Genomic DNA, 57,671 nt, shown 5'->3' with positions numbered 1-57,671 from the left:
TCGACGCCCCCGACCACGCCAAGGCCGCCAACCTCTGCGTCGATCTCGTGTCCGAGGGCCGGGTGGCGGCGCTGATGAAGGGGCACCTGCACACGGAGGTCCTGCTCAAGGCGGCGCTGCGAAAGGAAAACGGCCTGCGCGCCGGGCGCCGCTTTACCCATGTCTTCGTGATGGACGTGCCGGGCGTTCCGCACCCTCTGCTGGTCACCGACGCGGCAATCAACATCTCCCCAGACCTGCGCACCAAGATGGACATCGTGCAAAATGCCATCGACCTGGCCATTTCGCTCGGGATCGAAACGCCCAAGGTCGGCGTGCTGTCGGCGGTCGAGACGGTGAACCCCGACATTCCCAGTTCGCTCGATGCCGCGCTGCTGTCGAAGATGGCCGAGCGCGGGCAGATCACCGGCGGCATGGTGGATGGGCCGCTGGCGATGGACAACGCGGTGGACATCGCCGCGGCGCGTACCAAGGGCATCACCTCCGATGTGGCGGGGCGGGCCGAGGTGCTGGTGGTGCCGAACCTCGACTCGGGCAACATGCTGGCCAAGCAGCTGGCCTATATCTCTCACGCCGAGGGGGCGGGCGTGGTGATGGGGGCGACGGTCCCGATCATCCTCAATTCGCGTTCCGACGGCGACAAGGCGCGGCTTGCCTCCTGCGCGGTGGCAGCGCTGCACAATGCGCGGATCACAGGCCAGATGACGGTCAGCAAGGCGGCGGAGTAGCCCCCATGGCCCACGCGCTTACCCTCAATGCCGGATCGTCGTCTCTGAAATTCGGGTATTTCCACCTGGATACCGACGCGGGCGAGCCCGACGCGCGGATCGTCGGCCTGGTCGAGCGCATCGGCCAGGGTCAGCGCGCCCATATGCGCGCCAAGGGACCCGATGGCGCGGTCCTTATCGACAAGGAATTCGGGCGAAACCACGTATCCGATCACGGCACCGCGCTGGAACGCGTGGTCGCGTTTCTGCGCGACCGGCGCCCCGACGCCACGCTTTCGGCCGTCGGCCACCGTGTCGTCCATGGCGGCCCCGATTTCGACGCCCCGGTCGAGCTGACCGACAAGGTGATCAAGCGGCTGGCCGAGTTCGAACCGCTCGCGCCGCTGCATCAGCCGCACAACCTGTCGGGCGTGCGTGCCGCGCTGGAGCTGTTTCCCGACGCGGTGCAGGTGGCCTGTTTCGATACCGCCTTTCACCGCAATCACCCGTGGGTCAACGATACCTTCGCGATTCCGCGCCGGTTTTACGACGAGGGCGTGCGCCGCTACGGCTTTCACGGGCTGAGCTACGAGTACATCTCCAGCAAGCTGGCCGAGATTGCGCCGCATCTGCACATGGGCCGCACGATCGTCGCGCATCTGGGCAATGGCGCGTCGATGTGCGGGCTGATGGGCGGGCGCTCTGTCGCCTCGTCGATGGGGTTCACCGCGCTCGACGGGCTGCCGATGGGCACGCGCTGCGGCCAGCTCGACCCCGGCGTGCTGCTCTACATGCTCCAGACCGAGGGGATGGGGGCGGACGAGATTCAGAACGTTCTCTACAGGGAGTCGGGCCTTCTGGGCCTGTCCGAGCTGTCGAACGACATGCGCACGCTGGAAGCGGCGGCCAAGGAGAACGAGCGCGCGCGCGAGGCCATATCGTATTTCGTATTCCGCATCCGGCGCGAGCTGGGCGCGCTGGCCGCGGCGCTGGGCGGGGTCAGTACGCTGGTCTTCTGCGGCGGCATCGGCGAGAACTCGGTCCATATCCGCGAAAAGGTGTGCGAGGGGATGGGCTGGCTCGGCATGGAGATCGACGAAGGCCGCAACCTGCGCAGCGAGCAGATCATCTCGACCGATCTGAGCCGTGTGCGCGTCCTTGTCATTCCCACCAACGAAGAACTCGTGATCGCGCGGGCGGCCCGCGACATGCTGGCGCAAAAAGAGGAGACGGCGGCATGAAGCAGCGGGCCCTGAAACCCGAAGAGGCGGCCGAGCTGATCCCCGAGGGCGCCGTCCTGCTGATCGGCGGCTTCATGGGGGTTGGTTCGCCCCACCGGCTGATCGACGCCATCGCGGCGCGCGGGGTCGGGGGGCTGACCGTGGTCGCCAACGATACCTGCCGCCCGGGCCAGGGCATCGGCAAGCTGGTCGATGCCGGGCTGGTGGCCAAGGCCATCGTCAGCCATATCGGCCTGAACCCCGAGGCGCAGCGCCGGATGATCGCCGGCGAGATGGAGATCGAGCTGGTGCCCCAGGGCACCCTGGTCGAGCGCATCCGCGCCGGCGGTGTGGGCCTGGGCGGCGTGCTGACCCATACCGGCGTCGGCACGCTCGTCGCCGAGGGCAAGCAGATCATCGAGATCGACGGGCGGAAATACCTGCTGGAAAAGCCGATTCGGGGCGATTTCGCGCTGATCGACGCGCGGCAGGCCGACTACGTGGGCAATCTCGAATACACGCTCACCGCGCATAACTTCAATCCGATCATGGCGCTGGCGGCCGACACGGTGATCGCAGAGCCGCATCACATCATGCCGGTGGGCGTGATCTCGCCCGACGCGGTCAAGACGCCCGGCGTCCTGGTCGATTACCTGCTGGAGAGGGCTCAGTGATGGACGTCAAGGAAATCATCGCCCGCCGCGTGGCGCAGGAGGTGCGGGAGGGGATGCTGGTCAATCTCGGCATCGGCCTGCCCTCGATGGTGGCCAGTTTCGTACCCGACGACATGCACGTGTTCTTCCAGGCGGAAAACGGGGTGATCGGCCTCGGCTCCCGTCCGCCCGAGGGGATGGAGGACCGCGACCTCACCGATGCCGGGGGCGGTTTCGTCACCGCGGTGCCGGGCGCGGCCTCGATCGACAGCGCGATGAGCTTTGGGCTGATCCGCGGCGGGCATCTGGACATGACCGTGCTGGGCGGTCTTCAGGTCGATGAGAAAGGGTATCTGGCCAACTGGATGGTCCCTGGCAAGATGGTGCCCGGCATGGGCGGCGCGATGGATCTGGTCACCGGCGCCAAGCGCGTGATCGTGGCGATGGTCCACACCCAGAAGGGCAAATCCAAGATCGTTCCCGAATGCACCCTGCCGCTGACCGCCGACCGGCGCGTCAGCCTGATCGTCACCGAAATGGCGGTGATCGAGCCCACCGACGACGGGCTGGTGCTGCGCGAACGGGGCCCGGGTGTGTCGGTGGAGGACGTGCAGGGCGCCACCGAGGCGGCGCTGGTGGTGCACGGCGAGGTGCCCGAGATGGCGCTGGGCTGACATCCGACAGGGCGTTGCCGGGCCGCAACAAACCTGTTGCAGGCAGGCCCGCCGATCTCCTTGCCGATCTGCGCGCGGGCCAATCCATGACGCGCGTGTTTTCGACCGCGCCCGCCGAGACCTGCCTTGGGATGGGGCTTCCGATCGGCTCGGACGACAGCCTTCTCGCCTGAGCCGCGCAATCGGGCACCTCTGCTGAGGAAGTGACCGCCCAAGGGCGCCTCGGGCCCCGGCTGCGCACGTTCTGGTGTGTTGCAGTTGCAGCCGGGGCGGTTCTTGTGAATAAGGCTGCGGTGACTTCGATGACAGTCGGCCGGGTCGCCAACGCCCCGGTCGCTTCCGCCTTGGAGGGCGATCTCGTGACCTCAGCCGATCTGCGCGACAGCATCCTGCGCCACCTGACCTACGACCTGGGCAAAGAGCCGGAGATGGCCGAAATCCATGACTGGCGCATCGCGCTGTCGCTCGCCCTGCGCGAGCGGATCGTGGACCACTGGTTCGCCTCGATGCGAACGGCGCGCCATTCCGGGGCAAAGCGGGTCTACTACCTGTCGATGGAATTCCTGATCGGCCGGCTTCTGGAAGATTCGATGGTCAATCTCGGTCTGGAAGAGGCCGCCGACAGGGCGCTGACCGATCTGGGCCTGAACCTGCAGGACATCCTCGCCGACGAGCCCGACGCGGCGCTCGGCAATGGCGGCCTCGGCCGGCTTGCCGCCTGTTTCATGGAGTCGCTGGCCACCGTCGGCTGCCCGGCCTTCGGCTATGGCATCCGCTACGAGCACGGCCTTTTCAAGCAGCGCTTCGTGCAGGGCCGGCAGGTGGAAGAACCCGAGGACTGGCTGCAACAGCGCCCCGCCTGGGAGTTCGAGCGCAGCGACATCGCCTTCAAGCTGTGCTTTGGCGGCGAGGTGTCCGAGGATGGCGGCAAGGCCGTCTGGCACCCCGAAGAGGCGGTGGTGGCCAAGGCCTACGACACGCCGATCATCAGCTGGCAGGGCCGCTGGGCCAATACGCTGCGGCTGTGGAGCGCGCGGCCGCTGCACGGCTTCGACCTCGAGCGGTTCAACCGCGGCGAATTCGCCGCCGCTGCCGAGCCCGAGGCGCTGGCACGCACCATCAGCCGGGTGCTGTACCCCGACGACACCACGGAACAGGGCAAGGAGCTGCGGCTCAAGCAGGAATTCTTCTTCACCGCCGCGTCGCTGCGCGACATCCTGCGCCGGTTCGAGGCCGAACATGACAACCTGCGGCTGTTGCCGCAAAAGGCCGCTATCCAACTCAACGACACGCACCCGGCCATCGCCGGGCCCGAGATGGTGCGGCTGTTGCATGACGAGCGGGGGATGGAGCTGGACGAGGCCATCGTCACCGCGCGGGCGTGCCTGTCCTACACCAATCACACGCTGATGCCCGAGGCGCTGGAACGCTGGCCCGAGCACCTGATGCACCGCCTGCTGCCGCGCCACATGCAACTGATCGAGCGGATCGACGCGGCGCACGCGGTCAAGCAGCCCACGCGCCAGGTCAGCGCGCTGGAGCACGGCGAGGTCAAGATGGGCGAGCTGGCCTTCATGATGGCGCACAAGGTCAACGGCGTGTCGGCGCTGCATACCGAACTGATGAAAAGCACGGTCTTCGCCGAGCTGCACCGCCTGCACCCCGACCGCATCGTGAACCAGACCAACGGCGTGACCCCGCGCCGCTGGGTTCTGTCGGCCAACCGGCGGCTGTCGGCGCTGATCACCGACACGATCGGCGAGGGCTGGGTCGACGACCTGGAACAGCTGGAGCAGCTCGAGCCGTATTTCGGCGATGCGGGCTTTCTCGACCGCTACGCCGCGGCCAAGCGCGAGAACAAGGCCGATCTGTCCAACTGGCTGGCCACCGAGATGGACCTCAAGGTCGACCCCACGGCGCTGTTCGACGTGCAGATCAAGCGCATCCACGAATACAAGCGCCAGCACATGAACCTGCTGGAGACCATCGCGCTGTGGAAGGAAATCGCGGCCAATCCCGATGCGGGCTGGACGCCGCGGGTCAAGATCTTCGCAGGCAAGGCCGCACCGGGCTATGTCTTTGCCAAGGAAATCGTGCACCTGATCAACGAAGTGGCCGCCGTGATCAACGCCGATCCGGTGACCGCGCCCTATCTCAAGGTGGCTTTCCTGCCGAACTACAACGTGACGCTGGCCGAGCGGCTGATCCCGGCGGCCGATCTCAGCGAACAGATCTCGACCGCCGGCAAAGAGGCCTCTGGCACCGGCAACATGAAATTCGCGCTGAACGGCGCGCTGACCGTGGGCACGCTCGATGGCGCCAATGTCGAGATCCGCGAGCGGGTGGGCGAAGAGAACTTCTTCCTCTTCGGGATGACCGCCGACGAGGTGATTGCCCGGCGCGAGGTGCCGGGCCACGCCGCCCAGGCGATCGAGGCCGACGCACGGCTTGCCGGCGCGCTGGCCGACATCGGCGAGGGGCGGTTTTCGCCCGACGATCCCGGGCGCTACCACGGGGTGACGGGCAACCTCAGCCACCACGACTATTTCCTCGTCTGTTCGGATTTCACCGCCTATTGGGAGGCCCAGCGGCGCATCGACGCCGCCTTTGCCGACCAGAACGCCTGGATGCGCATGGCGGCGATCAATACCGCGCGGTCGGGCTGGTTTTCGTCCGACCGGGCGATCAGGGGCTACATGGCCGACATTTGGAACGCCGAGGCGCTTGAGGTACCCGGCCCCGGGGATGTGTTGCATTCGGGACGTCAGGCCCTAGGCTAGGGCGCATGTCACACCCTGCAAAGACGCCCGCCGCGCCCGACCCCGAGTTGCAGCGCCTGCTCGCCGCTGCCCATGACGACCCGTTTGCCTTGCTCGGTCCACATCGTCGGGGTGGGCAGACCGAGGTGACGGTCTGCCACCCGGGCGCCGCCGCGATGGCCGCGCTGGTGGGCGGCGAGGCGCATCCGCTGGCGCCTGTGCCGGGCCTGCCGGGGCTCTTCCGCGGCCCCGTTGCCGACACACGGGACTATCGCCTGCGCGGCGAGGCCGCCGACGGCACGACATGGCAGGCCGACGATGCCTACCGCTTCGGCCCGGTGATCGGCGAGATGGACGAATACCTCTTGGGCGAGGGCACGCATCAGCGGATCTGGCAGGTGCTGGGCGCCCATGTGCGCGGCCACGAGGGCGCGCGCGGCACCCATTTCGCCGTCTGGGCGCCGAATGCGGCCCGCGTGTCGGTCGTGGGCGATTTCAACCAGTGGGACGGGCGGCGCCACCCGATGCGCCGGCGCGGCGCGACCGGCGTTTGGGAGATCTTCATTCCCGACCTCGGCGAAGGTACCGTCTACAAGTACGAATTGCTGTCGGGCGACGGTACGGTGCTGCCGCTCAAGGCCGACCCGGTGGGCTTTGGCGCCCAGCACCCGCCGGAAAACGCCAGCGTGGTGCGCGATATCTCGGGCTACGGCTGGGATGACGGCCCCTGGATGGGCCACCGTGCGGGCAACAACGCGCGCACCGCGCCGATCTCGATCTACGAGGTGCATCTTGGCAGTTGGCGGCGCCGGCTCGACGAGGGTGGCCGCCCGCTGTCCTACAAGGAGGCGGCCGAGGAGCTGGTCGATTATGTCGCCGACATGGGATTTACCCATATCGAGTTCCTGCCGCTCACCGAGTTTCCCTTCGACGGCTCCTGGGGGTATCAGCCCATCGGGATGTTCGCCCCCACCATCCGCCACGGCCCCCCGCACGAGTTCCGCGACCTCATCGACGCCGCCCATGGCCGCGGCCTCGGCGTGGTCATGGACTGGGTGCCCGCCCATTTCCCGGCCGACAGCCACGGGCTGGCGCGCTTCGACGGCACCGCGCTTTACGAACATGCCGACCCGCGCGAGGGGTTTCACCGCGACTGGAACACGCTGATCTACAATTACGGCCGCACCGAGGTGGCCAATTTCCTGATCTCCAACGCGCTATACTGGCTGGAGGAATACCACGTCGACGGCCTGCGCGTGGATGCCGTCGCCTCGATGCTCTACCGCGATTATTCGCGGGACGAGGGCGAATGGGTGCCCAACATCCATGGCGGGCGCGAAAACCTAGAGGCGATCGCCATGCTGAGGCGGATGAACACCACCGTCTACGGCGAGGTGCCGGGGGTGCTGACGGCGGCCGAGGAAAGCACCAGCTTTCCCCAGGTTTCGCAGCCGGTCGACAGCGGCGGCCTGGGCTTTGGCTACAAGTGGAACATGGGCTGGATGAACGACACGCTCAATTACATCGAGCGCGCGCCGATCTATCGCAAGCACCACCATTCCCAGATGACCTTCGGGCTGGTCTACGCCTTTTCCGAGAATTTCATCCTGCCGATCAGCCATGACGAGGTGGTGCACGGCAAGGGCAGCATGCTGTCCAAGATGCCGGGGCCGGACTGGGAACAGTTCGCCAACCTGCGGGCCTATTACGGCTTCATGTGGGGGCATCCGGGCAAGAAGCTCTTGTTCATGGGCCAGGAGTTCGCGCAGCGGTCGGAGTGGAACCATGCCGCCCAACTCGAATGGGGGCTGCTGGAGGCGCCGGCGCACGCGGGCGTCCAGGCGCTTGTGCGCGATCTCAACCGGCTTTACCGCGACACGCCGGCGCTGCATGCCAAGGATTGCGAAGGCGACGGCTTCCGCTGGATCGAGGCCGACGCGTGGGAGGACTCGATCTTTGCATGGCTGCGCATCGGCAACCCGGACGACGAACCGGTGGCGGTGATCTGCAATTTCACCCCGGTCGAGCGTACCGGCTGGCGCTGCGGTCTGCCCGCCGCGGGGCGCTGGCGCGAGGTGCTGAACACCGATGCGGCGCTTTACGGCGGCGGCGACCGGGGCAATCTGGGTGGTGTGACGGCAACAGACACGCCCCATCACGGGCTGCCCGCGTCGGCCGAGGTAACTTTACCGCCGCTCTCGGTGCTATTCCTGAAGCAGCAGCGGACGTGAGGAAAGGAAACGGCACCGATGGAGATGCGCTATAGCAGGCTGTCGAGTCGCAGCATGGCCTTCGTTCTCGCCGGCGGCCGCGGCAGCCGACTGAAAGAGCTGACCGACAGCCGGGCGAAGCCGGCCGTCTATTTCGGCGGCAAGACGCGGATCGTCGATTTCGCGCTCTCCAACGCGCTGAATTCCGGCATCCGCAAGATGGCGGTGGCCACCCAGTACAAGGCGCACAGCCTGATCCGGCATTGCCAGCGCGGCTGGAATTTCTTCCGCGCCGAGCGCAACGAATATCTCGACATCCTGCCCGCCTCGCAGCGCGTGGCGGAAAACAAGTGGTATCTCGGTACCGCCGACGCGGTGACGCAGAATATCGATATCGTCGACAGCTATGGCGTCGATTACGTGCTGATCCTGGCCGGCGACCACATCTACAAGATGGATTACGAAATCATGCTGCGCGAGCATGTGCAAAGCGGGGCCGACGTCACCGTGGGCTGCCTGACCGTGCCGCGAGACGAGGCCAGCGCCTTCGGGGTGATGGCGGTGGACGGGACCGACCGCATCACCGATTTCATCGAGAAACCGGCCGATCCGCCGGCAATGCCCGGCGACCCGGACCACAGCCTCGCCTCGATGGGCATCTACGTCTTCAATTGGAAATTTCTGCGCGATCTGCTGATCCGCGATGCCGAAGACCCCAATTCGACCCACGATTTCGGCGGCGATCTGATCCCCGACATCGTGAAGAACGGCAAGGCGATGGCCCACCGCTTTACCGACTCCTGTGTCAAGGACCGGCCCGCCGCGCCGGCCTACTGGCGCGACGTGGGCACGGTCGACGCGTTCTGGAAGGCCAATATCGACCTGACCGATTTCACCCCCGATCTCAACCTCTGGGACCGCGACTGGCCGATCTGGACCTATTCCGAAAGCGTGCCGCCGGCGAAATTCATCCATGACGAGGAAGACCGGCGCGGCTCGGCGGTCTCGTCGATGGTCTCTGGCGGCTGCATCATCTCGGGGACGGAGGTTCGCAACTCGTTGCTCTTTACGATGGTGCACTCCAATTCCTTCTCGGTGCTCGATCACGCGGTGGTGCTGCCCTACGTGACGGTGGGCCGACATGCGCGGCTCAGCAATGTGGTCATCGACCGGGGCGTGGTGATCCCCCAGGGCCTGGTGGTTGGCGAAGACCCCGAGGAAGACGCCAAGTGGTTCCGCGTGACCGAGGGCGGCATCACGCTGATCACCCAGAACATGCTGGATCGGAGAGCGCAGGGATGACGCGCGTCCTGTCGGTCGCCTCGGAATGCGCGCCGCTGGTCAAGACAGGCGGGCTGGCCGATGTCGTGGGCGCGCTGCCCGGCGCGCTGGCCGCCGAGGGCTGCCAGATGCGCGTGCTGCTGCCCGGGTATCGGGCGGTGCTGGATAAGGCCGGCGATTTGCGCCCGGTCCACGATCTGCCCTACCTCTTCGGCGCCCAGGCGCGGGTGCTTGCGGGCCAGGCGGCCGGGCTGGAGCTCTACGTGATCGACGCGCCGCATCTCTATGACCGGCCCGGCGGGCCCTATATGGACGAGGCCGGCCGCGACTGGGACGACAACGATCTGCGCTTTGCCGCGCTCTCATTCGTCGCCGCCGTGATCGCCGACGAGGGCATCGACGGCTGGCGCCCCGAGGTGTTGCATTGCCACGACTGGCAGGCCGGGTTCGCCCCGGTCTACCTGCAGGTGCGCGGCGCGCAGGAACGTACCGGCACGGTGATGACGGTGCACAACATCGCCTTTCACGGCCTGACCGCCGCCGACCGGCTGGAGCCGCTGGGCTTGCCCGGCCGCAGCTTTAGCACCGACGGGTTCGAGTATTACGGTGATATCTCGGCGCTCAAGGCGGGGCTGGTGTTTTCCGACAGGCTGACCACGGTCAGCCCGACCTATGCGCGCGAATTGATGACGCCCGAGTTCGGCCACGGGCTGGACGGGGTGCTGCGCACCCGGCGCGCGGATCTGGCAGGGATCCTGAACGGCATCGACGACACCGTGTGGAACCCCGCCCAGGACCCCCACATCGCCCCCTACAAACAGCCCCGCGGCAAGGCGAAAAACCGCGCCGCGCTGATCGAGGAGATGGGCCTTTCCGACGGCGAGGGTCCGCTTTGCGTGGTCGTCTCACGGCTGTCCGAGCAAAAGGGGCTGGATTTGCTGCTCGAGGCGTTGCCGGCGCTTTTGGAACATGGCGGGCGGCTGGCGCTGCTCGGGTCCGGCGACCGGGCACTGGAAGAGGCGTGGCTGGCCGCGGCCGAAACGCAAGAGGGCGTGGCCGTGCGCATCGGCTATGACGAGGCGCTGTCGCACCGGATGTTCGCCGGCGGCGACGCCGTCCTGGTGCCCTCTCGGTTCGAGCCCTGCGGGCTGACCCAGCTTTACGGGCTGCGCTATGGCACCGTGCCCGTGGTGGCGCGCACCGGCGGGCTGGCCGATACGGTGATCGCGGCAAACGAGGCCGGCCTCAGGGCCGGCGTTGCCACCGGCGTGCTGTTCCGCCCCGATTCAGAGGACGCGCTGGAAGAGGCGCTGACCCGCACCTGCGCGCTTTACCGCGACGAGGCGACGTGGCGGCAGTTGCGCCGCAACGGGATGCGCCACCCGGTGGGCTGGGGCCCGGCCGCCGCCGAATACGCGGCCCTTTACCGGAGCGTCGCCCGCCCGTGACCGAGCTGCCCCTGACGATGACTGCCGGCCAGCCCGCCCCCTTGGGCGCCACCTTCGATGGCGAGGGCGTCAATTTCGCGGTCTTTTCCGAGCATGCCAGCCGGGTCACGCTGGCGCTGTTCTCCGAGGATGGCGCAAGGGAACTGGCCGATCTGGACCTGCCCGAGCGTACCGGCGCGATCTGGCACGGCTATGTCGCGGGGCTGCGCCCCGGCCAGCAATACGGGCTTAGGGTGCACGGCCTCTACCGGCCCGACATGGGGCACCGCTTCAACCCCCACAAGCTGCTCGTCGATCCCTATGCCAAGCGGCTGACCGGCCATCTGCGCTGGCACGATGCGCTGATGGGCTACGAGGTCGGCGCGAAAGCCGACGATCTGTCGATCGACACGCGCGACAGCGCGCCCTACATGCCGCGATCGGTGGTCGTGGACCCGGCCTTTTCCTGGGGCGACGACGCCGCCCCGCAGGTGCCGACGGATCAATCGGTGATCTACGAGGCCCATGTAAAGGGGCTGACCGCGCTGCACCCCCGCGTGACCAAGCCCGGCACCTTTCTCGGCCTCGCCGAGGAGCCGGTGATCGAGCATCTGCTGGACCTCGGGGTTACCGCGATCGAGCTTTTGCCGGTGCAGGCCTTTCTCAACGACCGCTTCCTGGTCGAGAAGGGGCTGACCAACTACTGGGGCTACCAGACGCTGGGCTTTTTCGCGCCAGAGCCGCGTTACATGGCCAATGGCGACATCGCCGAGTTCCAGCAGATGGTGGCCACGCTCCATACCGCGGGCATCGAGGTGATCCTCGACGTGGTCTATAACCACACTTGCGAAGGCAACGAGATGGGTCCGACCCTGGCCTTTCGGGGGATCGACAATGCCAGCTATTACCGCCTCGCGGACAACCCGCGCCACTATGTCAACGACACCGGCACCGGCAACACGCTGAACACCGGCCACCCGATGGTGATGCGCATGGTGCTGGACAGCCTGCGCTACTGGGTCGAGGTGATGCATGTCGACGGGTTCCGTTTCGACCTCGCCGCGACGCTGGGCCGGCGCCCGCACGGGTTCGACCGCGACGCCTCGCTCTTGCAGGCGATCCGGCAGGACCCGGTGCTGGCCAAGGTGAAACTGATCGCCGAACCCTGGGATATCGGCCCCGGCGGCTATCAGCTGGGCGCCTTCCCGCCACCCTTCATGGAGTGGAACGACAAGTTCCGCGACGGTGTGCGCCGTTTCTGGCGGGGCGATCCGGGGCGCGCGCCCGATCTGGCCGAACGCATCACCGGCTCGGCGCTGCAATTCGACCATTCGGGCCGGCCTGCCACGACATCGGTCAATTTCCTCACCGCCCATGACGGCTTTACCCTGACCGACGTGGTCTCTTACGTGGAAAAGCACAACGAGGCCAACGGCGAGGGCAACCGCGACGGCCATTCCGAGAATTTCTCGGACAATATGGGGGTGGAGGGGCCGACCGAGACCGCGTCGGTCAATACTGCCCGCGCGCGGCGGCGACGCAACATGATGGCCACCCTTTTGGTCAGCCAGGGCACGCCGATGATCCTGGCGGGCGACGAGATCGGCCACAGCCAGGGCGGCAACAACAACGCCTATTGCCAGGACAACCCCACCGCCTGGATCGACTGGGAGGCCGCCGACGACGCGTTTCTCGCCTTTACCCGGCGGGCCATCGCCTTTCGCAAGGCGCACCCGGTGCTGCGCCAGCGGATGTTTCTGCATTCGCGCGAGCGGGCCATCGACGGGCTGGAGGACATCTTCTGGCGCCGCGCCGACGGTGAGCCGATGAGCCAGCAAGACTGGGAAGACCCGGAATTGCGCCTCATTGCCGTCGAGATGCGCACCGCGTCCGGCACGCCGCCCTATGCCGCGCTGGAAACCGCCGTCTTCGCCGTGTTCAACGCCGGCGCGTCGGTTCGGGTGGTGGTGCCCGAGGCGCCCGAAGGCGAGGCGTGGAGCCTCCATCTCGACAGCTCGCGGCCGACGCTTGCACCGCGCAGCCTGCGCAGCGGTGCCTTTAAGGTGGCGGCGGATTCTGTCGCGGTTCTGGTGCTGGAGCCCACGGCATGAGCGACGAGGCGCTTTACGAGCTGGCCCGCGCCGTCGGGGTGTTCATCGACTATTCCGACCAGATGGGCGTGCACCGCGTGGCCCCGCCCGAGACGCTGCGTGCGGTGCTGGGCGCCATGGGGCTGGCCGCCGGCCACGAGGGCGAGGCGCGCGACACGCTGGACCGGCTGCGCGCCGCCGAGGCCGCGCGGCCCTTGCCCGACTGGGTGATCGGTGAGGCGGGCGAACCGGTCACGCTCCGCCCCGCGCGGGGCGGCCCCTGGGCGCTGCGCCTGGAGGACGGCCACGAATTGGAGGGGCAGGCCGAAGACGGAATGCTGCACCTGCCGCCCTTGCCGCTGGGCCGGCACCGGCTGACGCTGGGCGGACATGGCACCACGATCCTGTCGGCGCCTGCGCGCCTGCCGCTGCCGCCGCGCGGCTGGGGCGTGACCCTGCCGCTTTACGGGCTGGCCGAAGGGGCGGGGCTGGGCGATTACGCCGATCTGGCCGCGGTTGTGGCGGGGCTTGCCCGGATAGGCGCCGGGTTCGTGGGGCTCAACCCGATCCATGCGGGCTTTCCCACCGATGCGAACAATTTCAGCCCCTACGCCCCGTCCAGCCGGCGCCGCTTCAACATCGCCCATGTGCCCGTCGACATCCCGGGCCAGCCCGGCGCGATGATCGACTACGGCGCCGAGCTGCCCGCGCGTCTGGCCGCGCTGCGCGCCGAGTTTGCCGCGTCGAACCCCGATGCCCCCGACTTTGCCGCGTTCCGCCGCGCCAGCGGGGCGGGCCTTGCCCGCTTTGCCACGCACCAGGCGCTGTCCGACCGGCTGGGGCCCTACTGGTGCCACTGGCCCGACGCCTATCGCAGCCCCGACAGTGCCGTGGTGGCCGAGTTTGCCGCGGCGCATGCTGGCGAGGTGACGTTTCACGCCTGGGCGCAATGGCGCGCCGAGGCGCATCTGGCCGAGGTGCGGCGCGTCGCCGAGGCGGGGGGCATGGCCCAGGGGCTCTATCTCGATCTCGCGGTCGGGGTGAACCCCGCGGGGGCCGAGACCTGGGCCGCGCCCGACCAGTTTGCCCGCGGCGTATCGCTGGGGGCGCCGCCGGATGCCTTTGCCGCCGACGGGCAGACATGGGGCCTTGCCCCGTTCAACCCGCGCGCGCTGCTGGCCCAGGGCTTTGCGCCGCTGGCCGAGACGCTGGCCGCGCAGCTCCGCTTTGCCGGGATGCTGCGGATCGACCATATCCTGGGGTTCGAACGCGCCTTCTGGGTGCCCGAGGGCGGCCTGCCCGGCACCTATGTGGCCATGCCCCGCGACGCGCTGATGGCGGTTGCCCGCATCGAGGCCGCGCGGGTCGGTGCGGTGATCGTGGGCGAGGATCTGGGAAATATCCCCGAGGGCCTGCGCGCGGCGATGGATGCCTCGGGCCTTTTGGGCTGCCGCGTGGCGATGTTCGAGCGCGACTGGCACGGTGATGGCCACTTCCTGCCGCCAGAGGCCTATCCCGATACGGTGCTCGCCTCTTTTTCCACCCATGACCTGCCGACCTGGGCGGGCTGGTGCGCGGCGCGTGACATCGACTGGCACCAGCAACTGGGCCATATCGACGGCCATGCCGCCGAAGGGGCGCGGGCCGGGCGGGCCCACGAGGTGCAGCTCTTTCGCGATGCGCTGGGCGGGGGCGAGGCCGACGCGCTGCACGCCTTTCTCGGCCGCACGCCCGCGCGTCTGGTGGCGGTGCAGGCCGAGGACGTGCTAGGCCTCGACGAGCAGGCCAACCTGCCCGGCACCGTGCACGAGCACCCCAACTGGCGCCGCCGCCTGCCCGTGGGCGCGGCCGCGCTGGCGGCCGACCCGCGCATGCGGCGCACCGCCGAAATCCTTTCCAGCACAGCACGATAGGACGAGCCGATGCAAAAGATCACCGTTCAGAGCAAGCCGATCGCGGGGCAGAAACCCGGCACCTCGGGGCTGCGCAAGAAGACCCATGTCTTCATGGAAAGCCACTATCTGGAGAATTTCGTGCAGGCGATCTTTGCCGCCATCGGCGGGGTTGGGGGCAAGACCCTGGTGCTGGGTGGCGACGGGCGCTATTTCAACGACCGCGCCGCGCAGGTGATCCTGCGCATGGCCGCGGCGGGCGGCGCGGCCAAGGTGATCGTGGGGCAGGGGGCGCTGCTGTCGACGCCGGCGGCGTCGAACCTGATCCGCACCCGCAACACCGATGGCGGCATCATCCTGTCGGCCAGCCACAACCCCGGCGGCCCGCAAGAGGATTTCGGGGTCAAGTTCAACACTCCCAATGGCGGCCCGGCCCCCGAAGAGGTGACCAACCGCATCTACGAGGCGACCAAGGCGGTTACCTCCTACGACATCTACGAGACCCACGATGCCGACCTCTCGCAGGTGGCGATCACCACGATGGGCAACATGGAGATCGAGGTGGTCGACCCGGTGACCGATTACCGGGCGCTGATGGAGAAGCTGTTCGATTTCGACGCCATCGCGGCGCTGATCGCGGGCGGATTCACGCTGCGCTTCGACGCGATGCACGCGGTCACCGGCCCCTATGCCAAGGCCATTCTGGAGGGCGCGCTGGGCGCGCCCGAGGGCAGCGTGATCAACGCGGTGCCTTCGCCCGATTTCGGCGGCGGACACCCCGACCCCAACCCGATCTGGGCCAAGCCGCTGGTCGACCTGATGATGGGCGAGGACGCCCCCGATTTCGGCGCAGCCTCGGACGGCGACGGCGACCGCAACATGGTCCTCGGCCGCGGCGTCTATGTCACGCCGTCAGATAGCCTGGCCGTGCTGGCGGCCAACGCGCATATGACGCCGGGCTACAAGGGCGGGCTGAAGGGCGTCGCGCGCTCGATGCCGACCTCGCGCGCGCTCGACCGGGTGGCCGCCGCGCGCGGGCTGGACTGCTACGAGACCCCCACGGGCTGGAAGTTTTTCGGCAACCTTCTGGACGCGGGCCGCGCCACGCTCTGCGGCGAGGAAAGCGCCGGCACCGGATCGGACCACGTGCGCGAAAAAGACGGGCTTTGGGCCGTGCTGATGTGGCTGAACATCCTGGCCGAGACGAAGGTTTCCGTCGCGGCCATCATGGACCGGCACTGGCGTGAGTTCGGGCGCAACTATTACTCGCGCCACGATTACGAGGGGCTCGACAAAACCGCCGCCGAGGCGATGCTCGACGATCTGCGCGCGCGATTGCCCGACCTGCCGGGGCAGAGCTTTGCCGGGCTGACCGTCGCCAGCGCCGACGAGTTTGCCTATGACGACCCGGTGGACGGATCGCACAGCGCGGGCCAGGGTCTCCGCATCGGGCTTGCCGGGGGCGAACGCATCGTCTTTCGCCTGTCGGGCACGGGCACGGCGGGGGCCACGCTGCGCGTCTATCTCGAAGCGGTGGAGGAAGACCCGGCACGGCTCGACCGGCCCACGGACGAGGCGCTGGCCGATGTCATCGCCGCGGCCGACGCGATTGCCGGGATCGAGAAGAAAACCGGCCGCACCGAGCCCGACGTGCGCACCTGATCGGCCGAAAAGCGCCTTGCCGGTCGCGGGGATGATGAGCCGCGTCAGGGCCAGCAGCCCCGCTCAAGCACCGCCTCGCGCTTCGGCCGGGTGACGCTGCGCGCGACCGGCAGGTGCAAGCAGCCCGAATTGGCGCGCCCTACGCGGCGCGGGGTGTCCGTGCGGCGCGGCGCTGCTGTGCCGCCTTGACACGGATCAACGCCAGCGCCGCATGGCCTGTTACCCTCGGCGCCAAAACGGTCATCACATCGGGAGAAGCGGCCAATGGCGGAAAATGTGCTTTGGTTCGAGAATTTGCGCCGCGGCGACGTGGCCACGGTGGGGGGCAAGAACGCCTCGCTGGGCGAGATGGTGGCCGAGCTTTCGGAGCAGGGCATCAAGGTGCCCGGCGGCTTTGCCACCACCGCCGATGCGTTTCGCGCCTATCTCGACCATAACGAGTTGAATACCCGCATCGCCGAGACGCTGGCCGCGCTCGACGCGCACCGGATCGAGCTGGCCGAGGCGGGCGATCGCATCCGCCGCATGATCCGCGAGGGGCACTGGCCCGACGACATCCTGAACGACATCACCGCGGCCTACGAAGAGCTGTCGAACCGGGCCGGGGTGGCCGATGTCTCGGTCGCGGTCCGGTCTTCGGCCACCGCCGAGGATCTGCCCGACGCCAGCTTTGCCGGCCAGCAGGAGACCTATCTGAACGTGCACGGCGTGGCCGCGCTGCTGGCCGCCTGCCGGCGCTGCTATGCCTCGCTGTTTACCGACCGGGCGATCACCTATCGCCGGCTGAAAGGCTTCGACCACTCCAAGGTGGCGCTTTCGGTGGGTGTGCAGCGCATGGTGCGGGCCGATACCGGCGGCTCGGGCGTGATGTTCTCGATCGACACCGAGACGGGCTATCCCGACATGGTTCTGATCAACGCCGCCTGGGGGCTGGGCGAAAACGTGGTGCAGGGCGCGGTTAACCCCGACGAATACCAGGTCTACAAGCCGTTCCTCGACCGCGAGGGGATAGACCCGATCCTGGAAAAGGGCCTGGGCGCCAAGGAAAAGAAGATGATCTATTCCGCCCGCGCGGCCGGCACCACGCGCAACGTGCCCACCTCGAAGGCCGAGCGCGGGCGCTTCGTGCTGTCGAACCCCGAGATCGTGGAACTTGCCCGCATGGCGGCGACCATCGAGAAACACTACGGCTGCCCGATGGACATGGAATGGGCCCGCGACGGGGACACCGGCGAATTGTTCATCGTGCAGGCGCGGCCCGAAACCGTGCAATCCCGTGCCGACGCCGGTGCCTTCCGCAGCTACACGCTGGGCAAGACCGGCGAGAAGATCCTGACGGGGCTGTCCGTGGGCTCGGCGATTGCCACCGGCCATGTCTGCATCATCGAAAAGGCGCGGGATATCGACCGTTTCGTCGAGGGCTCGATCCTGGTGACCTCGACCACCGACCCTGACTGGGTGCCGATCATGAAACGCGCCGCGGCGATCGTCACCGACCATGGCGGCCGCACCAGCCACGCCGCCATCGTCAGCCGCGAACTGGGCCTGCCGGCCATCGTCGGCACCGGCGACGCCACCCATGTGCTGCATGACGAGCAGGAGGTGACGGTCTCTTGTGCCGAGGGCGACCACGGGTTCATCTACGAAGGCATCGCCGATTTCACGGTCGATGACATCTCGCTGACCGACATGCCCGAGACCAAGACGCGGGTGATGCTGAACATCGCCAACCCCGCCGCCGCCGCCCGCTGGTGGCGCCTGCCCACCGGGGGCGTCGGCCTTGCCCGAATGGAATTCGTCGTCAACAATGCGATCCAGGCGCACCCGCTGGCGCTGTTGAATTTCGACACGCTGGAGGACGAGGCCGCCAAGGCCGAGATCGCCGAGTTGACGGCGGGCTACGAGGACAAGGCAGAGTTCTTCGTGGACAAGCTGGCCATGGGGCTGGGGCGCATCGCGGCGCTTTGCTACCCCGAGCCGGTCATCGTTCGGATGAGCGACTTCAAGACCAACGAATATGCCGACCTGCTGGGCGGGCGCGCCTTCGAGCCCACGGAAGAAAACCCGATGATCGGGTTCCGCGGTGCCTCCCGCTATTATTCAGAGGCTTACAGGCCAGGCTTCGCGTTGGAATGCCAGGCGATGAAGCGCCTGCGCGAGGGGATGGGGTTTGACAACGTGGTGATGATGATCCCGTTCTGCCGAACGCCCGAAGAGGCCGACCGGGTGCTTGCGGTGATGGCCGAGAACGGGCTCAAGCGTGGCGAGAACGGGTTGCAGGTCTATGTCATGTGCGAGGTGCCCTCGAATGTGATCCTGACCGAGGAGTTCGCCAAGCGGTTCGACGGGTTCTCGATCGGGTCGAACGACCTGACGCAGCTCACGCTAGGGGTCGACCGCGATTCCGAGGCGCTGGCCGATATCTTCGATGAGCGTAACGCGGCGGTGCAATGGATGATAAAGTCGGTCATCGAGCGCGCGCACGAGGTTGGGTCCAAGGTCGGCTTTTGCGGGCAGGCGCCCTCGAACGATCCGGAATTCGCGCGGCTTCTGGTCGGCTACGGCATCGACACGATCTCGGTCACGCCCGACAGCTTTCTCGCGGTCAAGCGCAACGTGGCGGAGGCCGAATCCGGCGGATGACACGCCAAAGCCCCCGCGAACCGGACACCGGCGCGGGGGCGTCAGCCATGGGGAGGAGAGACATGGCGTTCGAGACGATCACAAAGGCGCCGTCGGTCCGCGCGCACGCCGCGCTGACCGACGAGATACGCGAAAACTTCACCTGGGAAGACGCGCGGGCGATGCTCGACGGGCTGCCCGGCGGCAAGCTGAACATTGCGCATGAGGCGCTGGACCGGCACCTGCCCGACCACGGCGGCCAGACCGCACTGATCTGGCTGGGCAAGGACGGCGCCCGGCGCGAATTCACCTATGCCGACCTCGTGGCCGAGACCGCGCGCTTTGCCAATGTGCTGCACGCCAACGGGCTGAACATGGGCAGCAGGGTCTACGGGTTGATGGGCCGCGAGCCGGAACTTTACATCGCCACGCTGGGCACGCTCAAGGCCGGCTGCGTGTTCTCGCCGCTGTTCTCGGCCTTCGGGCCCGAGCCCATCCGCACCCGGATGGAGATCGCCGACGCCAATGCGCTGGTCACCACCGCATCGCTTTACAAGCGCAAGGTCAAGGCGTGGGCAGACGAGTTGCCCTCGCTGAAACTCATCCTGATCGTGGGCGACGAGGCGCCCGAGGGCTGCGTTGCGCTGAGCCCCGCGATGGCCGAGGCCTCGCCCGAGTTCGACACCGTCCCGATGGACCCCGAGGATACATCGCTGATCCACTTCACCTCGGGCACCACCGGCAAGCCGAAGGGTGCGGTGCATGTGCACGCCGCGGTGGCCTACCACGCGATGACCGGGCGCTACGCGCTGGAGATGCGGCCCGAGACCGTTTTCTGGTGCACCGCCGACCCGGGCTGGGTGACCGGCACCTCCTACGGCATCATCGCGCCCCTGGTGAACCGCACCACGATGATCGTCGACGAGGCGGAGTTCGACCTCGACCGCTGGTACGGCATCCTGCAAGACGAGGCTGTCGCGGTCTGGTACACCGCGCCCACCGCCATCCGCATGCTGATGCGGTCAGGCAAGGACGCCGCACAACCCTATGATTTCTCGGCGCTTCGCTTCATGGCAAGTGTCGGCGAGCCGTTGAACCCCGAGGCCGTGGTCTGGGGCAACGAGGTGTTCGGCCAGCCCTTCCATGACAATTGGTGGCAGACCGAAACCGGCGGCATCGTCATTGCCAACACGCTGGCGATGGATGTCAAACCGGGCTCGATGGGCAAGCCCCTGCCGGGCCAGGTTGCGACCATCGTGGAACGTGACGACGGGAGCGTGCGCGAACTGGGCCCGGGCGAAATCGGCGAACTGGCCTTGAGGCCCGGCTGGCCCTCGATGATGCGCGCCTACCTGCACGAGGAGGCGCGCTATTACAAGGCGTTTGCCGGCGGCTGGTACCTGACGGGCGATCTGGCGATGCAAGACGGCGACGGGTATTTCTGGTTCGTCGGCCGGGCCGACGACCTGATCAAGACCTCGGGCCATCTGATCGGCCCCTTCGAGGTGGAAAGCGCATTAATCGAACATGAGGCGGTCGCCGAGGCCGGCGTGATCGGCCTGCCGGATGAGACGGCGGGCGAGGTGGTGCGCGCCTATGTTTGCCTCAACCCCGGCTTTGAACCTTCTGAAGACCTTGAGAAATCCATTCGAGGGCTCGCGCGCAAGAAACTCGGCCCCGCGGTGGCACCCCGCGAGGTGCTGTTCCGCGAGAGCTTGCCCAAAACCCGCTCTGGCAAAATCATGCGGCGCCTCTTGAAGGCGCGCGAGCTGGGCCTGCCCGAAGGCGATATTTCCACGCTGGAGACCGATGAAAAATGACCGGCGACAAACCCCACCTGACCCGCCAACACGTGCTCGACCTGCTGCGCGGCATGATCCGTATCCGCAAGTTCGAGGACCGCTGTGCCGAGGCGTATACGAAAGAGAAAATCCGCGGCTTCCTGCATCTCTACGATGGGGAAGAGGCCGTGGCGACCGGCGTGATCCCGGTGCTAGCCGAGGGCGACCGGATCGTCGCCACCTATCGCGAGCATGGCCACGCGCTGGCGCGCGGCGTGCCGATGGACGCGGTCATGGCCGAGATGTTCGGCAAGGCGACGGGCAGCTCGGGCGGGCGCGGCGGCTCGATGCACATCTTCGACGCCAGCCACAATTTCTACGGCGGCAACGCGATTGTCGGAGGGGGTCTGCCACTGGCGACCGGCTTGGCGCTGGCCGACCGGATGCGCGGTGCGCCGCACGTCACCGCCTGTTTCTTCGGCGAGGGGGCGGCGGCCGAGGGCGAGTTTCACGAGTCGATGAACCTTGCCCAGCTTTGGGGCTTGCCGGTGCTTTTCGTCTGCGAAAACAACGGCTACGCCATGGGCTCGGCGCTGGAGCGCACCGAGGCGCAGACCGATATCGGCAAGAAGGCCGAGGCCTACGGCATGCAGTCCGCCCATGTCGACGGGATGGATGTGGTCGCCGTCGAGGTGGCCGCGCGCCGCGCGCTGGCCTCCATCCGCGAGACCGGCCAGCCCTTCCTGCTCGAGGCGCGCACCTACCGCTTTCGCGCCCATTCGATGTTCGACGCCCAGCTTTACCGCGACAAGGCCGAGGTCGAGCAATGGCGCGAGCGCGGCCCGATCCTGCGATTCCAGGGCTGGGCGATGGAGGCGGGGCTGATCCACGCCGACGACGTGGCGGCCCTTGAGACCGAGATCGACACCGAGATCGAGGCCGCCCTGCGCTTTGCCGAGGACAGCGCCTTTGAGCCGGTCGAGACGCTGACCCGCCACGTCATGGCCGAAGACCGCCCGGCGCCGCCCCCGCCCGCCGCCCCCTCGGGCGAGAGGGTGAAGATGACCCATCGAGAGGCGGTCAAACAGGGCATCCGCGATGCGCTATCGCGCGACGACCGGGTGTTTTTGATGGGCGAGGACGTGGGCGCCTATGGCGGCTGCTACGCGGTGTCGAAGGGGCTGATGGAGGAATTCGGCGAGGATCGCATCCGCGACACGCCGCTTTCCGAGTCGGGCTTTACCGGGGCGGGCATCGGCGCGGCAGCGGCCGGGATGCGGCCCATCGTCGAGGTGATGACGGTGAATTTCTCGCTGCTCGCGCTCGATCAGATCATGAACACGGCGGCCACCATCCGGCACATGTCGGGCGGGCAGTTCGGCTGCCCCGTCGTCATCCGCATGGCCACCGGCGCGGGCAAGCAACTGGCCGCGCAGCATTCACATTCCCTGGAGGGGTGGTTCGCCCATATCCCCGGACTGCGCGTGCTGACGCCTGCCACGCTGGAAGACGCGCGCGGGATGCTCTGGACGGCGCTCGAAGACCCCGACCCGGTGCTGATCTTCGAAAACGTGATGCTTTATAACCGCGAGGACGAGATCGACACGGGCGCGGGCCCGGTGGAGATCGACGCCGCGGCGGTGCGGCGCGAAGGCACCGACGTGACGCTGATCACCTATGGCGGTTCGCTCTACAAGACGCTCGACGCCGCCGAGGCGCTGGCGGGCGAGGACATCTCGGCCGAGGTGATCGACCTGCGGTCCTTGCGTCCGCTGGACGAGGAAACCATCGCGGCCTCGGTCGGGCGCACCCGCCGGGCTGTTATCGTCGACGAGGGCTGGCGCTCGGGTTCGCTCTCGGCCGAGATCGTGGCGCGGATCAACGAGCGCTGCTTCTGGTCGCTCGACGCGCCCATCGGGCGGGTCTGTTCCGAAGAGGTGCCGATCCCCTATCCGCGCCACCTGGAAGAGGCGGCAATCCCGCAGGTACCCGCCATCGTGGCGGCGGCCAAGGCCGCGCTGGGGAGGGGCTGATGGGCACCTTCGCCATGCCCTCGCTGGGCGCCGACATGGAGGCGGGCACGCTCGTCGAATGGCTGGTGGCCCCGGGCGACACCGTGAAACGCGGCGATATCGTCGCCGTGGTCGAGACGCAGAAGGGCGCCATCGAGATCGAGTGTTTCGAGGAAGGCGTGGTCGAGCGGCTGGAAGCCGAGATCGGCGCCGAACTGCCCGTGGGTGCACCCCTGGCGGTGATCCGCGGGGCAGGGGAGGCGCCGGCGGCGGAACCGGCCCCCGCCGCGCCCGCTGCACCTGTGGCCGCGGCGCCGGCCGAACCCGCGACATCCGCGCCGGCCCCCGCGCCGGCGCCTGCCGCCGTGACGGGCCTTGCCGCTTCGCCCGCCGCGCGGGCGCGGGCGGCCGAGCTGGGGCTCGATCTGGCCACGGTGAAGGGCACCGGCCCAGGCGGCGCCATCGTGCTGGCCGATGTCGAGGGGCCAGCGCCGGCGAGACCTGCGACGAAGGCCGCGGCCAAACCTGCCGACCGCATGACCGAGATGCGCAAGGCCATTGCCGCGGCCATGGCCAAGTCGAAGCGCGAAATTCCGCATTACTACCTGTTTCACAAGATCGACCTGCAAGCCGCGACCGACTGGGTGGCCGAGACCAATGCCGGCCGCCCCCCAGAAAAGCGCCTGCTGATGGGCGCGCTTCTGGCCAAGGCGACGGCGCTGGCCGCCGCGTCGTCCAAGATGGTGAACGGCCACTACGGGTCCGAGGGGTTCGAGAAATCCGACGCCGTGCATCTCGGCATGGCCGTTTCGCTCCGCGGCGGCGGGCTGATCGCCCCCGCGATCCTCGATGCCGAAACCCTGAGCCTCGACGCGATGATGGACGCGATCCGCGACGTGGTGGCCCGCACCCGCGCCGGGCGGCTGCGGTCGTCGGAAATGACCATGGGAACGATCACGCTCTCCAGCCTCGGCGAGAAGGGGGTCGAGGCGATGGCGGGCATCATCTACCCGCCGCAGGTGGCGCTCGTCGGTTTCGGCACGCCCATGCCCCGGCCCGTGGCGCTGGGCACCGAGGTTGCCTTGCGCGAAACCGTCACCGTCTCGCTCGCCGCCGACCACCGCGCCAGCGACGGCAGGCTCGGCGCCCGTTTCCTGGTCGAGATCGACCGATTGCTGCAATCCCCGGAGGCCCTATGACCGAAGATGAGATCCGTACCGCCTATCTTGGCTGCCTCACCGACGTGGCGCCCGATATCGACGCCGCCGATGTGGGCGGCGACGATCATATCCAGGACGATCTGGAGCTCGATTCGATGGATGTACTCAACCTCGTCGCCGCGCTGCACAAGGCGCTGGGCGTCGACATCCCCGAGCCCGACTATCCGCAAATCGCGACCGTCAACCTGGCCGTGCCCTATCTCAAGGGGCGGCTGGGGGCCTGAGCGGGCTGGACGCGGCGCGCGCTTCTTGGGACATCTCGGGCCATGATCACGCAAATCGCCATCGGTGCCGTCCTGATCCTTGCCACCGTCGTCATCGCCGCGTTGGCCTTCTGGCTGTCGGAGACGTTGGTGACCTGGGCCAGCCCTTGGCTGATCCGCCGTCCGCACCCGCCCAAGCTGGTGCTGGTGCTGGTGGCGGCGGTGCTGATGGTGCTTGGGGTGCTGACGCTGTCGGTCTGGGTCTGGGCCTTCGCCTTCGTGGCTCTGGGCGTGTTCGACGCGCTGGAACCGGCCGCGTATTTCTCGATCGTCGCCTTCACGACGCTGGGCTTCGGCGATGTTCTGCTGCCGATGGAATGGCGCATCCTCGGCGGCCTGACCGCGGCCAACGGGCTGTTGAACATCGGGCTTTTCACCGCGCTGCTGGTCGAGGCGCTGCGCCGGGTGCGGTCGGAACAGGTGCGCGGCGTGGTCGACGAGCGGTAAGGGCGCGCGCGTGACGCGATCCCCGCGCGCCGCTTCTTCTTGGTCGAAATACCCGGATTCGGCCGTCGCCGGTCCCGCGCCGTCGCCGGGTCTCAGCCCAGTTCGATGACGCGCCCGCCGGCGGCTGCCGCGTCCTCGCGGTCGTGGGTGACCAGCAGCACCGGCAGGCCCCGCGCCGCCGCGCGCGCGAAGACCAGCCGCCGCATCTGGTCGCGCCGCCCCGCGTCCAGCCGGGAAAACGGCTCGTCCAGCAGCAGCGCGCGCGGCTCGGCCAGCAGCATGCGCATCAGCGCCACCCGCGCCTTTTGCCCGCCCGACAGCGTATCGGGGTCGCGCGGACCAAAGCCCGCAAGCCCGATCTCGTCGAGCGCGGCCTCGATCCGTGCCGCCCGCTCCGCGCGGCCCCGCACCGAGGGCGGCAGCCCGAAGCCGAGATTGCCGGCGACCGAGAGATGCGGGAACAGCAGCTCTTCCTGAAACAGGATGCCCACCCGCCGCGCCTCGGGCGGCAGCGCGCCGATCTCGCGCCCGTCCAGCCGGATGTGCCCCCGCACGCGAAACGCCGGCGCCAGCGTGCCGATGATCGCGGCCAGCAGCGTGGATTTGCCCGATCCCGAGGGGCCCATAACGCTCAGCACCTCGCCCGGCGCCACATGGGCGTCGAGCGCGACCAGGGGCGCGTCGCCGTGCCAGACTTCCAGCCTGTCCAGTGCCAACCCGTCTTCTTGCATCACGCCCCCCTCAAGGCCCGCCGGTTGCGCCAGACCAGCCTCGGCGCGGCCAGCGCCAGCGCAAAGCCCGCGGCGGCCAGCGCGGTCTGTGCCAGCGCCGTCACCCCGATGATCCGCCGGTCCCCGCCCGAGGCCAACGCCACCGCTTCGGTCGTCAGCGTCTGCACCCGGCCCGCCCCGATCAGGAGCGTGGGCAGGTATTGCCCCACCGAGACCGCACAGCCGACCGCCGCCGCTGTCAGCAGCGGCGCCAGCAGCATCGGCAGCCGCACCGTCCACAGCACGCGGGCCGGGCCCGCCCCCAGTGCCGCGGCCACCTGGGCGTGGCGCGCGTCCCAGGCCCGCCAGGGCGCCGCCAGCGACAGAAAGACATAGGGCAGCACGAAGACCAGGTGGCCCAAGATCACCGCGCCGCGCCCCATATCGGCGCCGGCGACCAGCGCAAAGGTCTGCAATCCCGGCAGGAACGCCACCTGTGGCACCAGCAGCGGCAGGTACAACAGCCACAGGCTGCGTGCGCCCGGGCTGAGGCCGAAGCGGTGCTCGGCCTCCAGGCAGGCGACGGTCAGCGCCAGCGCCATGCCCGTGGCCGCTGCCGCGATCACGATCGTCTCAACGGTTGGGCCGGCCAGCGCCGGGGCGTGGCGCAGCCAGCTTTTCGTGCTGAGGGCGTCGGGCAGGATGTCGGGAAAGCCCCAGAAACCGGCCACCGACCAGACCGCCAGCCCCAAAAGCCCGCCGATCACCGCCAGCGCCGACAGCGTTGCCAGGGCCAGCCCCGCGGCCTGCAACGCCCCCTCGCCGTGGCGCCGTCGCCCGGCCTCGGCCCAGCGCCGGCCGAGCGCGCCCAGGCCCAGCTCGCCCAGGCGCCAAAGGCCCAGTGCCGCGATCACCAGCGCCAGTTGCGCCGCCGCCCCCGCCGCCGCCAGAAAGCGCAGCGAAAGGTCGGGGTCGGCCATCCAGCGCACCACCTGCACCGCCAGCGGCGGCGGCGTGCCCGGCCCGAGGATGATCGCAACGTCGACCACCGTCATCGAATAGGCCAGCACGGCGTAGACCGGCAGGCGCACCTGTGCGTAGACCGCCGGAAAGACCGCCTTCAGCCAGCCGGTCACCCTGCCGTAGCCCAGCGCGCGCGCCAGGGTCAGCCGCTGCGCGGGCCGGGCCTGGGGCAGGGCGGCCAGGGTCATCAGGAACAGGAACGGCACCTCCTTGGCCACCAAGCCCATCACCATGGCCAGGCCCCAGGGATCCTGCACGATCAGAAGGTCCGGCGGGCGCATCCAGCCGGTGGCCCAGGGCGACAGCGCCCGCGCGATCCAGCCGGAGGGCGCGATCAGGAAGGCAAGGCCGAAAGCCGCCGCCGCATGGGGCACCGCCAGAAGCGGCGCAAGCGCGCGTTCCAGCGCGGCGAAGGCCCGGCCGCCCTGCCAGCCGGCGACGAAAAGCGTGACGATACCCAGCGACAGCGCCGTGGCCGCCAGCCCCGGCACCACCGACAGCCAGAGCGCCCCGGCCAGCCCCGGCCAGCCCGCCAGCGCCTTCAGCGGCCCCAGTCCGGGCGTGCTGCCGCCCAGCGCCGGCAACACCCCGATGGCCGGCAGCAGCGTGCCGACCAGCCCGGCCAGAACCGGCCCCAGCATCAGGGCGAGCGTCAGCGCCGGGGCCAGGCGCAAGGGGCGCATCGGCCTCAGTCGCCGGTGCCGTAGCGCGCGGTCCAGTCCGCGGCGATGCGGGTCGTCCACGAGGGGTGCGGCTCGGGCAGGGCCGGGCCCAGTTCCTCGGGCGCGAGCGTGGCGATGCCCAGCTCCAGCGCGTCGAACCGCGCACGGTCCTGCGGGCTCAGCCTGTCGAGATCCAGCACCGTGCCGTAGCCCAATACGGCCGGGTCCTGCGCGCGGGCCTGCGCCTCGGGCGACAGCAGGAAATTGGCCAGCACCATGGCACCGGCCTTGGCCGTCGCGTTGTAGGGGATCGCCACGAAGCTGGCGTTGCCGATCGTGCCGCCCTCCAGCACATAGGTGCGTACCGTGTCGGGCAATTGACCATTGGCAATGGCCGTCGAGGCCTCGCCGGGTGAAAACGAAATCGCGAGGTCGATCTCGCCATCGGCCATCAGCTGCAATTGTCGCGGGCCGGTCTGCGGATAGGCCCGCCCCTGTCGCCACAGATGCGGCGTGAGATCGTCGAGAAACGCCCAAAGCGGCGCGGTGACCGCGTCGTAATCGGCGCCCTCCGCCGGGCCTTGCAGGATCGCGGGGTCATCGGCCAGCCCGTAAAGTGCCTGTTTCAGAAAGGTGGTGCCCAGGAAATCGGGCGGCTGTGGGTAGGTGAAGCGCCCGGGGGTCGCCCGCGCCCATTCCAGCAACGCCGGCATCGTGCGGGGCGGCTCTGCCAGCCGGGCGGTGTCGTAATAGAACACCACCTGCGCCATCGCCCAGGGGCTTTCCAGCCCCTCGGTGGGCACTGTGAAATCCGAGACCACGGCGGGTTTGCCCGCGACATCGACATAGGCCCAGTTGGGCAACTCCTCGGCCCAGGGCCCGTAGAGCAGCCCGGCCTCCTTCATCGCGGCAAAATTGGCCCCGTTGATCCAGATCAGGTCAATCGCGCCGCCGGTATCCTTGCCGGCGCTCTTCTCGGCCAGAACCCGGCTGACCGCGTCGCCGGTGTCGGCCAGCTTCACATGCTCGACGGTGACGCCTAAGCGTTCATTCGCCTGCCGCCCGGCCCAGCGGATGAACTCGTTCGTGGCCGTCGCCCCGCCCCAGGCGTTCCAATAGACGGTCTGGCCGCGCGCTTCGTCGAGGACGGCGGGCCAGTCGGCCGGGTCGGGGTCGGCCCAGGCGGGCAGGGCGAGCGAGATGAGGGCGAAGAGTCGGGCGAATGCGCGCATCGGGCAGGTCTCCTTGCGAAACTCCTGCCGCGGTTATGCCCAATCTTCCGGCGGAAACGAAACCGTTGTGATGAAAAACAGCGTGACTGGCGCGTTATGGTGACGTGCGGCGGGTGGTAAGGGCGGATTTGGGTATTTCGGCCAAGAAGAAGCAGCGGGCGGACTTCGCCTATCCTCGCAGAGCGCTCATTTTCTTCTGGCTGCAAATATCCCCGCCGGAGGCGCGCGTCCGCCCAGCGGGCGCGCCGGGCCCAAGTCCGGCCAGGCGGGCAACACGCCCGCGCGGGCCGGGAGCGGGCGCGCCCGGCCTCAGGCGGCCAGGCGCGGGGCGGTCTTTCGTTCTTCCACCAGCACGCCGTGCAGCGCGCGGATCGCGTCATCCATGCGTTCGCGCGGGACGACGAATTGCGCGTCGACATCGCGGGTGGTCTGCTGCAGCGCGACCAGGTCGATATCCGCCGCCTCGAGCGCGGCAAGCCCGCGCGAGAGCACCTTGAGCCCCGACAGATCGCGCCCGATCGCGGCCACCACGGCGAGGTTGCGCGCGCTCAGGCTGGCGGTGGGGTAGAGCTCTTCGAGGTCGCGTTCGACCCTGCGCACCGATTTCAGCGGCGCATCGAGGTAGTGGGTGATCGTGTTGGCGTTCGAGGTCTTGGCCACGATCCGCACCTTGTGGCGCGTCAGCACGTTCAGGATCGCGGTGTCGTAGCCCTTTACGCCCACCATGTCCTGTTCGAAAAGCTCGAGCGCGTAGACGCCGAGCCCGGTGATCATCTCGACCCGGGGCGTCTCGGCCGCGGTCTCGTCGATCAGCGTGCCGGGGTCATGTGGCTCGAACGCGTTGGTGACGCGCAGCGGGATGCCCGCCTGGCGCAACATCTTGGCGGCCTTGGGGTGCACCGCCTCCATGCCCATGTTCGACAGTTGGTCGGCCACATCATAGTTGGTGTGCCCGAGCTTGACCACGTTCTCGGCGCCCACCGTCTTGGGGTCGGCCGAGGAGAGGTGGAACTCCTTGTGGATGATCGCCTCGCCGGCGCCGGTCAGTGCCGCGATCTTGGAAAACGTCACCTCGGAATAGCCGCGGTCGAACTCGTTCATCAGCCCTTCGGTGCACTGGGCATAGCCGGTCACGATCGGCATTTCGCGGGTCAGGTCAACGTCGCGCAGGCCGGCGACGATCCGGTCCTCGAGGCTGTATTCACCCTCGTCGCGCCAGCCCGAGAGGTCGACGAAGCGCGCGTCGACGCCGAACCGGCGCAACAGCGTGGCGGTGACGAAGGCCGAGTGGGCCTCGCCCAGCCCCGACAGCAACTCGCGGATGACCGCCATATGCTGCGAAAGGCGGAAATGCCCGTAGGAGCAGAGCCTTTGCAGGTCGATCAGGCAGGACCGCGCGCCCTCGATCCGCTCGCGCACGAAATCGTCGGCGGCGGCGACGTCGCCGGGGTGGTCCAGCACCTCTGCGTGCGCCTCGCGCATGGCCGCGGCCACGTCGTTGAGCTTGTCCGACCAGCCAAGCTCGTTATCGGCGTTGGAAAACAATGCATAGACGCCGGGCTCGCCCGACTTCTTGTGTTCAAGAAGCAGGTTGGTTACGCCGCTGAAGGCCGACACCACGAAGATGCGGCCGTAAAGGTCGTCGCCCTCTCGGTCGCCGATGAACAGCGTTTCAGAGAGCTCGTGCAGGCGGCTCATGGAGGTGCCGCCGATCTTCTCGACGGTGTGGAATTGCTTGGTCACTGTCATGTCGCCGCCCGGGTTGGCCCCGGGGGCGCCTCTTTGAGAGATTATTCCGCGGCGGTGTCGGCGGGGGCGTAGGAGCCGTCCTCGCGGTGCACCTCGGTGCCGGTCACCGGCGGATTGAAGCAGCAGGCCATCACGAGGTCTTCGTCGGCCCGCAGCGTGTGCTTGTCGTGCTGGTCGAGCGCATACATCACGCCGGGCTTGATCTCGAACGTCTCGCCCGAAGCGAGGTCGGTGATCGCGCCGCGGCCCGAGATGCAATAGACGCTCTCGAAATGGTGCTTGTAGTGAAAGGTATGCTCGGACCCGGCGTAAAGCGTGGTGATGTGGAAGGAAAAACCCATTCCGTCATCTGCGAGCAGCATCCTGACCGACGTCCATTGCGCGTCGGAAACCGCGCGGTTGGTGTCTTTCAGCTTGTTGAAGTCGCGTACGATCATTGGGTTACTCCGCAGCCATCATTGGTTGGGGGACCAGCGCCTCCACGGCGCGGTCGAGGATGTCGAGACCCTCTTTGAATTGCTCCATCGGCGTGGTGAGCGGTGCCAGCACCTTCACCACTTCGTCGTCGGCGCCCGACGTTTCGATGATCAGGCCCTTGTCGAAGCATTCGGCGCAGATCCGGCCGGCCAGCTCGCCCGAGCCCACGTCGACCCCGCGCATCATGCCGCGGCCCTTGATCCGGGCGCCACCAATGCGTTCGGCGATGATGTGAAGGCGTTCTTCCAGAACCTGGGATTTCAGGGCGATCTGGTTGCGCAGCCGGTCATCGGCCCAGAATTTCTCGAGCGCGACCTTGGCGGTCACGAAGGCATGGGTGTTGCCGCGGAAGGTGCCGTTGTGCTCGGCCGGCTTCCAGATGTCGTGCTCGGGGCGGATCAGCACGCAGGCAAAGGGCAGGCCGAAGCCCGAGAGCGATTTCGCCAGCGTCACCATGTCGGGCTCGACGCCCATGTGGTCGAAGCTGAAGAAGCTGCCGGTGCGGCCCATGCCCGCCTGGATGTCGTCGACGATCAGCAGCGCGCCGTGGTCCTTGGCGATCTGCGCCAGCCCCTGCACCCATTCGGCCGAGGCGGCGTTGAGCCCACCTTCGCCCTGCACCAGTTCCACCACGAAGGCCGCGGCGGGCTCGATGCCCGAGGAGGGGTTGTTCAGCATGGTCTCGATATAGGCCAGCGTGTCGACATCCTCGCCCAGCGCGCCCTCGTAGGGCATGCGGGTCACGTCGTTCAGCGAAACGCCGCCGGCGCCCGCGCGCTTGCCATGGTTGCCGGTCAGCGCCAGCGCGCCCAGCGTCATGCCATGAAATCCGTTGGTGAAAGAGATCACGTTCGTGCGGCCGGTTACCTTGCGGGCCAGCTTGATCGCCGCCTCCACCGCGTTGGTGCCGGTGGGGCCGGTCATCATGACGCGGTGTTCCATGCCGCGGGGGCGCAGCACGTGATGCTCGAAGCTTTCGAGGAAGGCGGCCTTGGCGTCGGTATGCATGTCCAGACCGTGCGCGATGCCGTCGCGCGAGATATGCTCGATCAGCGCGGCCTTCATGTCGGGGTCGTTATGACCGTAGTTCAGCGTCGAGCAGCCCGAGAGAAAGTCGATGTAATCGCGCCCCTCGGCATCGGTCAGCGTGCTGCCCTGAGCCTTGGTGAAGCTCACCGGAAAGCTGCGGCAATAGCTGCGCACCTCGGATTCACGGCGCGCATAGATGTCGTGTTCGGCTGTCTTGGCAGTCGACATTTTAAAGTCCTTTGGTGTCTGTGAACGTCGGAGCATGATGGCAGGCCCGTTAGGCGGCCAGGCGCAACTCTTCGGCCAGGGTGATGGTCACCATGTATTCGGTATCATGGCGGCCTTCGAAATGAGCATCGCGGGTGAAATGCGCGTCGTGCTCGAGCCGCGCGCCGAGGCGGCGGGCGAAACTCTTGAACAGGCCCCAGGATGCCTCGTTGTCGCGGGTGATCGTCGTTTTCAGGCGGAACACCTCGGCACAGGTGTCGCGTTCCAGCAGCTCGGCCAGCATGCGCCGGCCCAGGCCGTGGCCGCGGGCCTTGTCCGACACGGCGACCTGCCACACGAACAACGTTTCGGGATCGTTCGGCAGAACGTAGGCCGAGATCCAGCCCACGATATCGCCGTCCATCTCGGCGACGATGCAGGTGTCGCGGAAATGGTCGCACTGGATAAGGTTGCAGTACATCGAGTTTTCGTCGAGCGGCTTGCAATCGCGCACGAGCGACCACACGGCAGAACCGTCTTCGCCGGTCGGCATTCTGAATGCAATTTTGCCCGCCTGGGCGGTCGAAAGGGTGGTCATCGGCTTGATCTTCCTGTCCACTGCTCTGGTTGGCACTGATATATAGTTAGCCTTCATAAGTTTCAAGAGGCTAAGTTCTTGGGCGAAAAAAATGGTCATCTGATGAAAATATGAACATATTCGGGCAGCGCTGCGCTGACGTCATTAACTTTTTACCTGAATTTCGTTCGGGTTATATTCGACTCGCTAACTGTAAGTTCTTGCGCAACCGAAGGATTTAGGGAATGGGGAGAGCAATCTCCGGCAACGGGACGAGGTGATGAGGTGAAACGCTCGGATATCAGCTTGATCGCGTTGCGGCGCATCCTGCGCGCGACCGAGCTTTACGGCCGTGAACTGGCCAAGGCCGCGGGGCTGACCGCGGTACAGATTCGCGTGCTTCAGATCGTGGCCGAAACGGGAATCAGCACGCCCAAGGCCATCGCCTCGCGCATGGGCGTTTCGCAGGCGACGATGACCACGCTGATCGACCGGCTGGTGGCCAAGGGGCTGGTCGAGCGGCACCGGTCGCAGACCGATCGGCGGCAGATGAACATCCTGATCTCGGACGCGGGGCGCGAGGCGATCGAACGCGCGCCCGATCCGCTGCACGACCGCTATGTCGAGGCGTTCGACAAATTGCCCGACTGGGAACAGGCGATGATCGTCGCCGCGCTGGAGCGAGTGGCCGGATTGCTGAACGCCGGCAATCTCGACGCCTCGCCGGTGCTGGATTTGGGCGACATCAAGAAAAGCCCGCCCTCGGGTTGAGGGCCGGGCGCTCAGATCAGCCGGGGCTCGGGCTGGGACGGCCGGTCGGCCAGCCCAAGCGCATCGACGAGATCGGGTATCCTGTCCTTGAAGCGGAAAAAGCCGTGCGTGGCGTGGGGCCAGGCGCGCGCATCGAAAGCGCGCAGCGCACGGTGCAGCGCGATGCCGTCCTGTTCCAGCCGGTCCAGCGCGGCGGCGACGGGGCCGACGGGGGCGTAAGGGGTGACGAGGCCCGCCAGCTTTTCCTGCCGCGCCCAGCGGGCGATCTCTGCCGGGTCGTCGGTCACCGGGCCGAGGGCGCCCAGCCGGCCGGCGTGGCGTGCGACCGCATCCTCGGCCAGCGCCTTGGTAAAGCCCTCGACCGCCGAGGCCACCGCCAGCGGCGACCGCCCTGCGGGCGATAGCAGAACGGCGCTGGCGCGCGGCGTCAGCCCCTCGGCCAGCAGCCAGCCGGGCGAAAGATCCTCTTCGGTCAGCAAAAGCCCGATGGGGGTTTCGGCGGGCAGCGGTGCGGGGACCGGTGCGGCCTGCCGGGGCGGGTGCGGCGGCCCGTCGAGCGGTGCGGCGCCGGTCGCCAGTTCGGCCCCCGGACGGAACCGGCCTTCGGTGTAGCGCGCGATATTGTCGGGTCGGGCGAGGTAATGCTTGCCGTGCGTTTGCAGCCCGGCCACCCAACGCCAGGACAGCGTGTTCGAGGCCGGGTCGCCATCGAGCAGGTGGCGCAGGAAGAAATCGGCTCCCAATTCCCAGGGCAGGCGCAGGGTGAAAATCCAGATCGAGGCCGCCCACATGCGCGCGTGATTGTGCAGATACCCGGTCTCGGTCAGTTCACGCGCCCAATGGTCGAAGGCCGCGATGCCCGTTGCGCCGGTACAGGCGTCTTCCCAAGCCCGGCGCAGCCCGGCCTCTGTCTGCACCCGGTTCACCGCGTGGCGCAGGCCGCGGCGGTAGTCGGCCCAAACCGCGGGCCGCATCTCCAGCCAGCCTTTCCAGTAGGTCCGCCAAAACACCTCCTGCACGAATTTCCCGGACGCCTGCGCGCTGTGGCGGGCCAGCACGGCGCGCAGCACCTCCTCTTCGGTGACGGCCCGATGGCGCAGCCAGGGCGACAGCGTCGAGACATCGGCGTGCCCCTCGGGCCCGAGGTCGTAGTTCCGCCGCGCGGCATAGGCGCGGCCCGCTTTCGGCACGAACGCCTTGAGCCGGTCGAGCGCGGCGGCGCGGGTGGGCGCAAAGGCGGGCGGCATCGGCGGGCTCCGGCGCAAGGGTGCGCGGCAAGCTATGGCGCGGCCCGCTCGGGTCAAGCGAGCAAGGAAACCGCCGGGCCGCCCTTGCAGCGCCCCGGACGCACAACTAAGACTCTTTCGAACCCAAGGGGGCAGGCCGCCCCCCACATATCTGAAGGCAGGCGCACATGAACGACCCTTACGAGCATTTCATGAACAACCTCGTGCCGATGGTGGTCGAGCAGACCTCGCGCGGCGAGCGGGCCTACGACATCTTCTCGCGCCTGTTGAAAGAGCGGATCATCTTCATCACCGGGCCGGTGCATGACGGCATGTCCAGCCTGATCGTCGCCCAGCTTTTGCACCTCGAGGCGGAAAACCCGACGAAAGACATCTCGATGTACATCAACAGCCCCGGCGGCGTGGTGACCAGCGGTCTGTCGATCTACGACACGATGCAATACATCAAGCCCAAGGTCTCGACGCTGGTGGTGGGGCAGGCGGCCTCGATGGGGTCGCTTCTGCTGGCCGCGGGCGCGCCCGGCACGCGCTTTTCGCTACCCAATTCGCGCATCATGGTGCACCAGCCCTCGGGCGGCTACCAGGGCCAGGCGACCGACATCATGATCCACGCCCAGGAGACGCAAAAGCTGAAGGACCGGCTGAACCAGATCTACGTCAAGCATACCGGGCAGGACATCGAGACCGTTGTAGACGCGCTGGAGCGCGACAATTTCATGGACCCCGAGACCGCCAAGAAATGGGGCCTGATCGACGAGATCGTCGAAACCCGCGGCGCCGCTGCCGAAGGCGAAAGCTGAACGCGCGGCAACACCTGACAGCGCCCGGTGCCGAAACCGGAATTTGGCGTTGTGCCCGGAAAACACCTGCCCTAGGCTGGCCGGAAGGGTGGCGCTCAGTATGCGCGCTGCGCCCGGCCCAGCCCGGTGTCCGAACGACAAGCCCTAGAGGATCGAGATGGCGAACAACTCAGGCAGCGACTCAAAGAACACGCTTTACTGCTCGTTCTGCGGCAAAAGCCAGCACGAGGTGCGCAAGCTGATCGCCGGGCCCACCGTGTTCATCTGCGACGAATGCGTAGAACTGTGCATGGACATCATCCGCGAGGAGACCAAATCCTCGGGATTGAAATCTGGCGACGGGGTGCCCAGCCCGAAAGAGATCTGCGACGTGCTGGACGATTACGTGATCGGTCAGGCCCATGCCAAGCGCGTGCTCTCGGTCGCCGTGCACAACCACTACAAGCGGCTGAACCACGCGGGCAAGACGGATATCGAACTGGCCAAGTCCAACATCCTGCTGATCGGCCCGACGGGCTGCGGCAAGACCCTTTTGGCGCAGACGCTGGCGCGCATCCTCGACGTGCCCTTTACCATGGCCGACGCGACCACGCTGACCGAGGCCGGCTACGTGGGCGAGGATGTCGAGAACATCATCCTGAAGCTGCTTCAGGCCAGCGAATACAATGTCGAACGCGCCCAGCGCGGCATCGTCTATATCGACGAGGTCGACAAGATCACCCGCAAGTCGGACAATCCCTCGATTACCCGCGACGTGTCGGGCGAGGGGGTGCAGCAGGCGCTGTTGAAAATCATGGAAGGCACCGTGGCCAGCGTGCCGCCCCAGGGCGGGCGCAAGCATCCGCAGCAGGAATTCCTGCAGGTGGACACCACGAACATCCTGTTCATCTGCGGCGGCGCCTTCGCGGGTCTGGAAAAGATCATTGCCCAGCGCGGCAAGGGGTCTGCCATCGGCTTTGGCGCCGATGTGAAAGAGAACGACACCCGCGGCGTGGGCGAGATGTTCAAGGAGCTTGAGCCCGAGGACCTGCTGAAATTCGGCCTGATTCCCGAATTCGTCGGCCGTCTGCCGGTGATCGCCACGCTGCAGGACCTCGACGAGGGCGCGCTGGTGCAGATCCTGACGGAGCCGAAGAACGCGCTGGTCAAGCAGTACCAGCGCCTGTTCGAGCTTGAGGACACCAAGCTGACCTTTACCGACGACGCGCTTTTGGCGATTTCCAAGCGCGCCATCGCCCGCAAGACGGGCGCCCGCGGCCTGCGGTCGATCATGGAAGACATCCTGCTGGATACGATGTTCGACCTGCCGGGCATGGAAAGCGTCGAAGAGGTCGTGGTGAACGAGGAATCGGTGAGTGCCGACGCCGCGCCGCTGATGATCTATGCCGATCAGAAAAAGGAAGGCGCGACGGCGGGCTGAGGTCGCCATGCGCCGCCTGATCTCGACCGGCTCGCCCTTCGAGGAGAAGATCGGCTATTCCCGGGCCGTCGTTTGTGACGGCTGGGTGTTCGTCGCGGGCACCACGGGCTACGACTATTCCACCATGAAAATGCCCGCCGATGCGGCCGTGCAATGCGCCAACGCGCTGTCCACCATCGAGGGCGCCTTGAAAGAGGCCGGTGCCGGGCTCGACGACGTGGTGCGCGTGCGATTTATCCTGCCCGACCGAGACGACTGGCCGCCTTGCTGGCCGGTGGTCTCGCGCGCCTTCGCCCGCGCCCGGCCCGCGTCCACGATGCTGGTCGCCGCGTTGCAGGAACCCGAGATGAAAATCGAGATCGAGGTCACCGCGCGGCTGCCCGGCGCGGCCTGACCCGCCCCGCCATGCTGCCGCGTTTACAAATGCCGCGCATGCGCTAGGACAGGAACAAGACCCCCGAAAAGGCCGCGCCCCACATGAGCCCCATCGAAGACCACCCGCTGCGCTACATCCTGACGAACGAATTGCACGCGCGGCCTTTCCCGGCGATCGCGCCGCCCTGCCACGCGGCCTATCTGGCGATCAAGCCGCCGCGCGACGCGGTCAACCGCGACCGCAACATCGATCGCGCGCACCTGCTGGATTTGCTCGACAGGTTTGGCGCCCAGCACCCCAAGCCCGGCGCGACCCATTTCTTCGGCCCGATGGGTCGGCACAAGATCAAGTGGGAATCCCATGCCGAGTTCGTGACCTACACGATCTTTATTCCCGGCGTGGGCGAGCGCCCCTTCGACTCGGCGGCGTTCGAGGTGTTTCCCGAAGACTGGCTCGCCAAGGCGCCGGGGTCCCGGCTGACCTCGGCCCTGATCCGGGTCGAGCAGCTGAAAGAAGCCAAGGAGGATATCAACCGGCGCCTTGCCGACTGGTTCGCCCCCGACAGCCTGGCCTGTTCGTCGATTCTCGACGATTGCGCGGTGATGGCCACCGATTTCCGGATCGACAGCGCCGGGCACATGCGGTTCGCGCTTTTCGTGCGCCCCGGCGCGGGCGAAAGGCGCGTCGGCCGGATCGTGCAGCGGGTCAGCGAGATCGAGACCTACAAGGCGATGTCGATGCTGGGCCTGCCGCGCGCGCAGCAGCTGTCGGCGCGCATCGCCGAACTCGACCCCGAGCTGACCGACCTCGTGGGCGAGATGACGACCGGCGGGCGCCAGCCCGAAGAGACGCTGAAGGGCCTGCTGGCCATCTCGGCCGAGCTGGAAAACCTGTCGGCACAGTCTGCCTTCCGGTTTTCCGCGACCTCGGCCTACGAGGCGATCGTGCACCAGCGAATCGAGGTGCTGCGCGAGGTGCGATTTGAGCATCGCCAGACCTTCCGCGAATTCATGATGCGCCGCTACGACCCGGCGATGCGCACCGTTAAATCGACCGAATTGCGGCTGCACGCGATGACCGACCGCGGGGCCCGCGCGGCGAACCTGCTGCGCACGCAGGTCGACGTGGAACGCTCGGCGCAGAACCAGAAGCTGCTGGCCAGCATGGACAAGCGGGCCGACATGCAGCTGCGCCTGCAACGCACCGTCGAGGGCTTGTCGGTGGTTGCGATCAGCTATTACGCGGTCAGCCTGGCGTCCTACGTGGTCTACCCGCTGGCCGACCCATTGGGGCTGAGCAAGGGCATCCTGACCGCGGCGATCACCCCCTTTGTGGTGCTTCTTGTCTGGCTGATGATCCGGCGTATCCGACGCGAGATCGACCATTGAGGGCGGTCTCGGTGGCCAGCGCGCCGCCGGCGATGGCCAGAACGGCCAGGATGGTCGAGACGCCCAGCGTCGGGATGCCCGCCAGCCCCGCGCCCACGGTGCAGCCGCCGGCCAGTACCCCGCCCGTGCCCATCAGCACGGCGCCCGCCAGGTAGCGACCGGTCTGGCCCGGGCCTTCGAAGCTCTGCCAGCGGAACCGGCCGGCGGCCAGCGCCGAGGCCGCCGCGCCCGCGACCACCCCGCCGATCAGCCCCACGCCGAACCCCGGCGCGATGGCGGTCGAGGCCGCCGACCAGAAGAGGGTTTCGGCCGCGGGCCCGGTGAAGGCCAGGCCGGCCAGCGGGATCGGGTCGAAATCGTCATAGAGAAGAAAGCCCGTGCCGAGCCAGGCGGCGGGCACCAAAAGACCCAAAAGCGCCGCCAGCGCCAGCCGGCCCCGACCCGCGCCCGAGCAGCAGGCCAGCGCGAAAGCGCCGGCCGCGATCAGGGCCGCCCATGTCAGCGCCCCGCCCGGCAGGGCGGCAAGGCTGCCCCCGAGGGGCAGGGTGACATCAGACAGCGCGACGCGCAGGGGCGCCAGGACGCCCTTCAGGGTGGCATGGGCCACCAGCGCGGCGACGAGCAGGACGAGCGCCGCCCGCAGATTGCCGCTGCCGGTCAGCACGGTCAGCCGCGAGAGGCATCCGCGCGCCAGCACCATGCCCGCGCCGAACATCGCGCCACCGGCCAGGATCGCCAGAACCGGCAGGTCGCTGGCAAGAAAGCGGTGCCCGCCAAAATCGACCAGCCCGGCAATGGCCGCGCCCTGGGTGCCCAGCACGGCGGTGCCGAGCGCGGCCATCCACAGCCCCAGGGCCGGGCGGCGCGTCTCTGCGCGGCCAGTGACGGCGCGGCGAAAGCACAGCCCGGTCAGCTCGGCCAAAAGCCCGAAGGCGAGACCGATCATGAGCCCCAGCCAGGGGGCCGCCTGCGGGGCGGTTAAGTTCTCGAAGCCGAAACTTTCGAACATGGGCGCGTCTCCTTGGATATAGCGCCCTGTTGCGCCAGACCGGGGCGGCGATCAAGCCCGGCGCCGGGCAGGCGGCGGCGGCCGGTGAGACCGATGTTCGGGGCGGTTATGCGTGGTGAAAACACCGGTTTCGACAGCGCCGCGCCTGCGGCACCGGCGTTCTGCACCCGGCGCGGAACGGAGGTGATCGTTCTTATTCCCGGTCGGGCCGCGGGCCGCCATCCCGGGTCGCGCACGCGCTTGGCCCGCGCGCTTCAGCGCCCCCGGATTCGCGGGTCGAGCGCATCGCGCAACCCGTCGCCCATGTAATTGACGCTCAGCACCGTCAGCGAGATCGCGAGGCCCGGCCAGATCACGCGCTCGGGGTATTGCTGCAGGTAATCGGTGGAGTCGAACAAAAGCCGCCCCCAGGTGGGAAAGTCCGATGGAAAGCCGAGGCCGAGGAACGACAGCGCGCTTTCGGTAATAATCGCGTTGGCGATCCCCAGCGTGGCCGAGACCATGATCGGCGACAGCACGTTGGGTAACACGTGCCGGGTGATCATCCGATGCGAAGGCGTGCCGATGGACCGCGCCGCCAGGACGAATTCGCGCTCTTTCAGTGCCAGAACGTCGCCGCGCACGATCCGCGCGGTCTGCATCCACGAGGTGATCCCGATCACCCCCACGATCAGGATGAAGATGCCGCCCTCGGGGCCGAAGGCCGACCGCAAGGCATCGCGGAACAGCATGATGATGACCAACAGCAGCGGCAGCAGCGGCAGCGCGAGAAAGAGGTCGGTCAGCCGCATCAGAATGCCGTCCAGCCGCCTGAAATAGCCCGCGAGCACGCCGATGAACGTGCCCACGACCAGCGACAGTGCCATCGCCGCCACGCCCACGGCCACCGAGACCTGCCCGCCGGAAAGCATCCGGGCCAGCGTGTCGCGGCCCAGTTGGTCGGTGCCGAAGGGGTGGCCGAGGCTCGGGCCCTGATTGCGGGCGCGGATGTCGATATAGGTCGGGTCGATCGTCCAGATCAGCGGGCCGATGGTCACCGCCAGCAGGATGAAGACGAAAAACGCGGCCCCCATCAGCGCGCCCTTGTGGGTCTTGAACTGGTCCCAGACGTCCAGCCACTGGTTGCGCGGCGGGCGGATGATCTCGGTCTCTTCCACGGGCATGTCAGTCATAGCGGATCCTCGGGTCGAGCAGGCCGTAGAGGACATCGGCGACCAGGTTGAAAAGCACGATCAGGACCGCGAAGATGAAGGTCAGCGTCTGCACCGTGGGCACGTCGCCGCCCTGGATGGCGATGATCAGGAGCTGCCCGATACCGTTCACCTTGAACACCTGCTCGGTGATGATCGCGCCGCCGAAAACCGTGGGCACCCCCAGTGCTATGACGGTGACCACCGGGATCATCGAGTTCCTTAGGACGTGGACCAGCACGACAACCTGTTCGCTCAGCCCCTTGGCCCGCGCGGTGCGCACGTAGTCCTGGTTGAGGTTGTCCAGCATCGAGGCGCGCATGAAGCGGCTGATCTGCGCGGCGTTGTAGAGCGCCAGCACCGCCACCGGCATGATCATCTGCTTGACCTGAACCCAGAAACTGGCGAGGTCGGTCACCTCGTGCGTGGTGTCGTAGATCGAGGGGAACCAGCCGAGCTGGACCGAGAAGATCACGATCAGCAGCACCCCGGTAAAGAAGGTCGGAACCGAAAAGCCCGCCATCGACACGAAGGTGCCCACCTGGTCGAACCAGCTATATTGCCGGTAGGCCGAGACGATGCCGATGGGCAGCGCGATCAGCACGCCGATGATGTAGGACGTGCCCACCACCCACAATGTCTGCGGCATGCGCTGCACGATCAAATCGGCCACGGGGCTGCGCGTTTGCCAGCTGAGGATGCGCTGCATGTCGTCGGTGGCCAGCGACCAGCCAAACGCCTGGTCCAGTATGTGGAGCGGTTCGTAGACGAAAAATTGCCGGAGCCACAGCAGGTAACGCACCAACAACGGCTCGTTCAGCCCCAGCGATTCGCGGATCTGCGCGCGCACCTCGGACGGGATGGACAGCGGCAGGTTGGCGGTGGGGTCGCTGGGGGCCAGCGTGACCACCAGAAAGATGATCAGACTGATGAACAAAAGCGTCGGTATCGCGATCAGCAGACGGCGGATCGTGTAAGTGAGCATCTTGCGGCGCCTCGGGTCAGAAGTCTGGGGCGGGGCGCCCCGGTCGGGGCGCCCCGAAGGTTCACTCGATGCGGTACCAGTCGGCCACGTTCCAAAGCTCGCTGTCCCAGGTGTTCAGCACGACACCGCCCAGCGTGTTGGAATGCGCCGACACGCGGCCGCGGTCGACCAGAGGCAGGATCACGTATTCCTGCATCAGCATGTCGTTCATCGCCTTGGCCAGCTCGGCACGCTCTTCCAGAGCGCCGGTCACGGCCATCTCGGCCACCAGCGCGTCATAGGCCTCAGAGCAGTAGCGGTTGATGTTGTTGCCCTGCCACTGGGTCTCGGGGCTGGGGATTTCCTTGCACAGCCAGTTGGCCATGTAGGATTCCGGGTCGGTTCCGTCGAAGTTGTTGGCGTACATTTCCACGTCGGCGTAGAACTTCTGGAACGTGTCCGGGCTGCCCGGATCGCCGCCGAAGAACACGCTGGCGTCGATGTTGCGCAGCTCGGTCTCGACCCCGATTTCCTCCCACCACTGCTTGATCAGGGCCTGAAAGTCCTGGCGCACGGCGTTGGTCGAGGTCTGGTAGAGCAGGCTCAGCCGGACGCCGTCCTTGGCGCGCACGCCGTCGGGGCCGGGCACCCAGCCGGCCTCGTCCAGCAGTGCCTTGGCGCGCTCGATATCCTGCACCAGGCAGCCGTCGTTGGCGGTGGACTTGTAGATTTCCGGCGCGGGCAGCACGTTGCACGTGGGCCGGCCGGCGTCGCCATACCCGATTTCCACCAGAAGCTCGCGGTCGATGGCCATCGACAGCGCCTGGCGCACCGCCATGTCGGTCAGGAAGGGGTGCGGTGTATCGACGGTCGAGCGGCGGTCGCCCAGTTCGGGCGAGGGATCGGTCATGTTGATCAGGATCCGCTCGACCAGCGTGCCGAAGCCCGACACGATCTTGCCATTGCCGGCCGACACCATGTTGGCCAGAACATCGGGCGCCAGTTGCAGGTTCCACGCATAGTCGAACTCGCTGGTTTCCAGCACCGAACGGCCGGCCGCCGTCGCGTCGCCGCCGCCCTTGAACAGGACAGAGGCGAAAGCGGGCTTTTCGGGGTCGCGGTAGTTGGGGTTGGCCTCCAGCTGGATCACGTCATTGGGCCGGAAATCGACCACGGTGAAGGGGCCGGTGCCCTGCGGTTTGAAGTTGGCGTCGGTGCATTCGGGCGCCTTGGCGCCCAGGCACTCGGCGAATTGCGCGGCCTGGATGACCGGCGCCTGCGCACCCACGAAGGGGCCGTAGGGGAACGGCTTGGCCACGCCGAACCTGACGATGACGGTCAGCTCGTCGGGCGTCTCGACATCAACGACGTCGTTGTATTTCTCCGACTGGGCGCAGCCGCCGCCCTCGGCGGTGCAGTATTCCCACGAAAATTTCACGTCGGCCGAGGTGACTGGCGAGCCATCGGCCCATTTCAGCCCCGGCTTCAGTTTCCAGGTGATCGAGGTCAGGTCTTCGGTCACCCCGCCGTTTTCGACGGTCGGGATCGTTTCGGCCAGCCACGGCACCATGTTGCCGTCCTGGTCGTAGCGGGCAAGCGGCTCTAGCACGAGGCTCGCCGCCTCCAGGTCCTTGGTGCCGCCCGAGAGATAGGGATTCATCGTCGAGGGCGCCTGCCAGTAGATGATGTTCACCTGGCCGTCGCTGCCCCGCTCGGCCATCGCGGCGGGCGCGAAGGCCAGCGTCGCGGCGGCGCCCAGAAGCGCGTGTCTCAGTTTCATGTTACCTCTCCTTGTTGGTCGCTCGGACTTACCTCTTGCGCCGCCGGTTCGCCGGCGGTCCGGGTTTGTTGAATGTCGTGCAGGTGGCAGGCGGCATAGTGGCCCGGGACCACCTCGCGGAATTCGGGGTCGATCTGGCGGCAGATATCCATCACCTGCGGGCAGCGGGTGCTGAAATTGCAGCCCTTGGGCGGGTTGGCGGGCGAGGGAACGTCGCCCTTGAGGATGATGTGCTCGCGGCGGGTCTCGATATTGGGGTCGGGCTCGGGCACGGCCGACAAGAGCGCCTGGGTGTAGGGATGCATCGGCGCGCCATAAAGCGCGTCGCGCGGCGCAAGCTCCACCACCTTGCCCAGGTACATCACCGCCACGCGCGTCGCGATATGGCGCACCATCGACAGATCGTGGCTGATGAACAGGTAGGTCAGGCCGAATTTCGACTGCAGATCCTCCAGCAGGTTGACCACCTGCGCCTGGATCGAGACGTCGAGCGCGGCGATGGGCTCGTCGCAGACGATGAATTTGGGGTTCAGCGCCAGCGCGCGGGCGATGCCGATCCGCTGGCGCTGGCCGCCGGAAAACTCGTGCGGGTAGCGGTTGGCAAAGTTGCGGTTCAGCCCCACCGCGTCCATCAACTCGTAGATGCGGTCCAGCTTTTCGGGTTTCGACAGGGCCGTGTGCTCGTCCAGCGGCTCGCCGATGATGCGGGCGACGGTCATGCGCGGGTTGAGGCTGGCCTGCGGGTCCTGGAACACCATCTGCATCTTGGGCCGCCTGGCGCGCAAGAGCTTGTACCCGGCATCGCCTATCTCTTCGCCGTCGATGCGGATCGAACCCTCGGTGATGTCGTAAAGCCTGAGCACCGCCCGGCCGCAGGTCGATTTTCCGCAGCCGGATTCGCCAACCAGCCCCAGCGTCTCGCCCTCGTAGATGTCAAAGCTAACATCGTCGACGGCGCGCACCTCGCCCAACCGGCGGCGCAGGATGCCGCCATGGATCGGGAAATACATCTTAAGGCCGTTGACCTCGACCAGCTTGCGGCGGGGGGCATCAAACATCGCGCGGGGCCTCTCGCTCGGCATCCCAGAAACAGGCGGCGTCGTGACCTGGGCCAACGGGCACGCGGGCCGGGTTTTCCCGTGCGCAACGGTCGAAGGCATGGCTGCAGCGGGCACGGAAGGGGCAGGCGCGCGGCGGCGCCGACAGCACGGGCGGCTGGCCCTCGATCACCTTCAGCCGGGGTGCGCGCGCGCCTTCCAGGTGCGGCACGGTCTGCAACAGCGCGCGGGTATAGGGGTGCTGCGGATTGGCGAAGAGCTCCTTCACCGGGGCCTGTTCCACCACCTGGCCGCCATACATCACGATCACCCGGTCGGCGATGCCCGCGATCACCCCCAGATCGTGCGTGATCCAGATCACCGCCATGCCGAGGCGCTGTCGCAACTCCTTCATCAGTTCGAGGATTTGCGCCTGGATGGTGACATCCAGCGCCGTCGTGGGCTCATCCGCGATCAGCACCTCCGGATCGCAGGCCAGTGCGATCGCGATCATCACCCGCTGGCGCATGCCGCCGGAAAACTGGTGCGGGTAATCCTCCAGCCGCCGGTCGGCGTCGGGGATGCCCACCAGGTCCATCAACTCGACTGCGCGTTTGTGGGCGGCGGACTTGTCCATGCCCATGTGCTTTCGTAACGGCTCGCGTAGCTGGTAGCCCACGGTAAAGACCGGGTTGAGGCTGGTCATCGGGTCCTGGAAGACAAAGCCGATGCGCGCCCCGCGCAGTGCGCGCAACTCTTTCTCGCGCACCTTCAACAGGTCGCGTCCGCCGAATTCCACGCGGCCTGCGCGCACCTCGGCCGGCGGCGAGGGCAACAGCCCGATCAGCGACATCATCGTCACCGACTTGCCCGAGCCGCTCTCGCCAACGACGCCCAAAAGCTCGCCCGGTTGGAGATGAAAACTGACGGAATTGACCGCATGCACCTCGCCCGTGCGGGTGCGGAAGACGGTCTGCAGGTCCCTCACATCGAGGACGGGCGCCGCCCCATCGGGCATGGAAACTCCCTGAAGCAGAATTCTTTCGGCCTTTTTTACCTGCGTCAAAGCCGTCCGGCCCGCAGGGATTAAAAAAATTGTTATCACGAAAAACCCACCCGGCAACCTTTTCCTGCGCGCATCGCCTCAGCTCGGCCGGACCGGTCGGCGCGGCGTTGATAGCTTGGGCATTGCGGCTTGACCTCTGCTGCCCGCCGCATCACCTTCAGCCCATGCTAGAACGGGATATCTCCGATGGGCGCTGAGCTGACGCCGCGTCATCTTGTTGAAAAGCTTGTGTCTTTCCCCACGGTCAGCCGCGATAGCAACCTCGCGCTGGTCGATTGGGTCGAGGGGTACCTGGCCGAGCATGGCATCGCAGTGACGCGTGTGCCCAACGATGCCGGCGACAAGGCCAGCCTTTACGCCCACGTGGGACCGAAAGCGCCCGGCGGCGTGCTGTTGTCGGGCCATAGCGACGTGGTGCCGGTCGACGGTCAGAATTGGGCCTCTGACCCGTTCGAGGTGACCGAGCGCGACGGGCGGCTCTATGGCCGGGGCACCTGCGACATGAAAGGGTTCGATGCGCTGGCGATCTGGGCGCTCGTGCGCGCGCAGGCGCTGGGCGTGGCGCGCCCGCTGCAACTGGCGCTGTCCCGCGACGAGGAAATCGGCTGCGTCGGCGCGCCGCCGATGATCGCCCATATGCGCGAGGCGGGCTTTCCAATGGCCGAGATCGCCATCGTGGGCGAGCCTTCGATGATGCAGGTGGTCACCGGGCAGAAGGGCAATATCGGCTTTCGCACCCGCCTGAAGGGGGTCGAGGTGCATTCATCGATCCTGCACACGGGCGTGTCGGCGGTGATGGAGGCCGCGCGGTTGGTGATGTGGATCAACGACCAGAACGAGGCCAACCGCGCCAAGACCGCGAGCGGCGCGGACGCGCTGTTCGACCCGCCCTGGACCACGCTCCATGTGGGCCAGATCGCCGGCGGCACCGCGCATAACATCACCGCCGCCGACTGCAGCTTTCCACTCGATATCCGCTGCGTGCCGAGCGAGCCGATGGAGGACTGGCGCGACACCTATCTCGACGAGGTCCGCCGCATCGAGGCCGCGATGCAGGCCGTTCGCCCCGAGGCGCGCATCGAGGTCGAAGATATCTTTTTCGTCCCGCCGCTGTTGCCCGAACAGGAGGGCGCGGCCGAGGCGCTGACACGGCGGCTGACCGGCGACAACGCCACGCACGCGGTCGCCTACGCCACCGAGGCCGGGCAGTTCCAGGGCGGCGGCTATTCCACCGTGATCTGCGGCCCAGGCGATATCGCCCAGGCGCACCAGCCCGATGAATATATCACGCTCGACCAGTTCCGCGCCGGCGAGGCCTTCATGGCCCGCCTGCTGGACCATCTCAAGGAGTGACAGCCGATGCCCGTCAAGAACCGCTTTGCCGAGCTGCAGGACGAAATCGCCGCCTGGCGGCGGGACATGCACGAACATCCCGAGCTGCTGTACGACCTGCCGCGCACCTCGGCGCTGGTGGCCGACCGGCTGCGGGCGTTCGGCTGCGACGAGGTGGTCGAGGGCATCGGACGTTCCGGCGTGGTCGGTGTCATCAGGGGCAAGTCCGACAGCAAGGGCCGGGCGATCGGTCTGCGCGCCGACATGGACGCACTGCCGATCATCGAGGCGACCGGGCTGGATTATGCCTCGAAAAACCACGGCAAGATGCATGCCTGCGGCCATGACGGGCATACCGCGATGCTGCTGGGCGCGGCCAAATACCTGGCCGAGACCCGTAATTTCGACGGCACGGCGGTGGTGATCTTCCAGCCCGCCGAAGAGGGTGGCGCGGGCGGCCGCGCGATGTGCGAGGACGGCATGATGGACCGTTTCGGCATCGACGAGGTCTACGGCATGCACAACAGCCCCGGCCTGCCAGTGGGCAGTTTCGCGATCCGGCCCGGGCCGATCATGGCCGCCGCCGACGAGTTCGAGATCACCGTCACCGGCAAGGGCGGCCACGCGGCCAAGCCCCATGAATGCATCGACACCACGCTGGTGGCCAGCCATATCGTGGTCGCGCTGCAGTCGATCGCCTCGCGCAACGTGGACCCGCTGAAACAGGTAGTCGTCTCGGTCTGCACCTTCCGCACCGAGAGCGAGGCGCATAACGTCATCCCCCAGACCGTGCTGCTGCGCGGCACGGTGCGCACGCTGGAGGACGATGTGCGCAGCTTTGCCGAGACGCGGCTGAAGGCGGTGGTAGAGAACACCGCGGTGGCCTTCGGCGCGAGGGCGGATGTCATCTATCACCGCGGCTACCCGGTGACCGAAAACGCCGACGACCAGACCGAGTTTGCCATTCAGGTGGCCGAAAAGATCTCGGGGCAGGTCAACCCCGACACCCCGCCGCTGATGGGCGGCGAGGATTTCAGCTTCATGCTGAACGAACGCCCCGGCGCCTATATCTTCGTGGGCAACGGCGACACCGCGTCGGTGCACCACCCGGAATACAATTTCGACGACGAGGCGATTCCCTTCGGCTGTTCGTGGTTCGCCGAGATGGTCGAGACCCGGATGCCGGCGGCCTGATCCGGCGCCGCATTGACGGGGCCGCGGGGCCGGGGCATGAGGGCGCGATGAAGCCGTTTCTGATCCTCCAGCTTCGCCCCGAGACCGAGGCTTCGGACGACGAGTTCGCCGCGATCCTGCGAAAGGGCGGGCTCGACGAGGGCGACGCCCACCGCATACGGCTGGACCAGGCGCCGATCCCGGCCGAGCTCGACCTCGACGCCTATTCCGGCGTTATCGTCGGCGGCGGCCCGGGCTGCGTGTCGGACCCGCCCGAGGCGAAAAGCGCGGTGGAAGCGCAGATCGAGACCGCCGCGCTGGGGCTGATGCCGGCCATCACCGGGCGCGACTTTCCGTTTCTGGGGTGCTGCTACGGCATCGGCGTGCTGACGCATCACCTGGGCGCCGAGGTCTCGAAGCGCCGCTATGGCGAGCCGGTGGGCACCTCGGACTGCACGTTGACCGAGGCGGGCCGCGCCGACCCGCTGCTCGACGGATTTCCCGAGCGCTTTACCGCTTTCGTCGGGCACAAGGAGGCCGCGCAGGAGGTGCCCGCGGGCTGCGCGCACCTGGTCGCCTCGCGCGCCTGCCCCTACCAGATGATCCGCCACGGGGCGAACGTCTATGCCACCCAGTTCCATCCCGAGGCCGACAGCGCCGGGTTCGAGACGCGCATCCGCATCTACCGCCACCGCGGTTATTTCCCGCCCGACACGGCGGATGCCCTGATCGCGATGTGCCGCGCGGCAGACGTGACCTGGCCCGAGCGCATCCTGCGCAACTTCGTGGCACGCTACGCGCGGGATTGACCGGGCGCCACGGGCGCAACAGTCATCGGCGCGGGTGAGGCCGGGCTTGGCAGGCCCGCGGTTTTTTTTTGGAAGTGAAATCTCATGCCCCGGCTGGAGGGGCGTTGCCAATGTCGGGCAGCTACGCGGCGCGGGATTAATTCGGGAACCTGAGGCGCCGCTGCCTAGGCCGGTGGCAGCATCTTGCCGGGATTGAGGATGTTGCCGGGGTCCAGCGCGTCTTTCAGGGCACGCATCGCCCACAGGGCCGGGCCGTGTTCGGCCTCCATGAACTTGATCTTGCCCAGGCCCACCCCGTGTTCGCCTGTCACCGTGCCACCGAGCGCCAGCGCGGTCCGCGCGAGCCGCGCGGTGAATTCGGCCGCGCGGTCCATCTCGGCCGTATCGGCGGGGTCGACCCGCACGCCGCAATGGAAATTGCCGTCGCCCACATGCCCCACGATGGGCGCGGTCAGCCCAAGGTCGCGGCTGTCGGCCTGGGCGGTGCGCAGCGCCTCGGCAAGGGCCGAAATCGGCACGCAGACATCGGTGGCCAGCGTTCGCTTGCCGGGCTCAAGCGCGCCGGTGGCGTAATGGGCCTTGTGCCGCATCGCCCAGAGCGCGGTGCGGTCTTCGGGCCGGTCGGCCCAGGCGAAGCCCTCGGCGCCGTATTCGCGCGCCAGCGTGCCGAAGCTTTCGGCCTGTTCGGCCACGCCCGCGGGCGAGCCGTGGAATTCGACGAAAAGATGCGGCGCCTCGGGCAGGGCCGAGCCGTGGAACAGGTTGAACCCCTTGACCATCACCTCGTCCACCAATTCGATCCGCGCCATGGGCAGGCCCATCTGGATGGTGGCGATCACCGTGCCTACCGCCGCCTCGGCGTCGGGAAAGCGGCAGGTGGCGGCCGACACCGCCTCGGGCTGGCCGTGCAGGCGCAGGGTGAGTTCGGTGATGACTGCAAGCGTGCCCTCCGAGCCGATCAGCAGCCGGGTGAGGTCATAGCCCGCCGAGGATTTGCGCGCCCGGCTGCCGGTGCGGATGATGCGCCCGTCGGCCAGCACGGCCTCGAGCGCCAGAACGTTGTCGCGCATCGTGCCGTAGCGCACGGCGGTGGTGCCGCTCGCCCGCGTCGCGGCCATGCCGCCCAGCGTGGCATTGGCGCCGGGATCGACCGGGAAGAACAGGCCCGTCGCGCGCAGTTCCTGGTTCAGCGCCTCTCGCGTCAGGCCGGGCTGGACAACGGCGTCCATGTCTTCGGCATTTACCTGCAACAGCCGATCCATCCGCGACATGTCCAGGCTGATCCCGCCCCGGATCGGCAGGTGGTGCCCCTCCAGCGCGCTGCCCGCCCCGCGCGCCGTCACCGGGCAGCCATGGGCGCTGCAAATCCCCAGGATGGCCGAGACCTCGGCAGCGGTTTCTGGATAGGCGACCGCGTCGGGCGGCGCGGGTGGAAAATGGGTCTCGTTCGCGGCGTGGCTGTCGCGTTCGGCCGCGCTGGTGGTCAGCCGCCCGCCCAGCACCTGCCCGAGCGCGCCTATGGCCTTGTCGATACTCATCTCGTGCCTCCCCGGGTGCGGGCCGCCGCGTCGCCCGGCCTGTCGGCTCGTCCGCGCTCAGCTCAGCAGCGCGGACAGCCGTTGCAATGCCAGCAGGTAACCCTGGCTGCCGCAGCCGGCGATGACACCGTCGGCGCGCAGCGAGACGTAAGAGTGATGGCGGAACGCCTCGCGCTTGTGCACGTTCGATAGGTGCACCTCGATCACCGGCCCGTCAAACGCCTTGAGCGCGTCGAGGATCGCCACCGAGGTATGCGTGTAGGCGGCCGGGTTGATGACGATGCCCGCGGCCTCGGCGCGGGCGGCGTGCACCTGCTCGACGATCTCGCCCTCCAGGTTCGACTGGAAAAACCGCGTCGCCAGGCCGAGATCGGCGGCCACCTCGGCGCAGGCGGTTTCGATATCGGCCAGCGTTTCGCGGCCGTAGATCTCGGGCTGGCGCTGGCCCAGCAGGTTGAGGTTGGGACCGTTGAGGATGAAAACTGTCTTGGTCACGGGGGTGGGCCTTTCGACGGGGCGCCGCGCGCCGGGGTGCAGAAAGCGCTATCAACAAAGCCCCGTTGCCTCAAGTGAGCCGGGGCAGATTGCCGCCTGGCCGCGCGAGAAGAGCAGGCTGAGAAGCCGCAAGCGCCCGCCCTGGACCCGTTTCTCGGTAGTGACGCACGCAAAGGGCGGAAGGGCCCGTCGATATGGCGCTGTCACGAAACCGTCGGAGATCGGGCCTCGACTCGCCACAAGCTGCCGGTATTGTGGTCCGGCCCCGCGTCGGGGTGACCCTAACCCAGGCGGCTGAACCGGCATATGGAGATCGTTCCGAGTACAATCCTGGCGCTTCTGGCGATGGTGATGCTCGTCGCGCGAGGAACGGCGCGGGGGCGGGCGGTCTTGCTGGCACTTACACCGTTGGGTGCGGCGGCGGCGTTCAATCTGCCCGCATTGGGCGGGGCCTCGATTCTTGTCACCGACATCGCGGCATTGACCTTGTTTACGCTCGTGTTGCTGGCACCGGGGGGTCTTTCTCGGATGGCGGGCACGATGCGGCCCGGTCAGCCGGGCTTTTATCTCTTGTTTCTCGCGCTTTTCTCGGTGGTGGCGGCGCTGGCCTTTCCGCGGCTCTTCCAGGGGCAGACCGATGTGTTCAGCCTTTCTCGGGGCGACCGCGGGATAATCTCTTTGCCGCTGAGGCCGACCAACGGCAATCTTACCCAGCTGTTTCGCATGATGTTGGGCGCCTTCACCTTTTTTGCGCTGGTCACCATCACGGTGCGCCGGCCGGATCCGGGCCCGGTGTTGGCGGCCGTGACGCTGGCAACAGGCGTTCACGTGGCGTTGGGCTGGGCCGATGTGTTGAGTGCAGCGGCAGGGCTGGAGGTGCTGCTCGACCCGATCCGGACGGCCAATTATTCCATCCTCTCCGAAAGCCGAATGGCCGGGATCAAGCGAATGGTCGGCGGTTTCCCAGAGGCCTCGGCCTACGGCGGCTACACGCTTGGGCTGTTTGCGTTCTGGCTGCAGTATTTGGTCTTGCGACGCTCGCGCCTGGCGGGGTGGTGCTTTGCCTTCAGCACGTTGGCGCTACTGCGCTCGACCTCGTCCTCGGCCTACGTGGCGGCTGCGGCCTTCGGCATCACTTTTTTGGGCCTTTCGGCGATGCGCAGCGGGCTGCGCGCGATTCCACGCCGCTCGGCGGGTCTGGCGTCGGTGGCGCTGGTGGTGGTCTGGCTGGGTACGCTGACGCTTTTCGGCGCCTATGAACTGGTTAATCCAGTGACGGATTACCTCGACGGGGTCCTCTTTACAAAGCTCGAAAGCGACTCCGGGATCGAGCGAATGAGTTGGAACGATCAGGCATTCCGGAACTTTGTCGAAACCTCGCTTATGGGCGCCGGGCTGGGCAGTATGCGCGCCTCGAATTGGTTGCTGGCCTGTCTCGGCAGTTTCGGTTTAATCGGCACGACGCTGTACCTGGCTTTCCTGGGAAAACTCGCCAGCGCGCCGGCGCGCACCGGCCTTGCCGAGCGCGACGTGGTGATTCGCTCGCTCAAGGCGGGGGCCCTGGCGTTGTTCTTATCGGCGCTGCTGACGGGGTCGACGCCTGACCTGGGGCTTTTCTTCTTCGCCATCGCCGGGTTGCTGGCCGGGCTGTCGCGGGGCGGAATGCTCGAATCGCAAGCCCTCGCCCGGACGCGGACTGAGGCGATTGTTACTTGATCGTGGAGAAATGACGCGCTTGATCGGCAATTGTGGTAGCGAGGAGGTATAAAAACGGCGATATTTGGGCAAAACTTCCACGAGCGCATGGAATTTGTAATTGTATTTCTGCCCGGCGCGAGTGCGGTGCGTTTTTCCATCGTCCGGGATGGTGGCCTCGTATGCCCCGGGGGAACAACGCCGAGTCTCGAGGTCTTTGAAAGATGAACAGCATTCATCCGACACATAATCTAGGGATGCGCTTCGGGCGCGGCGGTGGTTCGAATCCGTCAGATTCGGACGCTGTCGATTTGCGCGAGTTGTTCCGCATGTTGTGGCGCCGCAAGTGGATCATGATCGCTTGCATGGTGATTGGAACGGTGCTGTCCGCTGTGATGGTCAGCCAGGTGCCGCCTGTCTACACCTCGGTCGCCAAGATCATGCTCGACCCGCGCAAGTCGCGCGTGATTGCGGATGACGCGGTGGTGGCCGAACTCGATCTCAGCGAACAGGTGGTCAACAGCGAGGTGTCCGTCCTGAAGTCGAATGTGCTGGTCGAGCGGGTTATCCGCGAGATCGGCTTCGAGCGGCTGGAGGCGATGGACCCGGCCAACGCGCCGCCCTCGCTGGCTGACAGGGCCAAGGAGCAGATCAAGGCGCTGGTGGCCGATTTCCGGCCTGAGCCCGCGCCCGAGGGTCCGGCCCTGATGACCCCCGAAGAGGCGCGGATGGAACGGCTGATCTGGGCCGTAAGGCGCAACCTGGCGGTCTATCGAGAAGGCGAATCCTACGTCATCGGCATCCGCGTGGAAAACGAAAGCCCGCTGCTGGCGATGCAGCTGGCCAATAAACTGGTGGACGAGTACATCGCCCAGCAGCTCGACGGGCGACGCAATACCGCCGAGCAGGCCACCGCCTGGATCGAACAGCGGGTCGAAGAGTTGCGCGACGAGGTCGAGGTGGACGAGGCCGCCGTCGCCGAGTACCGCGCCAACAGCCTGATGATGGAGGGCGGAAGCCTCGACACCGCGTCGCTGCAACTGGCCGAGATCAACAACCAGCTCATGCTCGCCCGGGCCGACCGTGTGGCCGCCGAGGCGCGGTATTCCCAGATTACCAGCACCATCGCCGATGATGGCATCACCGCGGTGGGCAACATCGTGACCTCGCCCGTCCTGGAGACGCTGAACGAAGAGCGGCTGGGCCTGATGCGGCGCGATGCCCTCTGGGCCGACCGATACGGCGTCAACCACCCCGAGCGCGAACGGCTGGCCAACGAACTGGAACGCGTCGACGCGGATATCGAGCGGGAAGTGCGCAAGATCGTCGATCAGCGCCGCAGCGAGCTGGAAATCGCCCGCATCCGCGAGAACACGATGAAGGAAAGCCTCGACACGCTCGAAGGGCGGGTGATCGAGTTTTCGCGCAACTCCATCGGCCTGAACCAGCTGGAACGCCGTGCCGCGGCATCGCGGCAGACCTACGAACAGTTTCTCTCGCGCCTGACCGAGACGCGCACCCAGGAACAGTTGCAAACCCCCGATGCCAAGCTGATCGAGCGCGCCAAGATCCCGGGTTCGCCCTCGGCGCCGCGGCCGAAGCTGATGACCGCGATGGGCGGCGTGGCCGGGCTGGGCCTGGGTATCGGGCTGGTGTTGTTCCTCGAACTCACGTCGATCACCTTCCGCTCGGTGGGGCAGTTGGAGCGCGAGACCGGGCTGCCGGTGCTGGCCTCGATCCCGCGGGGCAACTTGCGCACGCCCCTGTCGGCATACAAACACCTGCTCAAGGCGCCCTACGGCATCTTCGCCGAACGTATCCGACATTTGCGCACAGCGCTTCTTATGCGGGGCAAGTGTGTCCAGAGGCCAAGCATCCTGGTGATCTCTTCGGTGCCGGGCGAGGGCAAGACGACCACCACGGTGGCGCTGGCGCAGATGTCGGTGATGGCCGGCAAGTCGGTGATCGTCGTCGATTGCGACCTGCGCCGCTCGGCCATGCAGCAGGCGTTCGGCTGGACCTTCAAACACGACCTGACCGATTTCATGGCCGACCGGTGCTCGTTGTCCGAGGCGATTCATTCCGATCCCGAAATCGGTTTCGATGTGCTGGCCGCCTCGTCGGCGAACCCGCTGGCGGCAGACCAGCTTTCGGCCGAATGGCTGCAGCTGACGATCAAGCAGCTCAAGAAGGCTTATGACGTTGTGCTCGTCGATGCGCCGGCCCTTTTGGCTGTCAGCGATGCGCTGGTGCTTGCGCAGGCGGTGGACACGACCGTTTATCTGGTGCGCTGGGATTCGACGCGCCGCGGGGATGTCGAGCGGGGCCTTTCGGCCCTTTCCGAAATGGGGATCAAGGTGGATGGCGTGGTAATGACCATGATCGACCCCAAGGAGAGCGCCGCCGCCTACGCCAAGGAATACGTCTATAATGTCTGAGCCCGCGCCGGCTGTCGTGACCCGGCGCAAGGGTCCGCGGGTGGCGATCGTGCATTACTGGCTGGTGGGTATGCGCGGCGGCGAGAAGGTCCTCGAGGCGCTCTGCCGGATGTTTCCCGAGGCCGAGCTTTTCACCCATGTCTATGTGCCCGACAGGATCAGCCCGGCGCTGAACGCCCACAAGGTGCACACCACCCGCATCGCCCGGCTGCCATTCGCGCCGCGACTCTACCAGAAATACCTGCCGCTGATGCCCCGCGCGCTGGAGGAGATCGACCTGACCGGGTTCGACCTGGTGATCTCCAGCGAGGCCGGGCCGGCCAAGGGTGTGATCGCGCCCCCCGACGCGCCGCACCTGTGCTATTGCCATTCGCCGATGCGCTATCTGTGGGACCAGTACCATGTCTACCGCGACGGCGCGGGCGCGCTGACACGTGCCCTGATGCCCTATCTCGCCCATGAGCTGCGGCAATGGGACGTGACCTCGGCGGCACGGGTCGATGCCTTTGCCGCGAATTCCGGCCATGTGGCCGCGCGCATCCGCAAATACTGGCGCCGCGAGGCCGAGGTGGTGCACCCGCCCGTGGCGGTGGCCGATTTCGCCCCGGTGGCCGCGGGCGAGGTGGGCGACTTCTACCTCTGGGCCGGCGAACTGGCGCCCTACAAGCGGCCCGATCTGGCGGTCGAGGCGTTCACCCGGATGGGCAAGCCACTGGTCGTGATCGGCGGGCCGGACAAGACACGTAAGGCGCTGGCTGCGCAGGCGGGCGACAACGTGCGTTTCCTCGGCCAGGTGCCGTTTCCCACGCTCAAGGATCACATGGCGCGCTGCAAGGCGCTGATCTTCCCGGGCGAAGAGGATTTCGGCATCGTTCCGGTCGAGGTCATGGCCTCGGGCCGGCCGGTGATCGCCTATGGCCGGGGCGGTGCGCTTGATACCGTGCGCGACGGCGAGACCGGGCTCTTGTTCCGCGAACAAAGCGTCGAGGGGCTGACCGACGCGGTCGCGCGGTTCGAGGCCGCCGGGCTCGACCGTCTGCCGCCGGAGCCGCTGGTCGCCCATGCCGCGCGGTTCGATGAGGGGGCGTTCCGCGCCGGCATCCTGCGGCTTCTGGCGGGGCAGGGCGTGGCCCCGGGGGCGGTGGAGGCCGCTCCAGGCCGCAAGACCGGCTGAGGCCGGGGCCAAATGCCCGTCGAAATCGACCTCTGGCTCTGGGCGCTCGACCCGCCGCCCGATCTGGCGGCCCGGCTGGCCAAGCGTCTGGCGCCCGAGGAACAGGCCCGCGCGGCCCGTTTCGTCCATCCGCGCCACGGATCGCGTTTCAGCGCCGCGCGCGGGCGCATGCGCGAGATCCTGGCGGGCTATGTGGGCGGGGCGCCCGAGGCGCTGAGGTTTCATTACAATCCCCAGGGCAAGCCGGGGCTTGAGGCCGGGCCGGCCTTCAACCTCAGCCATGCCGGGGGGTGGGCCGCGCTTGCGGTGACGCAGGCGCAGGTGGCGCTGGGCATCGATATCGAGGCCGTCCGACAGGTCGATCCCGCCGTTGCCGACCGCTTTTTCTCGCCCGACGAAAGGGCCGAACTTTCCCGCTTTGCGCCGGGCGACTGGGCGACGGGCTTTTTTCGCTGCTGGACCCGAAAAGAGGCTGTGGTCAAGGCCTGCGGGCCGGGGCTGTCGATGCCGCTCGACAGCTTCGACGTGACCCTGGGTGAGACCGCGGCGGTCAGGCGGATAGACGGCGGCGCGGCCGAGGACTGGGCGCTCTTGCCGCTGACGCTGGGGCCTGGGCTTTTCGGTGCGGTGGCGGTGGAAAACCACCGCCGCCCGGTGCGGCTCCGCTGGTGCGAAGGCCGGCGGCCGGTGGCGCCCTTGGGGTAGATCTGGGATGCGATCCGGTGTTCACCACTTGAAGCCACCCAAGCGCGAAAATACCCGTGCATGCCCCGTTGCGGGCTGGAGATCCGCGTTGCGACCCACACCGCCCGCGCTGCCGTTGGCGCCGACCTTTCCATGCAACTGATAGGGCGGACCTCAGCCTCCAGCAGCCGCTTTTTCATTTGTCCTCAATTGACTCGCTGGCACATGGATGTTGATGCTAGCCTCATTTCATGAAGTCTTGCCGGGTGCTGAAGGTCTTGTCGGAATGGGTTTCGGTGTCTGCTCTTTCGGGGTTGTCGGCGCAAGACACTCGACCCGAGTCGTCGCTTTTCATGCCGCGGCGGCGGGAAATGGTTGCGAGGGATGGCTTTGTTGACCGGACCGGGCTTTTTCAGCGTGACGCTTTGGATCTTGCCGTCGATGGCTGGGACCAGCCCATGCAGATGAGGCCCGGAATTGAGCGGTGCACCGCCGTTCGACGTACCGATCCCAAGAGGTGGGCTTTGCCCGTTTGACGATATGAACGAGCACACACAAGGACCGTTGCGTCTCGTACTGGTTACCTGCGACGGTGACGACCTGTCTGACAGCCAGGCGCTTTTGATCGATCGACTTGGCGCAGATCCCAGGATCGAACTGGCGGGTCGGGTTGCCGGCGCCGGTCCGCAAGAGACGCCC

46 protein-coding genes (2 of these 46 running past the window's edge) are annotated in these 57,671 nt (G+C 67.3%); 30 read left to right on the top strand and 16 right to left on the bottom strand.

Annotated elements, in window-relative coordinates:
* The 17 genes from Ga0609869_RS15600 to Ga0609869_RS15520 all read left to right on the top strand — a co-directional run.
* Nucleotides 1–728, top strand: the 3' portion of a protein-coding gene (locus Ga0609869_RS15600; protein ID WP_125404759.1) for a bifunctional enoyl-CoA hydratase/phosphate acetyltransferase. It extends 682 nt beyond the left edge of the window; the window shows 728 of its 1,410 coding nt (coding positions 683–1,410); the start codon falls outside the window, past its left edge; it ends in the stop codon at nt 726–728.
* Between the two features lie 5 nt (nt 729–733).
* Nucleotides 734–1,948, top strand: coding sequence for an acetate/propionate family kinase (locus tag Ga0609869_RS15595; RefSeq protein WP_125404761.1), 1,215 nt, complete (start codon nt 734–736; stop codon nt 1,946–1,948).
* A complete protein-coding gene (locus Ga0609869_RS15590) occupies nt 1,945–2,601 on the top strand; it encodes a 3-oxoacid CoA-transferase subunit A (protein ID WP_125404762.1) in 657 nt (218 codons plus the stop codon). Before Ga0609869_RS15595 ends, Ga0609869_RS15590 begins: the two co-directional genes overlap by 4 nt.
* Nucleotides 2,601–3,254 carry a 3-oxoacid CoA-transferase subunit B gene (locus tag Ga0609869_RS15585; RefSeq protein ID WP_125404764.1) on the top strand — a complete coding sequence of 218 codons (654 nt, stop codon included), beginning with the start codon at nt 2,601–2,603 and terminating at the stop codon, nt 3,252–3,254. Before Ga0609869_RS15590 ends, Ga0609869_RS15585 begins: the two co-directional genes overlap by 1 nt.
* 302 nt (nt 3,255–3,556) lie before the next feature.
* The gene (locus Ga0609869_RS15580) at nt 3,557–6,034 is read left to right on the top strand and encodes a glycogen/starch/alpha-glucan phosphorylase (protein ID WP_125404797.1); all 2,478 of its coding nucleotides are present in this window, start codon (nt 3,557–3,559) and stop codon (nt 6,032–6,034) included.
* Nucleotides 6,035–6,039: 5 nt separating this feature from the next.
* A complete protein-coding gene (glgB, locus tag Ga0609869_RS15575; RefSeq protein WP_125404766.1) occupies nt 6,040–8,244 on the top strand; it encodes a 1,4-alpha-glucan branching protein GlgB in 2,205 nt (734 codons plus the stop codon).
* Between the two features lie 18 nt (nt 8,245–8,262).
* Nucleotides 8,263–9,525, top strand: a complete 1,263-nt coding sequence (gene glgC / locus Ga0609869_RS15570; RefSeq protein WP_438826885.1) for a glucose-1-phosphate adenylyltransferase — start codon at nt 8,263–8,265, stop codon at nt 9,523–9,525.
* A complete protein-coding gene (gene glgA, locus Ga0609869_RS15565; RefSeq protein WP_125404768.1) occupies nt 9,522–10,952 on the top strand; it encodes a glycogen synthase GlgA in 1,431 nt (476 codons plus the stop codon). The genes glgC and glgA overlap by 4 nt, the downstream gene beginning before the upstream one ends.
* Nucleotides 10,953–10,969: 17 nt before the next feature.
* Nucleotides 10,970–13,042 carry a glycogen debranching protein GlgX gene (gene glgX, locus Ga0609869_RS15560; RefSeq protein WP_125404801.1) on the top strand — a complete coding sequence of 691 codons (2,073 nt, stop codon included), beginning with the start codon at nt 10,970–10,972 and terminating at the stop codon, nt 13,040–13,042.
* Complete coding sequence (malQ, locus tag Ga0609869_RS15555; RefSeq protein WP_125404770.1) at nt 13,039–14,934, top strand: 4-alpha-glucanotransferase; 1,896 nt, start codon at nt 13,039–13,041, stop codon at nt 14,932–14,934. Before glgX ends, malQ begins: the two co-directional genes overlap by 4 nt.
* A gap of 9 nt (nt 14,935–14,943) precedes the next feature.
* Nucleotides 14,944–16,575: an alpha-D-glucose phosphate-specific phosphoglucomutase gene (locus Ga0609869_RS15550; protein ID WP_125404772.1), complete on the top strand. Its 1,632-nt coding sequence runs from the start codon at nt 14,944–14,946 to the stop codon at nt 16,573–16,575.
* Between the two features lie 264 nt (nt 16,576–16,839).
* A complete protein-coding gene (gene ppsA / locus Ga0609869_RS15545) occupies nt 16,840–19,218 on the top strand; it encodes a phosphoenolpyruvate synthase (protein ID WP_125404774.1) in 2,379 nt (792 codons plus the stop codon).
* A gap of 62 nt (nt 19,219–19,280) precedes the next feature.
* Nucleotides 19,281–21,017, top strand: a complete 1,737-nt coding sequence (gene acsA / locus Ga0609869_RS15540) for an acetate--CoA ligase (protein ID WP_125404776.1) — start codon at nt 19,281–19,283, stop codon at nt 21,015–21,017.
* Entirely contained in the window at nt 21,014–23,011 is a 1,998-nt protein-coding gene (gene pdhA / locus Ga0609869_RS15535; RefSeq protein ID WP_125404778.1) for a pyruvate dehydrogenase (acetyl-transferring) E1 component subunit alpha, read from the top strand. The genes acsA and pdhA overlap by 4 nt, the downstream gene beginning before the upstream one ends.
* On the top strand, nt 23,011–24,189 hold the full coding sequence (locus tag Ga0609869_RS15530) for a dihydrolipoamide acetyltransferase family protein (protein WP_369022872.1): 1,179 nt from the start codon (nt 23,011–23,013) through the stop codon (nt 24,187–24,189). Before pdhA ends, Ga0609869_RS15530 begins: the two co-directional genes overlap by 1 nt.
* Nucleotides 24,186–24,434, top strand: coding sequence for an acyl carrier protein (locus Ga0609869_RS15525; protein WP_125403324.1), 249 nt, complete (start codon nt 24,186–24,188; stop codon nt 24,432–24,434). Before Ga0609869_RS15530 ends, Ga0609869_RS15525 begins: the two co-directional genes overlap by 4 nt.
* A gap of 42 nt (nt 24,435–24,476) precedes the next feature.
* Entirely contained in the window at nt 24,477–24,920 is a 444-nt protein-coding gene (locus tag Ga0609869_RS15520; protein ID WP_125403323.1) for an ion channel, read from the top strand.
* A 92-nt stretch (nt 24,921–25,012) separates the two neighbouring features.
* Here Ga0609869_RS15520 and Ga0609869_RS15515 read toward each other — a convergent pair whose 3' ends face one another.
* The 7 genes from Ga0609869_RS15515 to ectA all read right to left on the bottom strand — a co-directional run bounded on the left by Ga0609869_RS15515 (nt 25,013) and on the right by ectA (nt 32,562).
* Nucleotides 25,013–25,651 (bottom strand): ATP-binding cassette domain-containing protein, encoded by a 639-nt coding sequence (locus tag Ga0609869_RS15515; protein ID WP_125403322.1) that lies wholly within the window; start codon nt 25,649–25,651, stop codon nt 25,013–25,015.
* Nucleotides 25,651–27,336, bottom strand: a complete 1,686-nt coding sequence (locus Ga0609869_RS15510) for an ABC transporter permease (RefSeq protein WP_125403321.1) — start codon at nt 27,334–27,336, stop codon at nt 25,651–25,653. Before Ga0609869_RS15510 ends, Ga0609869_RS15515 begins: the two co-directional genes overlap by 1 nt.
* A gap of 5 nt (nt 27,337–27,341) precedes the next feature.
* Nucleotides 27,342–28,547 (bottom strand): ABC transporter substrate-binding protein, encoded by a 1,206-nt coding sequence (locus tag Ga0609869_RS15505; protein WP_125403320.1) that lies wholly within the window; start codon nt 28,545–28,547, stop codon nt 27,342–27,344.
* Nucleotides 28,548–28,856: 309 nt separating this feature from the next.
* On the bottom strand, nt 28,857–30,296 hold the full coding sequence (locus tag Ga0609869_RS15500) for an aspartate kinase (RefSeq protein ID WP_125403319.1): 1,440 nt from the start codon (nt 30,294–30,296) through the stop codon (nt 28,857–28,859).
* 41 nt (nt 30,297–30,337) lie between these two features.
* Nucleotides 30,338–30,733, bottom strand: coding sequence for an ectoine synthase (locus Ga0609869_RS15495; protein WP_125403318.1), 396 nt, complete (start codon nt 30,731–30,733; stop codon nt 30,338–30,340).
* A gap of 4 nt (nt 30,734–30,737) precedes the next feature.
* Complete coding sequence (gene ectB, locus Ga0609869_RS15490) at nt 30,738–32,030, bottom strand: diaminobutyrate--2-oxoglutarate transaminase (protein ID WP_125403317.1); 1,293 nt, start codon at nt 32,028–32,030, stop codon at nt 30,738–30,740.
* Nucleotides 32,031–32,079: 49 nt separating this feature from the next.
* A complete protein-coding gene (ectA, locus tag Ga0609869_RS15485; RefSeq protein WP_245972090.1) occupies nt 32,080–32,562 on the bottom strand; it encodes a diaminobutyrate acetyltransferase in 483 nt (160 codons plus the stop codon).
* 309 nt (nt 32,563–32,871) lie between these two features.
* On the opposite strand from ectA, the gene Ga0609869_RS15480 reads away from it, so the two are divergent.
* On the top strand, nt 32,872–33,357 hold the full coding sequence (locus Ga0609869_RS15480; RefSeq protein ID WP_125403315.1) for a MarR family winged helix-turn-helix transcriptional regulator: 486 nt from the start codon (nt 32,872–32,874) through the stop codon (nt 33,355–33,357).
* An 11-nt stretch (nt 33,358–33,368) separates the two neighbouring features.
* On the opposite strand, the gene Ga0609869_RS15475 is transcribed toward Ga0609869_RS15480, so the two are convergent.
* The gene (locus tag Ga0609869_RS15475; protein WP_125403314.1) at nt 33,369–34,604 is read right to left on the bottom strand and encodes an FAD-binding domain-containing protein; all 1,236 of its coding nucleotides are present in this window, start codon (nt 34,602–34,604) and stop codon (nt 33,369–33,371) included.
* Nucleotides 34,605–34,771: 167 nt separating this feature from the next.
* On the opposite strand from Ga0609869_RS15475, the gene Ga0609869_RS15470 reads away from it, so the two are divergent.
* From Ga0609869_RS15470 to Ga0609869_RS15455, 4 genes are all read left to right on the top strand, one after another.
* Complete coding sequence (locus Ga0609869_RS15470; RefSeq protein ID WP_125403313.1) at nt 34,772–35,404, top strand: ATP-dependent Clp protease proteolytic subunit; 633 nt, start codon at nt 34,772–34,774, stop codon at nt 35,402–35,404.
* 157 nt (nt 35,405–35,561) lie between these two features.
* Nucleotides 35,562–36,824 (top strand): ATP-dependent Clp protease ATP-binding subunit ClpX, encoded by a 1,263-nt coding sequence (gene clpX / locus Ga0609869_RS15465; RefSeq protein WP_125403312.1) that lies wholly within the window; start codon nt 35,562–35,564, stop codon nt 36,822–36,824.
* Nucleotides 36,825–36,831: 7 nt separating this feature from the next.
* Nucleotides 36,832–37,218 (top strand): RidA family protein, encoded by a 387-nt coding sequence (locus tag Ga0609869_RS15460; protein WP_125403311.1) that lies wholly within the window; start codon nt 36,832–36,834, stop codon nt 37,216–37,218.
* A gap of 83 nt (nt 37,219–37,301) precedes the next feature.
* Complete coding sequence (locus Ga0609869_RS15455) at nt 37,302–38,588, top strand: DUF3422 family protein (RefSeq protein ID WP_125403310.1); 1,287 nt, start codon at nt 37,302–37,304, stop codon at nt 38,586–38,588.
* On the opposite strand, the gene Ga0609869_RS15450 is transcribed toward Ga0609869_RS15455, so the two are convergent.
* From Ga0609869_RS15450 to Ga0609869_RS15425, 6 genes are all read right to left on the bottom strand, one after another.
* The gene (locus tag Ga0609869_RS15450; RefSeq protein ID WP_125403309.1) at nt 38,521–39,597 is read right to left on the bottom strand and encodes a YeeE/YedE thiosulfate transporter family protein; all 1,077 of its coding nucleotides are present in this window, start codon (nt 39,595–39,597) and stop codon (nt 38,521–38,523) included. The genes Ga0609869_RS15455 and Ga0609869_RS15450 overlap by 68 nt on opposite strands.
* 254 nt (nt 39,598–39,851) lie before the next feature.
* Complete coding sequence (locus Ga0609869_RS15445) at nt 39,852–40,769, bottom strand: ABC transporter permease (protein WP_245972088.1); 918 nt, start codon at nt 40,767–40,769, stop codon at nt 39,852–39,854.
* Nucleotides 40,762–41,772, bottom strand: coding sequence for an ABC transporter permease (locus Ga0609869_RS15440; protein ID WP_125403307.1), 1,011 nt, complete (start codon nt 41,770–41,772; stop codon nt 40,762–40,764). Before Ga0609869_RS15440 ends, Ga0609869_RS15445 begins: the two co-directional genes overlap by 8 nt.
* 61 nt (nt 41,773–41,833) lie before the next feature.
* Nucleotides 41,834–43,531: a peptide ABC transporter substrate-binding protein gene (locus tag Ga0609869_RS15435; RefSeq protein WP_125403306.1), complete on the bottom strand. Its 1,698-nt coding sequence runs from the start codon at nt 43,529–43,531 to the stop codon at nt 41,834–41,836.
* Nucleotides 43,528–44,589, bottom strand: coding sequence for an ABC transporter ATP-binding protein (locus Ga0609869_RS15430; RefSeq protein WP_125403305.1), 1,062 nt, complete (start codon nt 44,587–44,589; stop codon nt 43,528–43,530). Before Ga0609869_RS15430 ends, Ga0609869_RS15435 begins: the two co-directional genes overlap by 4 nt.
* On the bottom strand, nt 44,582–45,586 hold the full coding sequence (locus tag Ga0609869_RS15425) for an ABC transporter ATP-binding protein (protein WP_125403304.1): 1,005 nt from the start codon (nt 45,584–45,586) through the stop codon (nt 44,582–44,584). Before Ga0609869_RS15425 ends, Ga0609869_RS15430 begins: the two co-directional genes overlap by 8 nt.
* A 234-nt stretch (nt 45,587–45,820) precedes the next feature.
* Here Ga0609869_RS15425 and argE point away from each other — a divergent pair, with 234 nt between their 5' ends.
* The 3 genes from argE to Ga0609869_RS15410 are packed head-to-tail and all read left to right on the top strand — an operon-like array spanning nt 45,821 to nt 48,948.
* On the top strand, nt 45,821–46,987 hold the full coding sequence (gene argE / locus Ga0609869_RS15420) for an acetylornithine deacetylase (protein ID WP_125403303.1): 1,167 nt from the start codon (nt 45,821–45,823) through the stop codon (nt 46,985–46,987).
* Nucleotides 46,988–46,993: 6 nt separating this feature from the next.
* Nucleotides 46,994–48,160, top strand: coding sequence for a M20 aminoacylase family protein (locus Ga0609869_RS15415; RefSeq protein ID WP_125403302.1), 1,167 nt, complete (start codon nt 46,994–46,996; stop codon nt 48,158–48,160).
* Between the two features lie 47 nt (nt 48,161–48,207).
* Nucleotides 48,208–48,948, top strand: a complete 741-nt coding sequence (locus Ga0609869_RS15410; protein WP_125403301.1) for a glutamine amidotransferase — start codon at nt 48,208–48,210, stop codon at nt 48,946–48,948.
* 164 nt (nt 48,949–49,112) lie between these two features.
* Here Ga0609869_RS15410 and Ga0609869_RS15405 read toward each other — a convergent pair whose 3' ends face one another.
* Complete coding sequence (locus Ga0609869_RS15405; protein WP_125403300.1) at nt 49,113–50,486, bottom strand: FAD-binding oxidoreductase; 1,374 nt, start codon at nt 50,484–50,486, stop codon at nt 49,113–49,115.
* A 57-nt stretch (nt 50,487–50,543) separates the two neighbouring features.
* Entirely contained in the window at nt 50,544–50,981 is a 438-nt protein-coding gene (gene aroQ, locus Ga0609869_RS15400; RefSeq protein ID WP_125403299.1) for a type II 3-dehydroquinate dehydratase, read from the bottom strand.
* Nucleotides 50,982–51,287: 306 nt separating this feature from the next.
* Between aroQ and Ga0609869_RS15395 the strand changes: the two genes are divergently transcribed.
* From Ga0609869_RS15395 to Ga0609869_RS15375, 5 genes are all read left to right on the top strand, one after another.
* A complete protein-coding gene (locus Ga0609869_RS15395; protein ID WP_125403298.1) occupies nt 51,288–52,697 on the top strand; it encodes a hypothetical protein in 1,410 nt (469 codons plus the stop codon).
* 203 nt (nt 52,698–52,900) lie between these two features.
* The gene (locus tag Ga0609869_RS15390; RefSeq protein ID WP_125403297.1) at nt 52,901–55,114 is read left to right on the top strand and encodes a GumC family protein; all 2,214 of its coding nucleotides are present in this window, start codon (nt 52,901–52,903) and stop codon (nt 55,112–55,114) included.
* Nucleotides 55,107–56,288, top strand: coding sequence for a glycosyltransferase (locus tag Ga0609869_RS15385; protein WP_125403296.1), 1,182 nt, complete (start codon nt 55,107–55,109; stop codon nt 56,286–56,288). Before Ga0609869_RS15390 ends, Ga0609869_RS15385 begins: the two co-directional genes overlap by 8 nt.
* Before the next feature lie 12 nt (nt 56,289–56,300).
* The gene (locus tag Ga0609869_RS15380; RefSeq protein WP_125403295.1) at nt 56,301–56,993 is read left to right on the top strand and encodes a 4'-phosphopantetheinyl transferase family protein; all 693 of its coding nucleotides are present in this window, start codon (nt 56,301–56,303) and stop codon (nt 56,991–56,993) included.
* Nucleotides 56,994–57,512: 519 nt separating this feature from the next.
* Nucleotides 57,513–57,671, top strand: the beginning of a protein-coding gene (locus Ga0609869_RS15375; protein WP_125403294.1) for a glucosamine inositolphosphorylceramide transferase family protein. 1,401 nt of this gene lie beyond the right edge of the window; 159 of the gene's 1,560 nt are visible here — the first part of the coding sequence; its start codon is at nt 57,513–57,515; its stop codon lies beyond the right edge, outside the window.

The sequence above is a fragment of the Rhodovulum iodosum genome, assembly GCF_041020385.1.
GTDB classification, from domain to species: Bacteria; Pseudomonadota; Alphaproteobacteria; order Rhodobacterales; family Rhodobacteraceae; genus Rhodovulum; species Rhodovulum iodosum.
Note: the sequence above shows the minus strand (reverse complement) of the source record. Positions and strands in the feature narration are given on the sequence as shown.

Coding starts and splice junctions, on each gene's coding strand:
- Ga0609869_RS15495 (WP_125403318.1), bottom strand. CDS start 30,733: ATGATCGTACGCGACTTCAACAAGCTGAAAGACACCAACCGCGCGGTT.
- Ga0609869_RS15585 (WP_125404764.1), top strand. CDS start 2,601: ATGGACGTCAAGGAAATCATCGCCCGCCGCGTGGCGCAGGAGGTGCGG.
- Ga0609869_RS15415 (WP_125403302.1), top strand. CDS start 46,994: ATGCCCGTCAAGAACCGCTTTGCCGAGCTGCAGGACGAAATCGCCGCC.
- Ga0609869_RS15425 (WP_125403304.1), bottom strand. CDS start 45,586: ATGCCCGATGGGGCGGCGCCCGTCCTCGATGTGAGGGACCTGCAGACC.
- Ga0609869_RS15445 (WP_245972088.1), bottom strand. CDS start 40,769: ATGACTGACATGCCCGTGGAAGAGACCGAGATCATCCGCCCGCCGCGC.
- Ga0609869_RS15450 (WP_125403309.1), bottom strand. CDS start 39,597: ATGTTCGAAAGTTTCGGCTTCGAGAACTTAACCGCCCCGCAGGCGGCC.
- acsA (WP_125404776.1), top strand. CDS start 19,281: ATGGCGTTCGAGACGATCACAAAGGCGCCGTCGGTCCGCGCGCACGCC.
- glgA (WP_125404768.1), top strand. CDS start 9,522: ATGACGCGCGTCCTGTCGGTCGCCTCGGAATGCGCGCCGCTGGTCAAG.
- Ga0609869_RS15525 (WP_125403324.1), top strand. CDS start 24,186: ATGACCGAAGATGAGATCCGTACCGCCTATCTTGGCTGCCTCACCGAC.
- Ga0609869_RS15410 (WP_125403301.1), top strand. CDS start 48,208: ATGAAGCCGTTTCTGATCCTCCAGCTTCGCCCCGAGACCGAGGCTTCG.
- Ga0609869_RS15460 (WP_125403311.1), top strand. CDS start 36,832: ATGCGCCGCCTGATCTCGACCGGCTCGCCCTTCGAGGAGAAGATCGGC.
- ectB (WP_125403317.1), bottom strand. CDS start 32,030: ATGTCGACTGCCAAGACAGCCGAACACGACATCTATGCGCGCCGTGAA.
- Ga0609869_RS15500 (WP_125403319.1), bottom strand. CDS start 30,296: ATGACAGTGACCAAGCAATTCCACACCGTCGAGAAGATCGGCGGCACC.
- Ga0609869_RS15515 (WP_125403322.1), bottom strand. CDS start 25,651: ATGCAAGAAGACGGGTTGGCACTGGACAGGCTGGAAGTCTGGCACGGC.
- Ga0609869_RS15530 (WP_369022872.1), top strand. CDS start 23,011: ATGGGCACCTTCGCCATGCCCTCGCTGGGCGCCGACATGGAGGCGGGC.
- Ga0609869_RS15395 (WP_125403298.1), top strand. CDS start 51,288: ATGGAGATCGTTCCGAGTACAATCCTGGCGCTTCTGGCGATGGTGATG.
- Ga0609869_RS15440 (WP_125403307.1), bottom strand. CDS start 41,772: ATGCTCACTTACACGATCCGCCGTCTGCTGATCGCGATACCGACGCTT.
- glgC (WP_438826885.1), top strand. CDS start 8,263: ATGGAGATGCGCTATAGCAGGCTGTCGAGTCGCAGCATGGCCTTCGTT.
- Ga0609869_RS15380 (WP_125403295.1), top strand. CDS start 56,301: ATGCCCGTCGAAATCGACCTCTGGCTCTGGGCGCTCGACCCGCCGCCC.
- Ga0609869_RS15435 (WP_125403306.1), bottom strand. CDS start 43,531: ATGAAACTGAGACACGCGCTTCTGGGCGCCGCCGCGACGCTGGCCTTC.
- glgB (WP_125404766.1), top strand. CDS start 6,040: ATGTCACACCCTGCAAAGACGCCCGCCGCGCCCGACCCCGAGTTGCAG.
- Ga0609869_RS15510 (WP_125403321.1), bottom strand. CDS start 27,336: ATGCGCCCCTTGCGCCTGGCCCCGGCGCTGACGCTCGCCCTGATGCTG.
- Ga0609869_RS15470 (WP_125403313.1), top strand. CDS start 34,772: ATGAACGACCCTTACGAGCATTTCATGAACAACCTCGTGCCGATGGTG.
- Ga0609869_RS15390 (WP_125403297.1), top strand. CDS start 52,901: ATGAACAGCATTCATCCGACACATAATCTAGGGATGCGCTTCGGGCGC.
- ppsA (WP_125404774.1), top strand. CDS start 16,840: ATGGCGGAAAATGTGCTTTGGTTCGAGAATTTGCGCCGCGGCGACGTG.
- Ga0609869_RS15595 (WP_125404761.1), top strand. CDS start 734: ATGGCCCACGCGCTTACCCTCAATGCCGGATCGTCGTCTCTGAAATTC.
- pdhA (WP_125404778.1), top strand. CDS start 21,014: ATGACCGGCGACAAACCCCACCTGACCCGCCAACACGTGCTCGACCTG.
- glgX (WP_125404801.1), top strand. CDS start 10,970: ATGACTGCCGGCCAGCCCGCCCCCTTGGGCGCCACCTTCGATGGCGAG.
- Ga0609869_RS15580 (WP_125404797.1), top strand. CDS start 3,557: ATGACAGTCGGCCGGGTCGCCAACGCCCCGGTCGCTTCCGCCTTGGAG.
- Ga0609869_RS15590 (WP_125404762.1), top strand. CDS start 1,945: ATGAAGCAGCGGGCCCTGAAACCCGAAGAGGCGGCCGAGCTGATCCCC.
- Ga0609869_RS15405 (WP_125403300.1), bottom strand. CDS start 50,486: ATGAGTATCGACAAGGCCATAGGCGCGCTCGGGCAGGTGCTGGGCGGG.
- Ga0609869_RS15520 (WP_125403323.1), top strand. CDS start 24,477: ATGATCACGCAAATCGCCATCGGTGCCGTCCTGATCCTTGCCACCGTC.
- argE (WP_125403303.1), top strand. CDS start 45,821: ATGGGCGCTGAGCTGACGCCGCGTCATCTTGTTGAAAAGCTTGTGTCT.
- Ga0609869_RS15550 (WP_125404772.1), top strand. CDS start 14,944: ATGCAAAAGATCACCGTTCAGAGCAAGCCGATCGCGGGGCAGAAACCC.
- malQ (WP_125404770.1), top strand. CDS start 13,039: ATGAGCGACGAGGCGCTTTACGAGCTGGCCCGCGCCGTCGGGGTGTTC.
- Ga0609869_RS15455 (WP_125403310.1), top strand. CDS start 37,302: ATGAGCCCCATCGAAGACCACCCGCTGCGCTACATCCTGACGAACGAA.
- clpX (WP_125403312.1), top strand. CDS start 35,562: ATGGCGAACAACTCAGGCAGCGACTCAAAGAACACGCTTTACTGCTCG.
- Ga0609869_RS15475 (WP_125403314.1), bottom strand. CDS start 34,604: ATGCCGCCCGCCTTTGCGCCCACCCGCGCCGCCGCGCTCGACCGGCTC.
- ectA (WP_245972090.1), bottom strand. CDS start 32,562: ATGCCGACCGGCGAAGACGGTTCTGCCGTGTGGTCGCTCGTGCGCGAT.
- Ga0609869_RS15385 (WP_125403296.1), top strand. CDS start 55,107: ATGTCTGAGCCCGCGCCGGCTGTCGTGACCCGGCGCAAGGGTCCGCGG.
- Ga0609869_RS15430 (WP_125403305.1), bottom strand. CDS start 44,589: ATGTTTGATGCCCCCCGCCGCAAGCTGGTCGAGGTCAACGGCCTTAAG.
- Ga0609869_RS15505 (WP_125403320.1), bottom strand. CDS start 28,547: ATGCGCGCATTCGCCCGACTCTTCGCCCTCATCTCGCTCGCCCTGCCC.